This window comes from Pseudomonas sp. 18058, from assembly GCF_902706155.1.
In the GTDB taxonomy this organism is placed as follows: Bacteria; Pseudomonadota; Gammaproteobacteria; order Pseudomonadales; family Pseudomonadaceae; genus Aquipseudomonas; species Aquipseudomonas rustica.
Genome location: NZ_CACSJY010000034.1, coordinates 1 through 56,217, shown reverse-complemented (window position 1 = coordinate 56,217; position 56,217 = coordinate 1). Strand labels below are relative to the sequence as shown.

Below are 56,217 nucleotides of genomic sequence, written 5' to 3'. Positions count from 1 at the left end.
CGGCGGCGGCTGCGGCATTGTCGTTGATCCTTGTACTGCTCGGTTTGGGTTTGGGTTTCTCCGCTGTTTCACCGTGGGCCGGGGAGGGCGTGAGTGCCAAGGGCCTGGGTATTTCAACAATCGTGTGGCTGGTGGCGACGCAGATTGTCGCTTCCGGCATGGGCGGTTATGTGGCCGGGCGTCTGCGCGTCAAGTGGGCGAACATGCACGGTGACGAGGTTTACTTCCGCGACACCGCGCACGGTTTCCTCGCCTGGTGTGTGGCAACGTTGGTCACCGCAACATTGGTGGTCGGCTCGGTCAGCAGCATTGTCAGCGGCGGTGTGCAGGCCGGTGCCAGCGTGGCGGGCGGTGCAGCCAGTGCCATGACCCAGGCGGCCGGTACCGCTGCGGCGAACACCGACAGCAACCAGTACGGTTACTTCATCGACAGCCTGTTCCGTGATGATCGCCCGGCTTCGGTCAGCGATGACGCTGCCCACGGCGCCGTGGCCCGCATCTTCGCGCAAAGCCTGGCCAACGGTCAGCTGAGTGCCGAGGATCGTACCTACCTGGCGCAGTTGGTCGCTCAACGTACTAACTTGTCGCAGGCTGATGCCGAGCGCCGCGTAGATGAAGTCTATGCCCGCACTCAGAAAGCCATCGCCGACGCCAAAGTCAAAGCTCAACAAGCGGCTGACACCGCTGCGAAAGTCGCTGCCTGGACTTCGCTGTGGATGTTCATCGCGCTGCTGGCCGGTGCCTTCTTCGCCAGCCTCGCGGCCACCTTTGGCGGTCGTCGTCGCGATGCAGTCGAGTACGTTGAAGTCGATACCTACACCACGACCACTCCAGTCCGTTAAACAAGGAGCATCACCATGCGCTCACTTCTACTGTTTTTTCTCGGCGTACCGATCCCGATCATTATTCTGATCGCCCTTTTCGTACACTGATCTATTGGGGCTTATGCCTCGGCCGCTTGCATCTTCGGGTGCAAGCGGCTTTTTCGTTTCTGCCTGAATGATCGGTTACCTATCTGGATCAATATTTCCGTCTGGAATATTCACTAACGTATTTGATCCAGACCCTGGCTGGGCGTGAGCTACAGTGAATCAGGCGCAAATACTGCGCTGACGTAGTAGCCGAAACGACGCACGAATCAGATGAAGTAAACACGTCGACACGCTGTAGTGCAGCAAGGAGCTGACGCACAACTCCCCTGATATTTTCACGGATGAATTACAATGCACTGCCTAGAAAGAACCTTCGATATCCAGCCCTTGGCGCAGGCGGATATGACTGTCCATATCAACGGCCAGTCGGTCGACGCCGCCATTGGCGAAACCGTTCTCAGCGTCATTCAATCCCTCGGCTTGCGCCAGATTGCACGTAACGATCATGACCAGATCAGCGGTGCCTACTGCGGCATGGGCGTGTGCCAGTGCTGTCTGGTGAGAATCGATGGTCGGCATAAGCGCCGCGCCTGCCAGACGGTGGTGCGCGACGGCATGCAGATCGAAACCGGCGTCAACCGCATCACCGAGCAGGAGGTCGTATGAACCGGCATCCGGTGATTGTCGGCGGTGGACCGGCAGGCATGGCAGCGGCCATCGAACTGGCTCGCCACGGCGTGCGTTGCACGCTGCTGGAAGAGGCTTCGCGTCTGGGCGGTGTGGTCTATCGCGGGCCATTGCGCGACGGCGTGCAACTGGATTACCTCGGGCCGCAGTACGCGGAAGCGCTGGGCAAATTGCACGGTGAATTTCAGCAGCATGCCGGGTTGATCGACGTTCGTCTCAACCACCGCGTGGTCGGCGCTGAGGGTACACGAGCATTGGTAGTGCTTGATGGCGACGAACAGTTGCACGAAATCCAATACCCACAATTGTTGCTCGCGGCCGGTTGCCACGAACGCAGCGTGCCGTTTCCTGGCTGGACGCTACCGGGCGTGATCATGCTCGGCGGCCTGCAGTTGCAGATTAAAAATGGCGTGGTCAAACCCCAAAGCCCCGTGATCATTGCCGGCACCGGGCCCCTGCTGCCGTTGGTGGCGACGCAACTGCATGCGTCCGGCGTCAAGGTGTCTGGCGTTTATGAGGCCTGTGCATTCGGCAAGATCGCCCGGGAGAGTCTGGCGCTGCTGAACAAACCACAGCTTTTTCTCGACGGGTTGAGCATGCTGGCCTATCTCAAATTGCACGGCATTGCGATGCACTACGGCTGGGGCGTGGTCGAAGCCCACGGCGAGGGTGGGCTGAAAAGCGTCAGCGTCGCGCCGTATTCGGCCACGTGGGAACCGGACATGGCCCGCGTCGAGCGTTTTGAAGCGCAGACATTGGCCGTCGGTTACGGCTTTATCCCGCGTACGCAGCTCAGTCAGCAAATGGGCCTGGATCACGGTTTCAGTGACGACGGTTATCTGCGTGCCCATTCGAATATCTGGCAGCAAAGCAATCAGCCTCACGTGCATCTGGCCGGTGACATGGGCGGGATTCGCGGCGGTGAAGCGGCGATGCTCGCCGGCAAAATTGCCGCCACGTCGATCCTCTTGCAACGCGGCGTCTTCGAAGAGGAACTGGCGCAGATTCGCCGCGACCGCTTTCTGAGCAAACTCAAAGCCATTGTGCGGTTTCGCGCGGCGGTCGATCGCTACACCGAACGCGGGGTTGGCCAAACGGCATTGCCCGCGGCCGACACGGTGATCTGCCGCTGCGAACACGCCACCCGTGCCGACATCGATCTGGCGCTGGAGCAAGGCGTGCAAGACATCGCCAGTCTGAAAATGCGCACCCGCGTGAGCATGGGCGATTGTCAGGGGCGCATGTGCGTCGGCTATTGCAGCGACCGTTTGCGCCAGGCCACCGGACGTAAGGATGTCGGCTGGCTGCGCCCGCGTTTCCCGATTGATCCGATTCCCTTTTCCGCGTTTCAGTCCGTCGGCACGGAGGCCGTTTCCCATGAGTAAGTTCTACGACGTGATCATCGCCGGTGGTGGCGTGATCGGCGCGTCCTGCGCCTATCAATTATCAAAACGCAAAAATCTTAAAGTCGCGCTGATCGACGCCAAGCGCCCGGGCAACGCCACCCGTGCTTCCGCCGGTGGTTTGTGGGCGATCGGCGAGTCGGTCGGCCTCGGTTGCGGGGTGATCTTTTTTCGCATGATGTCGGCCAACCGCAAGCGCGAAACCCAAGGCGCCGCTGTTGCAGTCGACTCGAGCACGCCGCACATTTTGCCGCCGTCATTCTTCGACTTCGCCCTGCAATCCAACGCGCTGTACCCGGCGCTGCACCGTGAGTTGAAGGACAACCACGGAGTGGATTTCAAGTTCGAAAAAACCGGGCTGAAATTCGTTATTTATGACGATGAGGATCGGTTGTACGCCGAGCACATTGTTGGCTGCATTCCGCATCTGGCCGATCAAGTGCGCTGGCTGGATCGGGCCGAGTTGCGCGCAGCTGAACCGAGTGTCAGCCACGAAGCACGCGGAGCGCTTGAATTCCTCTGCGACCATCAGGTCAGCCCGTTCCGTCTCGCCGATGCCTACACCGAAGGCGCGCGGCAGAACGGCGTCGATATCTACGTCAACACTAACGTGACCGGTGTGTTGCATCACGGTTCGCGGGTCACCGGCGTGCAAACGGCGGAAGAAGGTGTGTTCCACTGCAAAACCCTGATCAACGCGGGCGGTGCCTGGGCGGCAGATTTGAGCGAGTGGGCGACCGGCATCCGTATTCCGGTAAAACCGGTGAAGGGCCAGATTCTGCTGACCGAACGCATGCCGAAAATCCTCAACGGCTGCCTGACCACCAGTGATTGCTACGTGGCGCAAAAGGACAACGGTGAAATCCTGATTGGCAGCACCACCGAAGACAAAGGCTTCGACGTCACCACCACCTATCCGGAAATTGCCGGGCTGGTGCAGGGCGCGGTGCGCTGTTTGCCAGAGCTCAAGGATGTGAACCTGAAACGCACGTGGGCGGGATTGCGCCCGGGTTCGCCGGATGAGTTGCCGATTCTGGGGCCGATGCGCGGCGTGGAAGGGTATTTGAATGCCTGCGGACACTTCCGCACCGGGATTCTGACCTCGGCGATTACCGGCGTGTTGCTGGACAAACTGGTCAACGATGAACCGCTGCCGTTGGACATCACGCCGTTTCTGGCTGATCGCTTTGAAGCCGTGCCGGTCAAGCAAGCCCTGGAACTCGAACTGGCCTGACACAATCCCCCTGTAGGAGCTGCCGAAGGCTGCGATCTTTTGATCCTGATCCTATAAAAAACAACATCAAAAGATCGCAGCCTTCGGCAGCTCCTACAGGATTGGGTGATCACATTAGTTGGGGCTCAGGGCTTACGCGATTCCTCTTCCAGCTGATCCGACTCAAACAGCCGCGCCAGCTCCGCTCTGGCTTCCTGGGCGGTTTGCAGGACTTTGGCCATGTCGTCATAAACCGCATGTTGCGCTTCCAGAACCTGTTCGTCGTGATGCTTGAAGCGTTTGATCCGCGCATCGGCCTGCGCTTGCGTCAACCCAAGCCCCACCAACGTGCGCCGGCTCATTTCCAGACTTGAGTAGTACGTTTCACGAATCGCCTCAGCGCCGACATCCACCAAACGGTGAACATGCTGACGGTTACGCGCGCGAGCGATGATTTTCATGTGCGGATACAGCTTGCGCACCACTTCGGCGGTCTTGATGTTGGTCTCCGGATCGTCCGTGGCAATCACGAAGTATTCCGCCTCGCCGACCTTCGCCGCGTTGAGAATTTCCGCGCGCATCGGGTCGCCGTAGAACACCGGCACACCGCCGAAGCTGCGCGACAGTTCGATGGTTTCCACCGACGTGTCGAGGGCGACAAACTTGATGTTCTGCGCACGCAAAATCCGCGCGACGATCTGACCCATCCGTCCCATGCCAGCGATCACCACGCGCGGGCTGTCGGTGTCGATCTCGCGGAATTTCTCCGGCACTTCCACCGGCTGCACTTTCGGGCTGACCATTTTTGCGCAGATCAACAACAGCAGCGGCGTCACCGCCATCGACAGTGTGATGGTCAGTACCAGCAAATCGTACAGGCGCGGATCGAACAGGTTCTGGTCGCGACCGATCTTGAACACCACAAAGGCAAACTCACCACCGGCCGCCAACACGATACCGAGACGAATTGCGCTGACCTTGTTCAGCCCGCCGGCTAAGCGTCCCACGACAAACAACAGCGGCAGTTTCAGACCAATCAACAGCAGCGTCAGCCCCAGTACAGTAATTGGCGCGCTGAGCAGCAAACTGAGGTTGGCGCCCATGCCGACGCTGATGAAAAACAGACCGAGCAGCAAACCTTTGAACGGTTCGATCTGAGCTTCCAGCTCATGGCGATATTCCGAATCCGCCAACAGCAGGCCGGCGAGAAACGCGCCCAGTGCCATCGACACGCCGACCAGATCCATCAGCCACGCCGTGCCGATCACCACCAGCAACGCGGTGGCGGTCGAGACTTCCGGCAGTCCGGTTTTCGCGACAATACGAAACACCGGGCGCAACAGATAACGGCCGCCGATCACGACCACGGCAATACTGCCCAGCACCTGTAAACCGTGGTTGAGGTCTTGAGCGGCGCTGGTGGTGTGATCGCCGCCGGCCAGCATTGGCACCAGCGCAATCAACGGGATCGCCGCAATGTCCTGAAACAGCAAAATCGCAAACGCCAGCCGACCGTGAGGGCTGGTCAGCTCTTTGCGCTCGGCCAGGCTTTGCAGGCCAAAAGCGGTGGACGACAAGGCCAGACCGAGGCCGAGCACAATCGCGCTGTTGAGCGGTTGGCCGAAGGCGAACAACGCCAACACACCGATCACCGACGCCGTCAGCAGCACCTGCGCCAGGCCAACGCCGAACACCGATTTACGCATCACCCACAACCGTCGCGGCGACAGCTCAAGGCCGATGATGAACAGCAACAACACCACGCCCAATTCGGAAATATGGCTGACGCTTTGCGGGTTACCGATCAGCCCCAGCACGGACGGGCCGATGATCACCCCGGCAAACAGATAACCGAGCACAGCGCCCAATTGCAGACGTTTGGCCAAAGGCACGATAAGCACCGCCGCCAATAGAAAGACGACGATGGCTTGTAACAAATTGCCTTCATGGGGCATGGGTTTACTCCTGACAACGGTACGGCGAATGCGGCAAGGATAAGGGCTGGCCTCGCGATGCACCACAAAACCGCGCATCGCATCCCTTGGACACACCCTGTAGGAGCTGCCGAAGGCTGCGATCTTTTGATCTTTGTTTTGCCTCCAAAAATGAAAGATCAAAAGATCGCAGCCTTCGGCAGCTCCTACAGGAATCCAGATGTGGTTTGTAATAATTTGCATCAATTGGTTACATTCATAGCCCCTGCGTATCAATCCCTGCGAGTCCGCCATGGCCATCAACTTCGACCTCAACGACCTGCAAGCCTTTCGCGCGGTGGTCGAGCAGGGCAGTTTTCGCAAGGCCGCCGACACCGTGCGGCTGTCGCAACCGGCGTTGAGCCGACGTATCGAAAAGCTCGAAGACGCGCTCGGGGTAAAGCTGTTCGAACGCACCACGCGCAAAGTCAGCCTGACTCAGGCCGGGCGCGGGTTTCTGCCCAGCGTCGAGCGTTTGCTGGATGATCTGGATGTTGCGCTGCTCGGCATCAGCGAAGTCGCCTCGACCCGATTGGGTCATGTCACCGTCGCCTGCGTGCCGTCTGCCGCGTACTTCTTCATGCCGCGCGTGGTCGCCCGCTATCACCAGCAATTTCCGCGGATCAAGGTCAAAGTCCTCGACTCCAGCGCCCACGATGTCCTTACCGCCGTGGTCAACGGCGAGGCGGATTTCGGTTTGAGTTTTATGGGCACGCAGGATGCCAAAGTTGATTTTGAACCGCTTGTGCAGGAGTGCTACGTGGTCGCTTGTCGCCGCGATCACCCGTTGGCCGGGCGCAGCAGCGTGACGTGGGACGAGTTTTATCAGCAGGATTACATCTCGCTGGACAAAACCTCGGGCAATCGCTTTTTGCTCGATCAGGCCTTGAGCCGTGTGGTGCCGCAGCGTCAAAGCATCTGCGAGACCCTGCATGTGACGACGATGATTGGTTTGGTGGAGGCCGGGTTGGGCGTGGCGGCGGTGCCGTTGATGGCGATGCCGGGGCCGGATCATCCGATTCTGACGCGAGTGCCGCTGACCGATCCGCAGGTGATGCGCAGTGTCGGCATCATCAAGCGCCGGGATCGTACGTTGACCCCGGCAGCATTGGAACTGGAGCGGCTGGTGGTGGAAATGAAAGTCTTGCCGCCAGAAGTCAGGGCTTGACCGAATCCAGTCCGGTCGCTTGCACGTCAGCCTGGGCGGCGGGCGCGGCGAGATAAGCGAGCAAGGCTTTCGCCTCGGCCGGGTGTTCTGCGTTCACCGGAATACCGGCAGCAAAACGCGTCACCGATTGCACCGATTCCGGAATCTTCGCGACAAAACTCACCCCCGGCACCGGCAGCAATTCGCTGACTTGCTGGAAGCCCAGTTGATAGTCGCCAGTGGCAACCACCGAGCCCACCGGGACTTTTGGGATCATCTTCGCTTTCGGTTTCAGTTGATCTTCGATGCCGAGTTTCTTGAACAATTGCTGCTCGATGTACACGCCGCTGGCGCTGTCGGAGTAAGCCACCGACTGTGCGTCGAGCAGGGTTTTCTTAAGAGCGTCGACGTTGCTGATGTCCGGTTTCGCCGCGCCTTCGCGTACCACCAGGCCGATCCGCGAGTCTGCCAGTTCAACGCGGGAAGCCGGGTCGACCTTGCCTTGTTTGATCAAGTCATCGAGGGCATAGCCGACCATGATCACCACGTCGGCGTGTTCACCGCGCGCGAGGCGATTGGGGATCGCTTCCGGTGCCTTGCCCATCGACGGGCCGAGTTGGGTGTCGAGGGTGTTGCCGGTGGCGGCAGCGAATTTCGGGCCGAGGATTTTGTAGGCAGCGGTGAAGCCCCCCGACGTCATCACGTTCAGTTGTTCGGCGTGTGCCAGAGCGCTGAACGCGAAGAGGGCGAGGGCGGTGAGGTTGAAGAGTTTTTTCATGGTCATTATTCCTTATGCGGCAACCGGTTGCAGACGGCCGCCCGCGCGGCGATAGAGGTACAGCGTCGCGCACAATGCGCACAGCGCGCCGATGCTCATCCAGTAACCCGGCGCAGCTTTGTCGCCGGTGTACTGAATCAGGAAGGTCGACATGGCCGGGGTGAAACCGCCGAAAATCGCGGTCGCCAGGCTATACGCCAGAGAGAAACCAGCCACACGCACTTCTACCGGCATGATCTCGGTCAGCGCCGGAATCATCGCGCCGTTGTACATGCCGTAGATAAACGACAGCCACAGCAGCGACAGCAACATGTGGCTGAAGCTTGGCGCCTGCACCAGATACGACAGCGCCGGATAAGTCGTGGCCAGTGCCAGCAGCGACATCGCGATCAGCACCGGACGACGGCCGATGCGATCCGACAACATGCCGCCGATCGGCAGCCAGAAGAAGTTCGACACGCCGACCAGCAAAGTCACCAGCAGCGCGTCCGAGGTGCTCAGGTGCAGCACGGTTTTGCCGAAGGTCGGCGCGTACACGGTGATCAGGTAAAACGCGGTGGTGGTCAGGGCGACCATCAACATCCCGCCGAGCACCACCACCCAGTTCTGGCCAAGGGTGCGGAACACTTCGCCCATTTTTGGACGGTGTTTGCGCGCGGCAAACTCTTCGGTTTCCGCCAGATTACGACGCAACAGAAAGATGAACGGCACGATCATGCAACCGACGAAAAACGGAATTCGCCAGCCCCAATCGGCAATCACGTCCGGCGCCATCCACGCGTTCAGCGCGAAGCCCAACGCGGCGGCAACGATGATCGCCACTTGCTGACTGGCCGACTGCCACGCGGTGAAAAAGCCCTTGCGGCCCGGCGTGGCGATTTCGGACAAATACACCGAAACCCCGCCCAATTCCGCACCGGCGGAGAAGCCTTGTAACAGACGCCCGATCAGCACCAGCGCCGGCGCAAACAGGCCGATGGTTTCGTATCCGGGCACCAACACAATCAATATCGTGCCGCTGGCCATGATCGACAACGTGACGATCAAACCCTTACGACGACCGACGTCATCGATGTACGCACCGAGCACGATTGCCCCCAGCGGACGCATCAAAAAGCCTGCGCCGAACACCGCGAAGGTCATCATCAGGGACGCGAATTCACTGCTCGCCGGGAAGAACACCGACGCGATTTGTGTGGCATAGAAGCCGAACAGAAAGAAGTCGAACTGTTCGAGGAAGTTGCCCGAGGTCACCCGGAAAATGGCGCCGGCCCGCGAGCCGCCGTGAGGGATTGTGGCTGTCATAGCAAAGTACTCCACCGCTTTTATGACGTGCGCCACGGAGAGTCTGCGCACGGATGTTATTGGGGCGGATGGTGGCGCAGGTGTAACAATATGTTAATTGCATTGTTGGCATGCATTGATGTGTAAAGCGGATCAATGCGCCAGCGAACGCTTTTGTGGGAGCCGAGCTTGCTCGCGAAAGCGGTAGAACAGTTGATGAAGAGGTTGGCCGTGCCTACGCCTTCGCGAGCAAGCTCGGCTCCTACAGGTTTTGTGGTGTTCACGAAATTCGTAGACACCTGAAAATCTTGTAGGAGCAGAGCTTGCTCGCGAAGGCGGCATGACCGGCGACTACAATTTCCCGGCCAGCCATAGCAAAAACACGGAATGATTCCCGCGCCCCGCAGTCGGAGTTCAGGTATCACACATCAATAGAGGTTCACCGATGAACAGCAAAACCCTAATCGCCAGCCTGGCCCTCGTCGCCGGCATTGCCGGGATCAGTCCACTTGTTCAAGCGGCGCAAACCTCAAGCGATCCCTCCGTTCAATCCCCGGTCAGCGACCGCGAATTGAAGGTCAACGACCGCGCCCCGGATATCTATCAACGCAGCGAAAAAGCCATCGACTGGAAAGCCAAAGGCCTGAAAAAACCGGTTGAGCAGGCGCAATGGGTGCAGATCAATGACCAGTACGTCATGGTGATGATTACCAACGGTACGATTGTCGAGATGAAACCGGTTCCGCGTTAAGTCCGGATTCAAAAGCCCTGCGCATGCACTCGCGCAGGGCTTTCCCCGCCCAACCGATACTGATTATTCCCACTGCGCTTAGCCTCATACATCGCCAGATCGGCAATGTGCAGCAGCCGATCCATCGCCGTCGCGTGATCCGGAAACACCGCCACCCCAAGGCTGGTGCCGATGTGGCGCTGGTCGTTGCCGATGCTGATCGGTGGCGACAGTTCGATGAAAATTTTCTGACAGATGCTGCGGGCTTCGTCCTGTAGGTTGAGGCTCGGTGACAGGCCCTGCAGGATGACCACGAATTCGTCACCGCCAATCCGCGCGACGGTGTCGGTGCTGCGCAGGATGCGTTTCAGGCGGGTGGCGGTGGTGATCAAAACGCGGTCGCCGGCGGCATGGCCGTAGAGGTCGTTGATGTTTTTGAAACCGTTGAGGTCGACGAACACCAGCGCGACGCGGGTTTCAGTTTGTCGCGCCTGATCGAGTGCTTCGGACAGCCGTTGCTCCAGCACCAGACGATTGGGCAAACCGGTCAGCGGATCGAAGTGGGCGAGGTGCTGGAGGTAACTGGCCGAGGCCTTTTCTTCAGTGATGTCGCGCACCACGCCCATCATTTTGATCACCGCATCGTGGTCGTTGCGCACTACGTTGCCGGTCTCGCGCAGCCAGCGAATCGTGCCGTCGGGCCAGACCACGCGGTATTCCTCGTCATGGTTTTCCCCGGTTTCCAGGCAACGTAACTCACCGTCGCGCACCCGCACGCGGTCATCCGGGTGTACGCAGGAGCAGAAGAGGGCGTAGGACGGGGTGATGTCACCGATCTTGAAACCGAACATGCCGTAGATGGCGTCCGACCAGTACAACCGATCGGTATCGACCTCCCAATCCCAAGTGCCAATTCGCGCGAAATATTGGCTACGTTTAAAGCGCTCGGCATCGCCGTCTTGATGAATGTTCTGGCCATCGGCTGCGCGGGTCAACAGCTCTCGGTAATCGGCGAGTTGCCGACGCAATTCACGTTCGCGCCAGAACAGCACGGCAATCACCGCCAGCAAAATCACGCCAACGGCGAGGCCGATCCAGAGCTGGGTCATTGGGGCGCTGCCGGCATGGCGAATCGGTCCGTGAAGTAGTGGCGGTTGGCTATCTTAATGCGTCATCACTCGATTCGGATACAGCGTTGATCTGCGTGTTCGGGTTGCCAACAGCCAGCAATTCTGGGAAAACGGCGGCCTGCTGAACAATAGAGCGAATGTTATGAATGATGAACTGCAGGTAATCGATCTTCAGGTAGGCGAGGGCAAAGCCGCCGTCAAAGGCGCGCTGATCACCACCCAATACACAGGCTGGCTGGAAGACGGCAGCGAGTTCGATTCTTCCTACAGCCGTGGCAAACCTTTTCAGTGCGTGATTGGCACCGGTCGTGTGATTAAGGGCTGGGATCAAGGGCTGATGGGGATGCAGGTGGGCGGCAAGCGTAAATTGCTGGTGCCGGCGCATTTGGGTTATGGCGAGCGGACGATGGGCAAGATTCCGCCGAATTCGAATCTGGTGTTTGAGATTGAGTTGCTGGAGGTTTTGACTCGGGAGGATTGAGGTGGCGGACGGCTATTGGGCTGGATGAGGGACTTGCCCTCATCCAAATGACATTCGGCGTATCAGGTGAATACGTCGATATCGTCAAGCGTATCTTCGATCGTCCCTACGAGAGAGGGAAATCTCTCCTTGGTTATTTCCAGCGCCGGCAAGACCGTTTCGGTATCCAGTTCGCCATGTCGGCGTGCGATGTGGCCGAGAGCAGTAACTGCGGACGCCACAATCGCTTCGGTTTCGCTGGAGAGGTGTTTCAGGCAGATGTCCTCTGCCCAAGCTCTGTCTTCCTCGGTTAATCCAATAGAAATCAATCCGATAATGACGCTCTTGTTAACGCCGCTAGCAAGAAGTCCTATCGCGTGTTCGCGGGATATTGATGAATCGTCATATTCAAGGTTCAGCGGGGTTAACCTCTTACGCCAATGAATACATCCAGCTCCATAGGTAGTTGCTCAGCAATTACTTCGCTGATTTGTTGAACTTGATCACTTGTCAGCAGCCACTCTCCATCAGGGCTATCATCCAAATTCTTCCAGCCCAGTACGGCGAGCACGGCGGGTTCGGATTTTTGATTCACAGTGAACTCATATTTTAATGAGTCATCGTAGTCATCATCTTTCAAAAAACCGCTAATCCATAAAAACATCAGTAACCTCCTGGTCATTTTGGGGTTGATCTTTCAGGGTCTGCTGGATCGATCTGCTCCCCTGTCTCGTGGTTAAACTCGCCAAGATGTTTGCCCTGTTTGTTATAAAGCTCAATCGCGCCAGTCTTACTGTCCCACTCGTAAATTCGACCCTTCCTGTCTTTCCATCGGCTTCGTCTGCTACCGCCGCCTTGAACGCTGCTTTTGGATTTGACAGGAAAGGTATCCGGGAATGCGGGGAGAGCTACCGGGGGCCTGTGGTACTTGATATCACCGCCGAGAGCGGGTCTTGAAAGCACAACATACAGAGGCGGCACCCCTGAGTCAGCCGGAAAAACCAGAATGAAATCCTGGTACTCCGGTGGGTAAACCGGATTGACGATGATCCTGTCTGCTTGTTCGGTCGGAGGGTACCTAGAGCAAGGGTTCCCACTGTGGTGGGCAAGTTGCTGCCGCCGATTCTTTTTAAGGGGATATTTCCAAGGGCATCTCTTTCGCGCCCGCCTAACAGGGCCAACTCTCCAAAATCGGCCAGCTTCTCGACAGGGATGAATCCGGCGTTGCTGGCATGATTGATGACACCATCCGGAAGCTTGCAGCTCTTGGCAAATACACAACCTTTTGTTTCGGGCTGAACTTGTATCGGTTGTTTGATAAGTCGATTTTCGTAAGCTTGCTGTCTGGCCAACATATCTTCGTAAGCTGTTTGCCTGGCGTCGCGTTCTGCCAGTTCGGTGGCGGTCATGTAGCGTGTGGTGATGTGGTGCCCGTCACCAGCGGGTGGGTTTTGAACCCGAGGGATGTCAGATCTAAGAGGCATGAGCGTCCTTGTTCCATCGTCAAAAAGCGATGTGGACGCTAAATCAATATGCATCAGTTAGATGTAGGACGAGTCTGAAGCTCTAGTGCTTGTTACAAGTGTAAAAATCATGGTTGGGCGACAGGTTTAACAACTTATCGAGCGAAAACTTATCGATTTTGCCCTTTAGCAAATCCTTGAGCTGAAACTCACCGATTCCAAGTCGTTTGGCTGCTTTCTTCGGTGGATCATCCGAGCTCTTAACGGTCTCGCAAAGCGTACGCATCAGTTTGGCTCGCAGACGCATATTGGCTGCGTTCTGCGGAGTGTCTTCCAGTGCATCCCAAATACTTGAAAAGCATTGATTGTGGTCTGGATGATCCTTCATGGGTTCATAGCCTGTTTCCTTGGTTTCAGACGGCCTGCTTTTTTGTGGCGAGGGAACTTGCTCCCGCTGGGTTGCGTAGCGACCCTAAAACCATTCGATCCGGGTAATTCAGATACACCGCAGATACCGGTTTTGCGACTGTTTCGCAGCCGAGCGGGACGGTGCGACGATTCGACAAGCTCCCTCGCCACAGTTTTCAGTCTCAGTTTCGGGTGGGCGGTTCGAGGTTGTCGAGGGCGCGGTTGACGGCGAGTTCGCCGAGCATGACGACTTGCTGGATGCCGAGCAGGGTGTTGCGGTAGGGCGTTTCGAGCAGGCCGGCGAAGTCGCTGAGCATGATGCTGGCGGAGGCCATGGATTCGCAGGCGTGGGCTAACAGGGATTCGGTTTCCATGTCCGGCGCGACGATGAACATGGTGCTGGGTTTTCGTTCGGACGGGAGGTGCGGTTTGAGGTAATGGTCGAGGGCGCGTTCGGCAGCTTCGTGGAGTTTTCTGGAATTGGGGGCGGAGTAGGGGGAGGTTGGATCTGATTCGGGTATGGCATCTGTTTCCGGTGGATTCGGCGTTACTTTGAACATTGCGGAGGTTTCCAAAGTGATGCTGACACCACTTCGCGACTAAACGAGAGGAGGCAGCTATACGCAGGTTAGTCGACCGGAAAACCCACCCAAACCGGCGCACCCGAAGGCGCCCTGCGCACAGCTACCATTGAGTGAGGTATCGAAATACCTACTGTCTGGAACGTTGTACAGATTGAGTGGATTACCGAGCGACTAAACCCGATCACTGAACATTCAGTGACGCGAACCAAGTTACCGGCAGCCCCCAAACCGCACAAGCCGGCGGATTCTGGCGTAGTTGTAGGCAAAGGCGCAAGGCGCTGTAGCCTTGTGGATGATGCCGAAATGATGCTGCGTTTTTCCGGGCCTCTTCGCGAGCAAGCCCGCTCCCACAGGGGATTCGAGCCCGACGCAAATCAACTGTGGGAGCGGGCTTGCTCGCGAAGGCGGCCTATCAGTCACTCAAGAAACTGAACATCGGCATCCGCCCATTCAGCGAAGGCCGGTAATGCCAGGCCAGTCGCTCCAGATTCACACCGTGATCGAGGATTTCTCTGACAGTCGCACTGGCAATTTCCATCGCCAGTATTTGCCCGGGACACTGGTGCCGTCCGCTGCCAAAACTGAAACTGCGCCGGTTCGGGCGATCCGGCAAAAACTGCTCAGGATGCTCGTTCAACGCCGGATCCCGATTGGCCGAGGCCAACAACAGCAGAATCACATCCCCAGCCTCAACGCGCACCCCATCAATCTCGCAGGACTGCGCCACAAACCGTCGCGTGTTCTGCACTGACGGATCAAAACGCTGCACTTCCGCCAACACCGCTTCCATCGACGCCTCACGCAAATTGGGCTGACGTTTTAGCGCCACCAAAGCATTACCAATCAACCCGGCAGTGGCTTCGTAAGTTTGTGAACACAGCCCGATCAAATTGGCGATCAGCGCTTCTTCATCCCCTTCAAATCGCCGCTGAATTTCCGTCAGCAAAGCGCTGTCTGCCTCAGCCAGCAACTCGATGAAATACCCGCGCAACTGCTCAGCCGCCGCATGCGCGGCAGCTAATTGCAGGTCATTGCTCAACGGTGAGAGACAGGCGATGAAATCCGCCGTCAGCTCACTGATCGCCCGGCCCTGCGACGGGGTAAAACCAAGCAGCGCCGCGACCACGCAAACAGGCCCGCGAAACATGGCTTTATATGAGCCGTCGGCGTCCACGTTTATCAACCGGGCAGCCACCAAGGCGCGAACCTCGGCTTTATTGATCAGCTCAAGCGCAGGCTCGATTGCCGAACGCGGGCAACGCTGACGCTCGCCATCATTCATCCGCATCAACTGGCCGAACACTTTGCCGGCCATGCCGCCGGCAATCGCTTTCGGCACGGGTTCCTGTGCAGGACGCACGCGGCAATCGGCATGCGCCAACACCGCGCACACCACACGGGCACTGCTGGCGACCCACAATTTCAGTTCCTGATGAAACACCAAGCCTCCTTGAGCACGCAGCGATGCGTAATAAGGATAGGGATCGGTATGAGTCGCAGCGTTGATCGGATCCATGGTTCGCAGCCTTGTCGTCAGGAAAGTGTTGCGAGTATCGTCAGTCGTCAGCGGCGACGATTCGTCCGGGAGCGAAATATGCACGCAGAACATCAAGACATCGGCGTTTCTCAAGTGGCCGCCGCCATCGCGGAATCGGCGCGTACGAAAATGCTCTGCTCGCTGATGGACGGCCACGCCCGCACCCCTACGGAGCTGGCAGCCATCGCCGAGGTCAGCGCCTCCACGGCCAGTGCGCACCTGGCCAAACTCAAGGATCTCGCGCTGGTGCGTCTGCATGTGCAGGGCCGTCATCGTTATTACAGCCTCGCCGATCAGCGCGTCGCCCAGGCGTTGGAAGCCTTGATGGTGATTGGCCAGAGCGCCGCGCCGACGTTCAAACCGCACACGCCGGATCGTCTGCAATTCGCGCGAACGTGCTATGACCATATGGCGGGGACACTGGCGGTGTGGCTGCATGACCGTTTTATCGAGGCGGGATGGCTGGTGGAGACGGACGAGCAGGCGTATCGCTTGAGTGACAGTGGCGCGGCGCTGTTTGAAGGTCTGGGTATCGAGGTTCAGGATTTGAGCACGTTGCGCCGCAAGTTTGCTTGTCCTTGTCTGGACTGGAGCATGCGTCGGCCGCATCTGGGTGGCTCGTTAGGGGCGGCGTTGTTGCAAGCGGCGTTGAGGCGTAAGTGGGTGACGCAGGATCTGGACAGTCGGGCGTTGGCGTTGACGGCCGTAGGGCGCAGGGAATTCGGGGCTCGGTTTGGTGTTGAGGTGGCGATTGATAAAGGCCAGATCAAAAGATCGCAGCCTTCGGCAGCTCCTACAGGAGGTGTGTACACCCGATGAACCCCGATCCCGAATCTACGTAGGAGCTGCCGAAGGCTGCGATCTTTTGATCTTCGCTCCAAGCCGACGAGGGGTCGTGCCCAACCTTGTGCGCAAGCTCGCGACGCTATACTGTATATCCAAACAGTAAAGAGCCCGCGCCATGCAAATCATCGACAAGCTGAGCATTCTCGCCGACGCCGCCAAGTACGACGCGTCATGTGCGAGCAGCGGTGCGCCCAAACGCAGCTCCGAGGGCAAGAGTGGCCTGGGCTCGACCGATGGCATGGGCATTTGCCACAGCTACACGCCGGACGGGCGCTGCGTGTCGTTGTTGAAGATTCTGCTGACCAATTTCTGTCTCTACGATTGCCAATACTGCGTCAATCGCCGCTCCAGCGATGTGCCCCGCGCACGTTTTACGCCGGAAGAAGTGGTGGCGCTGACCATGGATTTCTACCGGCGCAACTGTGTCAGCGGCTTGTTCCTCAGCTCCGGAATCATCCGCTCGGCGGACTACACCATGGAGCAACTGGTACGCGTCGCGAAGCTGCTGCGCGAAGAACATGAATTTCGCGGTTACATCCACCTTAAAACCATCCCTGAAGCCGATCCTGCGTTGATCGAAGAAGCGGGGCGTTATGCCGATCGTTTGAGCGTGAATATCGAACTGCCCACCGACGCCAGCCTGCAGACGTTGGCGCCGGAGAAGGATATCGGCTCGATCAAGCTGGCCATGAACACCATCTACACCGGTGTGCAAACCGTCCTTAACGAACCCCGTTCAGCGAAGTTCGCACCCGCCGGACAAAGCACGCAAATGATCGTCGGCGCCGATGACACCGACGACAGCACAATTTTGCACAGTGCGCAGTCGCTGTACGGCAACTTCCGTTTGCGCCGCGTTTACTATTCGGCATTCAGCCCGATCCCCGACAGCCCGAAAAGCGTGCCCCTCGCCGCGCCGCCATTGATGCGTGAACACCGTCTGTACCAAGCCGATTTCCTCCTGCGCAGCTACGGTTACAGCGCTGACGAACTGCTCAAGGGCCCGGGCAATCTGGCCTTGGACATCGATCCGAAACTGGCGTGGGCACTGCAGAATCGTGAAGTGTTCCCGCTGGATCTGAACCGTGCCGAAGCGTCTCTGATTTCACGCATCCCCGGCATCGGCCTGCGCACCACCGAACGCCTGGTCGAGCTGCGTCGTCAGCGCCGAATCCGCTACGAAGACGTCGCGCGCATGCGCTGCGTGCTGGCCAAGGCCAAGCCGTTCATCATCACCAGCGATTACCACCCACAGCAGGCCGAAGTCACCAGCCATTTGCTCTATCAGCAATTGCGCGACCGGCCGATGCCGCAACAGATGGGGTTATGGGGATGATCAATCTTGATTGCGACGATCTGTTCGAGACGTGGCGTCAGCAAGCGCGTTGGCTGTTGAGCCATGAAATCGATCCAAGTCTGGTGAGCTGGGCGTCGGAAGGGGTGGGAGACCTGTTCGCCAGTGATGCTCCAGTTCCAGAAGGTCAGGGGCCGTTTATGGCGAGGATCCCGCGTGTATTGCTCGATACGCTGGAACAAGCGGCGCAATACCGCGGCGATCAGCGCTGGAGCCTTTTGTATGAAGTGCTGTGGCGGGTCAGCCATGGCGATCGCACGGCCATGCTCGCCGGAGACAAGCTTGGCAGCGAGTTGCAGCGACGTATCAAACAGGTGCGCCGCGAAGCCCATCACCTGCATGCGTTTGTGCGCTTCATCGAACGCCCGTCAGCCAGCGCTGGCCCGCAATACGTGGCGTGGCACGAACCGGCGCACGACATCCTGCACAGTGCCAGCGAACATTTCATCGGGCGCATGGGCCGCCATCGCTGGCTGATCGCGACGCCGCGTGACGGGGTTTATTACGATGGCGAGCAACTGATTCACCAGCGTCAATGCCCCGTGGAATGGCAGCAACTGGCGCAGAACGTCGATGATCCGCATGGTGATCTGTGGTTGACGTATTACAGCCACATCTTCAATCCAGCGCGGTTGAATCCGAAGGTCATGCAGGGACATTTGCCGGTGCGGTTCTGGAAGAATCTGCCGGAGGGGGAGTTGATTCCTGGACTGATTACCCAGGCGCGGATGGGGAAACAGCAGAACGGGCAGGCGAGTGGGATTTCTACGCGGGCCGGTAAAAGGATTGCGCTGAAAAGCCCCTCACCCTAGCCCTCTCCCGGAGGGAGAGGGGATTGATCGAGGTGTACTCCCGAGCTACACCGACCTGAAATATCGCGTCGAACTCAGGGTTTGAGAGGCACAAAGATCGGCTCCCTCTCCCTCGGGAGAGGGCTGGGGTGAGGGGAGAAATCTCAAGCCCGACACAAAAATCCCCACAAATCGCCATAAAAAGCCCCCCACCAATCACTCGGTGGAGGGCTTTTATACATCCAGAGCCGTCAAATCAAACCTTAACGATCCAACCCGCTGGCGCTTCGATGTCGCCGGTCTGTACACCGGTCAGCTCTTTATAAAGCTTCTGGGTCACAGGGCCGACTTCTGTCTCGCTGTGGAACACATGCAGATGATCGTTGTAGCTGATGCCACCGATCGGCGTGATCACTGCCGCAGTACCGCAAGCGCCGGCTTCTTTGAAGTCCGACAGCTTGTCGATCAGCACGTCGCCTTCAACCACTTCCAGGCCCAGACGCGATTTCGCCAGTTCAATCAGCGACAGGCGGGTGATGCCTGGCAGAACCGACGGCGAGTTCGGGGTGATGAACTTGTTGTCGTGGGTGATCCCGAAGAAGTTGGCCGAACCGACTTCTTCGATCTTGGTGTGGGTCATCGGATCCAGATAGATCGCGTCAGCGAAGTTGGCTTTCTTGGCTTTCGAGCCCGGCATCAGGCTGGCGGCGTAGTTGCCGCCGACTTTGGCTGCGCCGGTGCCTTGTGGAGCGGCGCGGTCGTAGCTGGAAATCTGGAAGTTATGCGGGGTCAGGCCGCCCTTGAAGTAGGCGCCGACCGGGATGCAGAAGATCGAGAAAATGAACTCGGGGGCAGTGCGCACGCCGATGTTGTCACCCACGCCGATCACGAACGGGCGCAGGTACAGCGCGCCGCCGGTGCCATAAGGCGGAATGAAACGCTCGTTGGCACGAACCACTTCCTTACAGGCTTCGATGAACTGCTCGGTATCAACGGTCGGCATCAGCAGACGCGCGCAGCTGCGTTGCATACGCAGGGCGTTCTGATCCGGGCGGAACAGGTTGATCGAGCCGTCCTTGCAACGATAGGCCTTCATGCCTTCGAAGCACTGCTGGCCATAGTGAAGAGCAGTCGAGCCTTCGCTGATGTGCAGCACGTTATCTTCGGTCAGGGTGCCCTTGTCCCACTCGCCATCGCGAAAGTACGACAGATAGCGCTTGTCGGTCTTGATGTAGTCAAAACCCAGCTTGTCCCAATTGATGCTTTCGTTACCCATGACACCCTCTATCACTGAACAACCGTCGAAACGGTTCAAGGCTTCTGACGTTTTTTGGATGGGCACAACAATACTTCATTCTTGAGCGGTTTCGCAGCCCGGACTATCGGATGACAGACAGATAAATCGCGTTGCTCTCAAGAATTCGCGAGCAAGCCCGCTCCCACATTTGAAATGCATTCCCCCTGTGGGAGCGGGCTTGCTCGCGAAGAGGCCATCACAGCCCCCGTAAATTACAGGTGCAACGCATGCCCGAGGGCACGCAACGCCGCTTCCTGCACCGCTTCTCCCAAGGTCGGATGCGCATGGATGGTGCCGCCGATGTCCTCGAGCCGCGCGCCCATTTCCAGGCTTTGCGCAAACGCTGTCGACAACTCGGACACGCCAACGCCCACCGCCTGCCAGCCGACAATCAGATGATTGTCCCGACGAGCGACCACGCGCACGAAGCCGCTTTTCGACTCCAGCGTCATCGCTCGGCCATTCGCCGCGAACGGGAAACTCGCAACAATGCAGTCCAGCCCCGCAGCTTTAGCCTCGTCCGGCGTCTTGCCGACCACCACCAATTCCGGATCGGTAAAGCACACCGCAGCAATCGCCGTCGGGCTGAATTCGCGGGTTTTACCGCTGATCAACTCGGCAACCATTTCGCCCTGCGCCATGGCGCGGTGGGCCAGCATCGGCTCGCCACTCAAATCGCCAATCGCGTAGACGTTGCGCATGCTGGTCTGGCAGCGGCTGTCGATCTTGATCGCCGAGCCGTTCATGTCCAGATTCAGCGCTTCCAGATTCCAGCCCTGTGTATTCGGCTTGCGACCGACTGCTACCAGCACCTGATCGGTTTCCAGGTTCAGCGTCTCGCCCTCAGGATCGCGCACCTGCAACGTGCCGTCGAAACCCAGCACGCTGTGTTTCAGGAACAGCTTCACGCCCATTTGTTTCAACGCATCGTGCACCGGTTGCGTCAGTTCGGCGTCGTAGGCCGGCAGGATGCGATCCTGAGCCTCGACCACACTGACGTCAGCACCGAGCTTGCGATAAGCGATGCCCAATTCCAGACCGATGTAACCCCCACCCACCACTACCAGACGTTTCGGCACGGATGTCGGCGCCAGCGCTTCGGTGGAGGAGATGATCGGCCCGCCAATCGGCAGGATCGGCAGATTGACGCTGGTCGAACCGGTTGCCAGTACCAGATGCTCGCACTGAATGCGCGTGTCGCCGACTTCAACAGTCTTGCCGTCGATGACTTTGGCCCAGCCATTGATCACTTGAACCTTGTTTTTCTTCAGCAGGGCAGCCACGCCAGTGGTCAGGCGATCAACGATGCCGTCCTTCCACTCGACACTTTTGCTGATGTCGAGCGTCGGCGCCGAAACGCTGATGCCCAGCGCCGAATGCTGACTGTGATGCCGGGTCTGGTGAAACTGCTCAGCCACATGAATCAACGCTTTCGACGGGATGCAGCCGATGTTCAGGCAGGTGCCGCCCAGCGATTGGCCTTCGACCAGAATCGTCGGAATGCCCAGTTGCCCGGCGCGAATCGCGGTTACATAACCGCCGGGGCCACCGCCGATGATCAGCAGCGTGGTGTTCAGAGATTGCATGCGCGACTTACTCCACAAACAAAGTGGCAGGTTGTTCGATCAGGCCACGAATGGCCTGGATGAAGAGTGCCGCGTCCATGCCATCGACCACGCGGTGATCGAACGAGCTGGAGAGGTTCATCATCTTGCGGATCACCACTTGGCCTTTGACGACCATTGGCCGTTCGACGATTTTGTTGACGCCGACGATGGCCACTTCCGGCAGATTCAACACTGGCGTACTGACGATACCGCCCAGCGCACCGAGGCTGGTGAGGGTGATGGTCGAACCGGACAACTCATCGCGACTGGCCTTGCCATTGCGCGCGGCGTTGGCCAAACGCGAGATTTCCGTGGCGCTGTCCCACAGGCTGCGCGTTTCGGCGTGACGCACCACCGGCACCATCAGGCCGACATCGCTTTGCGTGGCGACGCCAACATGCACGGCGCCGAGGCGGGTGATGACCTGAGCTTCGTCGTCGTAACGGGCATTCATCTGCGGGAAGTCGCGCAGGGCGACGACCAAGGCGCGGACGAGGAACGGCAGCAAGGTCAACTTGCCACGGCTGGCACCGTGTTTTTCATTCAGGTGCGCACGCAGTTCTTCGATTGCGGTGACGTCGATTTCTTCGACATAACTGAAGTGTGCGGCACGCTGGGTAGCGTCCTGCATGCGCTGGGCGATCTTGCGGCGCATGCCGATCACTTGAATCTGTTCTTCGTCATTACGCTGGGCGTAAGCAGCGGCAACCGGCGCCGAAGCGTTCGACTGACCTTGCGCCAAGTAGGCTTCAAGGTCTTCGTGCAACACCCGACCGGCCGGGCCGGAACCGCGCACCAGACGCAATTGAATGCCCAGATCCAGCGCATGTTTGCGCACGGCCGGGGAGGCGAGAGGACGTTCGTCTGCTTCGCGAGCAACCATCGGGCCTTGGCAAACGGGAGCCGGACGCGGGGCGGCTGGAGCAGGTTTGCTCTCAACAACGGCCTCAACTTTCGGCGCAACGGGTGCTTCTTTAACAGGCGCAGGCGCGGCGGATTCTTTCAGATTGCCGGCACCCTCAACCTCGATGCTGATCAGCACACTGCCAACCGCCATCACTTCACCCGGCTGACCACCAAGCGCAATCACCTTGCCATGCACCGGCGACGGAATATCGACCATGGCCTTGTCAGTCATCACGTCCGCCAGCACCTGATCTTCAACGATCAGATCGCCCACCTTGACGTGCCACTGCGACAGTTCTACTTCTGCGATGCCTTCGCCGATGTCCGGCATCTTGATAACGTGCGTGCCCATTCAGACCTCCATAACCCGTTTCAACGCCGCGCCCACTCGGGACGGCCCTGGGAAATACGCCCACTCCTGCGCGTGCGGGTAGGGGGTGTCCCAACCGGTGACGCGTTCGATCGGCGCTTCCAGGTGATGGAAGCAATGCTCTTGCACCAACGACACCAGTTCGGCGCCGAAACCGCAGGTGCGCGTGGCTTCGTGAACCACCACGCAACGGCCGGTTTTCTTCACCGACTTGACGATGGTTTCCAGATCCAGCGGCCACAGGCTGCGCAGGTCGATGACTTCGGCATCGACGCCGCTTTCTTCGGCAGCGACTTGCGAGACATACACGGTGGTGCCGTAAGTCAGCACGGTCACGTCCTTGCCCGGACGGGTGATCGCGGCAACGTCCAGCGGCACGGTGTAGTAACCGTCCGGAACCTGCGCTTGCGGGTGTTTCGACCACGGCGTTACCGGACGGTCGTGATGGCCGTCGAACGGGCCGTTGTACAGGCGTTTTGGCTCGAGGAAGATCACCGGGTCATCGTTTTCGATGGAGGCGATCAGCAGGCCTTTGGCGTCATACGGGTTGGATGGCATCACGGTGCGCAAACCGCAGACCTGAGTGAACATCGCCTCGATGCTCTGGCTGTGCGTCTGGCCACCGTAAATGCCGCCGCCGCACGGCATGCGCAGGGTCATCGGTGCGGTGAATTCGCCGGCCGAGCGATAACGCAGGCGCGCCGCTTCAGAAATGATCTGGTCGGACGCCGGGTAGACGTAGTCAGCGAACTGAATCTCGGCAACCGGACGCAGACCGTAAGCGCCCATGCCCACGGCCACGCCGACGATGCCGCTTTCAGAAATCGGTGCGTCGAATACACGCGAGGCGCCGTACTTGGTTTGCAGGCCTTCGGTGCAACGGAACACGCCGCCGAAATAGCCGACGTCCTGACCGAACACGACGACATTGTCATCACGCTCAAGCATCACATCCATGGCCGAGCGCAGGGCCTGGATCATGGTCATGGTGGTCGTGGTCATGGCGGTTTCCAGCTGAATATTGTTGTTGTGATCGTTCATGTCAGATCCCCAACTGCTGACGCTGGCGCTTCAAGTGCTCCGGCATCTCTTTGTAGACGTCTTCGAACATGGTCGCGGCGCTTGGAATCTGGCCGCCGGCGAGGGTGCCGTACTGTTCGGCCTGTTTCTGCGCGGCAATCACTTCGGCTTCGAGCTCGGCGCTGACGGCGGCGTGCTCTTCGTCCGACCAGTGGCCAACCTTGATCAGGTGCTGTTTCAGGCGAGCGATCGGGTCGCCGAGCGGGAAGTGGCTCCAGTCATCGGCCGGGCGGTATTTCGACGGATCGTCGGAGGTCGAGTGCGGGCCGGCGCGGTAGGTGACCCATTCGATCATGGTCGGGCCGAGGTTGCGGCGGGCGCGTTCGGCAGCCCAGGCAGAAGCGGCGTAGACCGCGTAGAAGTCGTTGCCATCGACGCGCAGAGAAGCGATGCCGCAACCGACGCCGCGTCCGGCGAAAGTAGTGGCTTCACCACCGGCGATGGCCTGGAAGGTCGAGATCGCCCATTGGTTATTCACTACGTTGAGGATCACCGGCGCGCGATAAACGTGAGCGAAGGTGAGGGCGGTGTGGAAATCCGATTCGGCGGTCGCGCCGTCACCGATCCACGCCGAAGCGATTTTGGTGTCGCCCTTGATTGCGGAAGCCATGCCCCAGCCGACCGCCTGAATGAACTGGGTCGCGAGGTTGCCGGAAATGGTGAAGAAACCAGCCTCTTTAACCGAGTACATGATCGGCAACTGACGGCCCTTGAGCGGATCGCGCTCGTTGGACAGCAGTTGGCAGATCAGGTCGACCAGTGGCACTTCGCGGGCCATCAGAATGCTTTGCTGACGGTAGGTCGGAAAGCACATGTCGTCGATGTTCAGCGCCAACGCCTGAGCACTGCCAATGGCTTCTTCGCCAAGGCTTTGCATGTAGAACGACATCTTTTTCTGACGTTGGGCGACCACCATGCGGTTGTCGTAAATCCGCGTCTTGAGCATGGCGCGCATGCCTTTGCGCAGGATCTCGACCGGCACGTTTTCAGCCCAAGGGCCGAGGGCATTGCCCTGATCGTCGAGCACACGAATAAGCCCACGCGCCAGGTCGGCGGTGTCGGCAGGTTCGACGTCGATGGAAGGTTTGCGCACCGTACCGGCATCGGTCAGATGCAGGTAGGAAAAATCGGTTTTGCAGCCTGGACGGCCCGAGGGTTCAGGGACGTGCAGACGCAGCGGTTCATACGCTTGGGTCATGGCTTCTACGCTCGATCTTGTGAATTTCTTGTAGTGAGCTGGCAGTCATCCTTCGGTAGAAGAAATCTTGTCCTACAACAATCATAGGCCGGGCCAAGAAGAATATTTATCTCTGTTTCGTTGCACTGGAGACGATTTGCAGATAGAAATTCTGCATAAACATAAAAAACAGGTGGTTTTGTCTCATGCGCAAACTGGATCGTACTGACATCGGCATTCTCAACAGCCTTCAAGAGAACGCGCGCATTACCAACGCCGACCTTGCACGCTCGGTGAATCTGTCGCCGACGCCGTGCTTCAATCGGGTGAAAGCGATGGAAGAATTAGGCCTGATTCGCGAGCAGGTGACGCTGCTGGACGCCGATCTGCTGGGGCTGCACGTGAACGTGTTTATTCACGTCAGCCTGGAGAAACAGGTGGAGTTGGCGTTGCAGCATTTCGAAGAAGCGATTTCTGATCGCCCCGAAGTGATGGAGTGCTATTTGATGGCCGGCGACCCGGATTACCTGATCCGGGTGCTGGTGCCAACGATTCAGTCGCTGGAGCGCTTCATGATGGACTTTCTGACCAAAGTGCCGGGGGTGGCGAATATCCGCTCGAGTTTTGCGTTGAAGCAGGTGCGGTATAAAACCGCGCTGCCGTTGCCGGCGAATGGGTTGACGTTGGGCGCGTGATCCCCAAATCAACCCGGATCGAATAAGAGCATCAAGGGGGCGTTATGTAGAAAGTGCGCGTGACGATTGTGGGTTCGAGTGCGTTTTCCTGGAATATGGTTATGCTGTTTTTGCCATATTGAAAAGCTTTTCCAGAACGACCTTTCCAGTTGCCATTGTCGTCGACCTTGGCAATGACTATCGGAATGTCTCCTTCAAATTCATCTATATAAACCGCTCTTGCACCCGGCTGTCCTGTTCCGGCGAATTCAGGGTCAAGTTGATGAACCGTCGAGCCTTCATCCGGGTACTCAATAGTGAATGGTACTTGTGGTTCGACATTAAACACCACGGTCGCTTTGCTGGTTGTTCCGTCCTCATAAGTCTGAAGCGCGATCCATTTTTTTTCTCCAGCCGATAGGCCTTTAACGTCGATCATCCAATTGTGCGATGTATCAACAGTAGCGTTGCCTATCGGGTGCGAGTCTTCAGTCAGGAGTATGTGAGCCCCTACGGTGCCAGTGCCGTAGGTTGAAAAAATTGATCCCGTTGTTTCACCGTCATGAGGATGGAAGAAGGTCACCGGCAATTTCTCGACAACATTGACCTTAATGGTTGCGCTGGACTTCAACCCGTCATGCGTGATTTGTGTCGCGTTTATGTATTTTTCGCCTGGCGTGAGCTTCTTGTCTGGAATCACATCCCAATACGCGTCACCTACTGGATTTAAGCGGTCGACAACTCCCTCTCCGATGACCTCATTTCCATCCGAAAGCGTAATTTTTGCGCAGCCCTCACCATTTCCGGCGAATCCCACTCCTGGCGAAACACTGGAATCTGGATACGGAGCATAAATAGAAACCTTAATATGCCCTCTGATAACGCTAAAAGTTACGGACGTGGTTTGGATTGAACCCTCCAACTCCTGCATTACTTTGACCGTTTTTTCACCGAGTGAAGTTGCATCGTAGGTAAATAGCCAGTGTCCATAGATGTCGCTTTTACCTTGAGCTATGGATTCGCCATTTTCCGTGGCGATCAGTGTTGCATTGGCCAAAGCTTCAATTTTGAACTCGTGGCCAGAAAATACTTCCTCACCCTCTACAGGCTGCTTGATGTGCAACGGCCGGCCAGCATTACAGATGATGTTCACAATGGCTGATGAAACCTCGCCATTAATAGAGCGTTGCTGTACGGCTATTCGGTGGTTCCCGTCAGGCAGAGGGCCGATCGAGAGGGTGAAATAACCCCAGTCCGCCGTCGCGCTGGCAACGCTTTTACCGTTGATAAACGCTTCGATGATTGCCTCCGGATCGCCTTCGCCATTCACCAGAAAATGAGAAAGCACCGAGTCGTTTTCGAGAGGTGAACTGATTTTGACTTCCCTAGTTGTGACGTAGAGGGTAACGGCGTGGCGGGTGACATTTCCAAGCGGGTCGGTCTGGGTTGCAACAATGTTTTTTGCGCCATTGCCAAGCAATGCGAAATCAATGTGCCAGGAACTTTCTTCTGTCACGACAGTGCGACCAATCTCAACGGTGTTTGCCGTCAGGACAACAGTCGCTCCGGTTGTGCCTTTTCCCTGAAACAGGATGTCGTGGTGGACAGTTGCGTGATTTTTGGGAAAAAGGATGGTCACTTCGTCAGCTACTGCGCTCATGAGAAAACTCCTTTTCACTCAATTGGTCGGGAGTTTTGACTCTGCGCAGTGGGCGCTTTGGCGTCTACTGTCAGAAATTACAGGTTCACGGGTGAAAACCAACCGTCTGTCGGTCAGTGCTGTCGATCAGAGTTTGTTGATCGGAATCTTTAGATAAACCACACCATTGTCCTCAGCCGCCGGCAAATTCCCCGCCCGCACGTTCACCTGAATCGCCGGCAGCAACAGCGTCGGCATGCCCAGCCCGGCATCACGCTTCGTGCGCATCTCGACAAACGCCGCCTCATCCACCCCGTCATGCACATGAATGTTGCTTTTGCGCTGCTCGCCCACCGTGGTCTGGCACTGCGATTCGCGGCCTTCAGGCGGGTAGTCGTGGCAAACGTAAAGCTTCACGCTCGCCGGGAAGGCCAGCAGTGTGTGGATCGAGTTGAACAGTTGATTGGCGTTGCCGCCGGGGAAGTCACAGCGCGCCGTGCCGACGTCAGGCATGAACAAGGTGTCGCCGACCAGAATCTGCTCGCCATCAATCAGGTAAGCCATGTCCGCCGGTGTGTGGCCGGGTACATGCAGCGCCGTAGCTTTGAGATTGCCGATACTGAATGACTCGTTCGGCGCGAACAGGTGATCGAACTGAGAGCCGTCGACGCAGAATTCCGGCTCCAGATTGAACAGCGCCTTGAACACGTTCTGTACTTTGCTGATCGACTCGCCGATGGCGATCTTGCCGCCCAGTTCCCGGCGCAGGTAGGGCGCGGCGGACAGGTGATCGGCGTGGGCGTGGGTTTCCAGCAGCCACTGCACTTGCAAGTTGTGCTGGCGGACGAAGGCGATGATTTTGTCGGCTTGTGCGGTGCAGGTGCGGCCGGCGGCGCCGTCGTAGTCGAGCACCGGATCGACGATTGCGCAGTGCCCGCCGTCGGCTTCATAGACCACGTAACTGTAGGTCGAGGAGGCGGGGTCGAGGAAAGCTTCAATCAGCGCGGGCATGGACACAAACCTGTACGAGTGGGCGAAAAGTCATTCGGGGTTGCAACACTTTATGTAAAAACATAATGTTCGCAGCTTAAGTGACGTTGAAGGCATCGTGCAAATGCAATCCAGTCTGACCGAATGTGAAGTCGCCCAATTACGCGCCTCGGCCACCAAGGCCTGTGCGCTGCTCAAGGCGTTGGCCAATGAAGATCGGTTGTTGATCCTCTGTCAATTGACCCAGGGCGAACGCAACGTTGGCGAGCTGGAAACCATGACCGGCGTACGCCAGCCGACGCTGTCCCAGCAATTGGGCATTTTGCGCGACGAAGGCATGGTCGCCACTCGCCGCGAAGGCAAATACATTTTTTATGGGCTCGCCAGCCCGGAAGTGATTCAAGTGATGAAGACCCTGTCGGGGCTTTATTGCGGGGCCGTCCTAAAAAGCTGGGAACACCCATAAATGCCAGCCATCGCACCAATCCCCTGTAGGAGTGAGCCTGCTCGCGATAGCGGTGTATCAGTCGATAAACATGTTGGCTGACCCACCGCGATCGCGAGCAGGCTCACTCCTACAATGGATCTGTGTGATGGCTGACGAAATCCTTGCGTGCAGCAAAAGGAGCAAGCAATGAACGATCAACACTGGGGCCCATCCATCAGTGCAGACATCGTGGTTATCGGCGGCGGCACGGCGGGCATCGGCTTCGTCGCCAGTCTGCTCAAGCGTGATCCTGACCTGAAAATCACCGTGATCGAGCCGAGCTCGCAGCACTATTACCAACCGGCGTGGACGCTGGTCGGCGGCGGTGCTTACGACGCAAAAGACACCGCCAGACCCATGGCCAAGGTGATGCCGCGTCAGGTCAACTGGCTGCAAGCCGCCGTCACCGGCATCGATCCCGACAAGCGCCAACTCACCCTCAATGATCAACGCACGGTCAGCTATCAAAACCTGATCGTCTGCCCCGGCCTGCGTCTGGCCTGGGAGAAAATCGAAGGCTTGCAGGAAAGCCTCGGTCAGCACGGCGTCACTTCCAATTACAGCTATCAGCACGCGCAATACACCTGGGATCAGGTGCAAAAACTGCGCGGCGGCAAAGCGCTGTTCACGCAACCGGCGATGCCGATCAAATGCGCCGGCGCGCCGCAAAAGGCGCTGTATCTGTCCTGCGATCACTGGCTTAAAAGCGGCGTGCTGAACAACATCAATGTCGAATTCAATCTCGCCGGCGCCGCGTTGTTCGGGGTGGCGACGTTCGTGCCGCCACTGATGAAGTACATCGAAAAATACAACGCGCAACTGGCCTTCAACTCGAATCTGGTCAAGGTCGACGGCCCGGCGAAAACCGCATGGTTCGAGATCAAGGACGCTGACGGCAACGTCACTCGCGAGGCGAAAACCTTCGATCTGCTGCACGTCGTGCCGCCGCAGGTCTCGCCGGATTTCATCGCAAAAAGTCCGTTGGCCGACGCCGCCGGCTGGTGCGAAGTCAATCAGCACAGCCTTCAGCACCCGCGTTATCCAGAGGTGTTTGCGCTCGGCGATATCTGCGGCACCAGCAACGCGAAAACCGCTGCAGCAGTGCGCAAGCAAGTCGTGGTTGTTGCGCAAAATCTGCTGGCTCAGCGCAAGCAACAACCGCTGCCGTTGAAGTACGACGGCTACGGTTCGTGCCCGCTGACGGTGGAGAAGGGCAAGGTGATCCTCGCCGAGTTTGGCTATGCCGGTAAGTTGCTGCCGACGTTTCCGCTGGATCCGACCGTGGCGCGGCGTTCGGCGTGGTTGCTCAAGGCGACGTTGCTGCCGTGGTTCTACTGGAACGGCATGCTCAAGGGCCGCGAATGGCTGACTAGTCTGTCCAAGGTCGACTGAGATAACCCTATGTTGCTGGCAAGTCTGTTTGGCGTGGTGATGGGGTTGGTGCTCGGTTTGACCGGGGCTGGCGGCGGCATTCTGGCGGTGCCGGCGCTGGTGCTCGGGCTCGGCTGGACGATGACGCAAGCGGCGCCGGTCGCGTTGTTCGCGGTGGGCAGTGCGGCGGCGGTTGGAGCTATCGATGGATTGCGCCATGGGCTGGTGCGTTATCGCGCGGCACTGTTGATTGCGGCGCTCGGCGCGGTGTTTTCGCCGCTGGGGATCTACTTCGCGCATCAATTGCCGGAGAAGATTCTGATGATTCTGTTCAGCCTGCTGATGGTCATGGTCGCCTGGCGCATGCTGAGGCGCGAGCGTCAGGAACAAGGGCCGAGCGATCACGGGCATGGCAGTTGGGGTCAGAAGAACTGCATGCTCGATGAAGAAACCGGGCGCTTCGACTGGACCGCCAAATGCACCGCAACCCTTGCGGCGTTGGGCGCGGTTACGGGCGTGGTGTCCGGGTTGCTTGGCGTTGGCGGCGGGTTTTTGATTGTGCCGGCGTTCAAGCAACTGACCGACGTGCAAATGCGCGGGATAGTCGCGACATCGTTGATGGTGATCAGCCTGATTTCGGCGATCGGGGTGATCGGATCGTTTCACGCCGGGGTGCGGATTGACGGGCAGGGCGCGGCGTTTATCGTCGCCAGCATTGTCGGCATGATCATCGGCCGCAAGCTGTGCGCGCGAGTGCCGGCGCGGGCGTTGCAGGTGGGGTTTGCCAGTGTGTGTTTGGTGGTGGCGGGATATATGTTGTTGCGTGCTTGAGTATTTGAAGATCAAAAGATCGCAGCCTCGTTTCACTCGACAGCTCCTACATGGAATGCGATTTCTGTAGGAGCTGCCGAAGGCTGCGATCTTTCAGGTTGTTACAACACCAAGTGCGGTAGCCACAGGGAAATGGCGGGAATGTAGGTGACCAGCATCAACACCAGAAACAGCACCGCGTAGAACGGCAGCAGTGCTTTTACCGTGCTTTCAATACTGACCTTGCCCACCGCCGACCCGACAAACAGCACCGCACCTACTGGCGGTGTTATCAATCCGATCCCCAGGTTCACCAGCATGATCATGCCGAACTGCACCGGGTCTACGCCAATGCCGAGAATCACCGGCATCAGAATCGGTGTGAGGATCAGAATCAGCGGGGCCATGTCCATCACGGTGCCGAGCAACAGCAGCATGACGTTGATGCACATCAGGATCACGTAGCGGTTGTCTGACAGGGTCAGGAACATCGTGGTGATCTTCGCCGGGATCTGCATCAGGGTCATGATGTAGCCGAAGCTCGCCGCGAAACCGATCAGGATCATCACGATCGAAATCGTCCGCACTGTGCGGTGCATCAGCTTCGGCAACTCACTCCATTTGTAGTCGCGGTAGATGAACATGGTCACGAAAAATGACCAGAGCACCGCGATGGCCGCTGATTCGGTTGCGGTGAAAATCCCGGATAGAATCCCGCCGAGAATGATCACCATCGCCATCAGGCCCCACAGCGCTTCACCGCAGATTTTCAGCGCCTGGCGCAGCGGGATGACTTCGCCTTTCGGGTAGTTGCGTTTACGCGCGAAAATCAGGCACAGCACCATCAGGCACGCGCTCATCAACAGGCCCGGCACCACGCCGGCCATGAACAGCGAAGCGATGGACACCGTGCCGCCGGCCGCCAACGAATAGAGCACCGAATTGTGGCTCGGGGGTGTCAGCAAGGCTTGCACCGAACCGCTGACCGTCACCGCTGTGGAGAAATCGCGCGGATAGCCTTTGCGCTCCATTTCCGGAATCAGTACCGAGCCCACCGACGCGGTGTCCGCCACTGAGGAGCCGGAGATCGCGCCGAAGAATGTCGAGGCCATGATGTTGACCAGCGACAGACCGCCACGGACGAACCCCACCAGCACCCCGGCGAACGCCACCAGCCTGCGCGACATGCCGCCCTCGGCCATGATCGCCCCGGCGAGCACGAAGAACGGAATCGCCAGCAGGGAAAATTTGTTTACGCCGCCAGCGACCTGAATCATCAGCGCCTGAAACGGAATATCGATCCACCACGCGCCGATCAACGCCGACAGCCCGAGGGCGTAAGCGACCGGCATGCCGATCAGGATCAAGGCGATAAAACTGCCCAGCAGAATCAATGCGTCCATCAGGCAGCCCCTTCGTTTTCTTCAACCAGATCAAAGCGCACCACGCGGCGATTGCTCTGGTCGCCGAGAAAGAGTTTTTCCAGCACAAAAATCAGCGTCAACGCGCCGCCGACCGGGATCGGCATGTAGGTAATGCCCACCCGCAGAGTGGGCAGGGCGCTCATGAACTGGTTCCAGGTAGACAGGCAGAGTTTGGTGCCCCAGATGGTCATGAACAGGCAAATGGTCGCCATCAATACCTGCGAGACAATGCTCATGGTTCTGCGCATGTCGGGCGCCAGGCGATCGGTAATCATCGCGACGGCCATGTGTGCGCCGGCGCGATAACTGGCGGCGGCACCGATGAAGGTGAAGACCATCATCAGCAGAATGGCGGTGGGTTCCGGCCAGCTGGAGCCGGTGCCGAGGACGTAACGGGCGAATACGCCCCAAGGGATGATCAGGGAAATGGTCAGCACCGATAGACCGGCGACCCAGATGCAGGTCATGTAGATCCGGTCGTTGATGCGCAGCAGCAAATTCTTCATCGGGTTCCACCGTAACCGGGCAGCCGCCGACCTTCGGCGAGGTCAGCGTTGCCGGGCCTTTCGTTGAGGGCTGGGAGGGTTACTGCACGGCTTCGATGCGTTTGATCAGATCGACGTAAGGTGCGCCGTACTTCTCGCGTATTGATGCGGTGGCCTCATAGAACGGTTTCTTGTCGACGGTGATGAACTCGACGCCGGCCGCTTTGAGTTTTTCTTCGCTGCTGGCCGACTTGGCATCCCACAAAGTGCGCTCTTGCGCTTGAGCGGCTTTCGCAGCTTTTTTCACCAGGGTCTGCTGATCGGGGGTGAGTTTTTCCCAAGTGATTTTCGACATCACGATGGGCTCTGGCAGGATCAGGTGTCCGGTCAGGCTGTAGAACTTCGCGTTCTGGTAGTGATTATGTTCGAGCAGGGTTGGCGGGTTGTTTTCCGCGCCGTCGATCACTCCGGTCTGCAGGGCGCTGAAGATTTCGCCGGTGTCCATGGCGATGCCGTTGCCGCCCATTGCGTTGATGGTTTCGATGAACATCGGGTTGCCTTGCACGCGGATCTTCATGCCTTTGAGATCTTCGAGTGTGCGCACCGGTTTCTTGGTGTAGATATTCCGTGTGCCGCCGTCCATCCAGGCGAGGGCTACGAGGTTGAATTCCGACTGGGTGATCTTGTCGAGGATTTCATCGCCGATTTCGCCGTCGATGACTTTACGCATGTGCGCTTGGTCGCGAAACACGAAAGGCATGTTGAACACGTTCACGTCAGGTACCACCGGGCCGACGATGCCGAGGCTGACGCGAGCCATTTGAATCGCGCCGACTTGCGCCTGTTCGACCACTTCTTTTTCCGAGCCCAGCACGCCGCCGGCAAACATCTTGAAAGTCAGTTTGCCGTCGCTGTCGGCGACCAGTGTTTTGCCCAGTTGCTCTTCAGCCACCACCGTCGGATAGCCGGCCGGATGGATGTCGGCGAATTTGATTTCCAGTGCCTGAACGGCGCTGCTGAGGGTGAACGCGAAAGGGAGTGCAGCGACGAGCAACGTGCGTTTGAAGTCCATGAGGGGTGTCTCCAGTCTTGTTATTTTTGTGTTCAAGGCACAGCGGTGCAGCAGAGGCGGGTTACAGCAAATCGTTGAACAGTGGTTCCGGCAGGCCCTTGACGCCGGGGTTCAGGGCGAACACGCCGCCGGCCAGAGATTGCGGATCGTGGTCGTCACCGGGGCGGATCGAGGCGACGAACAAGGTGTCCATCTGGCTGCCGCCGAACGCACACATGGTCGGTTTCTTCACCGGTACAGGCAGTGAGTAATCGAGGCGCCCGTCGGGTGTGAAGCGATGCACGAGACCGGCGTCGTTGGCGCAGATCCAGTAGCAGCCATCGGCGTCCACTGCCGCGCCGTCGGGGCGCCCGCAGTGGTTGTTCATGTCGACGAAGACACGGCGATTCGATGGCGTGCCGCTGTCGTAGTCGAAAGCCCAGATCAACTGCACATTCGGGTGTGAGTCGGACAAGTACAGAGTTTTACCGTCGGGACTGAAGCCGAGGCCATTGGGGACGATGAAGCCATCAAGTTGCGCTTCGATCGTCCCGGTTGCGCCGGCACCGTAGCGATAGAGCCGTCCTTCGGGCGCATTCAGGCCCATGTTCAACACCATGCTGCCCGCCCAGAAGCGCCCCTGACGGTCGCAGCGACCATCGTTGAGGCGCATGTCCGGGCGTGCGTGTTCAACGCTGGCGAGCCGCTCGGCGTCGAGGCTGCCGTCGGTGTGCGGATGCAAATGAAAGAAGCCGCTCTCCATGCCGGCGATCCAGCCGCCACGCTGGTGCCGGGCGATGCAGGCGAGCATTTCCGGGGCTTTCCAGGCACGCACCTGGCCGGTATCGGCGCTCCAGCGTTGCAGCGCGCCGTTGGGGATATCGACCCAGTACAGCGCATTTTCCTGCGCCACCCAGACCGGGCTTTCGCCCACGGCGTTGCGGGCGTCGACGATCAATTCGGCTTGCATACTCATTCCCTTGGTTTTGATTGGGGGGGATCAAGTGAGTCGGTCAGTCGCCGAAGGGGCCCGCCGCGACGAAGGCGCCACCCTGATAAATCCGCGCCGGGTCATCGGCGGCCGGCATCGGTTGCGCCTCGACTTTCTCGCGGAATACTTCGGAGCTGTCCCGGGCTTCGAAACCGAGGTGGCTGGCGAATCGGTTGTCCCACCAGACGTCTTTGTTATCGGACATGCCGTAGACCACGGTGTGACCGACATTGGCCGTGTACAGCGAGTGCTCGAGCAGTTGCGTAAGGTCGTCGAAGCTCAGCCAGGTGTGCATCATTCGACGGTTTTGCGGCTCGGGGAACGAGGAGCCGATGCGGATGCTGACGGTCTCGATGCCATAGCGGTCGAAGTAGAAACTGGCCATGTCTTCGCCGTAGGATTTGGACAAACCGTAGTAGCCATCAGGGCGGCGCGCAGAGCTGGCATCGAGTTGCTCGTCCTGTTTATAGAAACCGATGACGTGATTGGAACTGGCGAAAATCACTCGTTTGACGCCATGCCGGCGCGCCGCTTCGTAAATGTGAAAGACCCCGCAAATGTTGGCGCCGAGGATTTCCTCAAACGGCCGCTCCACGGACACACCGCCGAAATGCAGGATCGCGTCGACGCCTTCGACCAGTTGGTGCACGGCCTGTTTGTCGGCGAGATCGCAGAGCACGATTTCTTCGCGATCATCGACAGCGGGCGTGAGCGCGGCGATGTCGGACAGTCGCAGCACGTTGGCGTAGGGGCGCAAGCGTTCGCGCAGGACTTTGCCCAGGCCACCGGCAGCACCAGTCAGCAGCAGCCGGTTGAACGGGGCGCGGGAAGGGGTGGTAGACGTCATGGCATTCCCTTACAAATTGTTATTGGTTTGTTGTAGGTTGTCGTATGACTGCGCTGGAGTATCGGTAGGGTTTCCGGAACTTGTCAACGCGACTTTTGGTGTAGATGACGGAAGGGGCTGATTCACTTTTCGATCACCACGATTCCTTGGTTGCAATGCAATCCCCTTGTGGGAGCGAGCTTGCTCGCGAAAGCGGTGCGTCATTGAAATATGAACTGACTGACCCGACGCATTCGCGAGCAAGCTCGCTCCCACAGGGAGACTCGGTGTGGCAACTGGCTTACAACAACGAAATCGGATAACTGATAAACACCCGGTTCTCATCGAACTCATTGGTGCTGAAGTCCCTGCGAATGGTCGCGTTGCGCCATCTCACGTTGAGGTTTTTCAGCGGGCCGCTCTGTACGGTGTAGGCCAGTTCCGACTCGCGGCCCCATTCCTTGCCGTCAGTGATCAAGCCGGTGTGGACGTTATCGCCGCTGATATAGCGGTTCATCATGGTCAGGCCGGGGATGCCCAGAACGACAAAGTTGTAGTCATGGCGCAACTGCCACGAGCGCTCCTTGGCATTGTCGTAACTGGCGTTGTAACTGTCGTTGGCCAGGGTGCCGCCGCTGGTGCCGTTGACCCGCATCCACGCATCGTCGCCGCCGAGTTTCTGCAGGCCGACATAAAAGGTGCTGCCGCCGTATCTGGCCGAGAGCATGGCGAACGCGGTCTTGTTGTCGAGTTCGCCCGCCTGGGCGCTGCCGTCTTCCTTGCCCGTGAAGAAGCCGAGGTTGGCGCCGAGCGTCCAGTCGCCCATGGGCTGGCTGTGGCTGAGGTTGAAGTACTGCTGCTGGTAGATGTCGCTGAGTTCGGCGTACCACACGCCGACCAGGGTTCGCTTGTCATTGAAGCTGAATTCGCCACCGCCGAAGTTGAAACGATCGGAGGTGAAAGCGCCCCGGCCGTTCATCGACATGTCTTCCATGCTTGCGTCATTGCGTGGGCTGTTGCCGCGGAACTGGCCGCCGTAGACCGTCAGGCCGTTGATCTCGGTGGACGTGATCTGCCCGCCACGAAAGGTTTGCGGCAGGGAGCGGCCATCGTCGGAGCGCAGGATCGGCAGGACCGGCATCCATTCACCGACCTTCAATTCGGTCTTCGACACCTTGGCTTTCATCGCCACGCCGAGCCGGCCAAAGTTGTCCGCCGGACGCCCGTCATCGTGGATCGGCAACAGTTGCGTGCCGCCGGTGCCTTTGCCGCCATCAAGCTTCTGAGAGTACAACCCGAGCACGTCGAGGCCGAAACCGACGGTGCCTTGGCTGAAACCGGATTTGGCGTCGAGGATGAAGCTTTGCGTCCACTCTTCAGCCTTGCCTTGTGGGTGGGCCGGGTTGACGAAATTGCGGTTGAAGTAGGCGTTACGCAGGTTCAGCGTGGCTTTGCTGTCTTCCAGAAAGCCTTCAGCGTCGGCGCTCATGGGTATGGCGAAGGCGAGGCTGCTGCAACCTATCAGGCTCAGAGTAGATCGCGGGCGAATAACGGAAAAGCGGGAAGGGCGGACGGAATTGCGGACAAGTGTGCTCACTGTGACGCTCCCTGTTTCATTGTTGTTTTTATTATTTGTCATACGTCGTCGTACAACATGGTTGCGGATATTTCCTATGTTTTGCGGGAATGTCAACAGCAAGTTATACGATGACTATCAGCAGCACTCTGATCACTTGTAGGAGCTGCGGCACGCTGCGATCTTTTGATCTGGCTTTGGAAAAAAGAATCAAAAGATCGCAGCTTCGTTTCACTCGACAGCTCCTACAAGGATTTGAATTGTCCATGGATGTGTGTTGCCGGAATTTGCGGCAAACTTCACTCATCCCTCGTACAAGGCCTTTCCATGGATCAATACGCCCCGCGCCACTGGCAGCCGCACGAGAAGCCCAGTCTGCCCGGTTCCCCTTCGACGCCGCTGCACTCCAACCCCAAGCGCCTGGCCTATGCGCTGGTCGGTTTGCTGGTGGCGCTGACCGGTGGTTTGGGCAACTCGCTGGTGGTTGCCAACCTGCCTTATCTGCAAGGCGCGCTCGGCGCCACAACGGCGGAAATGGCCTGGCTGCCGGCAGCGTATGTAATGACCAACGTGTCGATGAACCTGTTGCTGGTGAAGTTTCGCCAGCAGTTCGGTTTGCGCGCGTTCACCGAAGTATTCCTCGTGTTGTACGCGCTGGTGACCTTCGGCCACTTGTTCGTCAACGATCTCAATTCCGCAGTCGCGGTGCGGGCGGCGCACGGCATGGTCGGCGCGGCGCTGAGCTCTCTGGGCCTGTATTACATGGTGCAGGCGTTCCCGGCGAAGTGGCGAATGAAGGCGCTGGTGCTCGGCCTCGGCACGTCGCAGTTAGCCTTGCCGCTGGCGCGATTATTCTCCGAAGACTTGCTGCAAATCGCCGAATGGCGCGGCTTGTACCTGTTCGAATTGGGCATGGCGTTGCTGTCGCTGGGCTGCGTATTGATGCTCAAGTTGCCGCCCGGCGACCGCTTCAAAACTTTCGAAAAACTCGATTTCCTGACCTTCGCCATTCTCGCCAGTGGCGTGGCATTGCTGTGCGCGGTGCTGTCGTTGGGGCGGATCGACTGGTGGCTGGAGGCCGACTGGATCGGCGTCGCCCTCGCGTCGTCGATTGCGCTGATCATCACCGGTCTGGCCATCGAACATAATCGCAGCAACCCGATGCTGATGACCCGTTGGCTCGGCAGCGGGACGATGATTCGTCTGGCGTTGGCAGTGACCCTGATTCGTATGGTCACCTCCGAGCAGTCCACCGGTGCGGTGGGTTTCATGCAGAACCTGAACATGGGCTATGAGCAATTGCACAGCCTGTACGTGGTAATGCTGATTGGCAGCGTCGCGGGGTTGTTGACCAGCGCACTGACGATCGACCCCAAACACCTGCTGATGCCGTTGATCATCTCGCTGGGTCTGATGGCCACCGGGGCGGTGATGGACAGTTCTTCCAACAACCTGACCCGCCCGGAAAACCTCTATTTCAGTCAGTTCCTGTTGGCCTTCGGCAGCACGTTTTTCCTCGGGCCGACCATGGTGCTCGGCACGCGCAACGTGTTGACCAATCCGCGCAACCTGGTGAGTTTTTCCGTGCTGTTCGGGATCTGTAATAACCTCGGCGGTTTAATCGGCGCGGCGCTTCTGGGCACCTTTCAGATCGTCCGGGAAAAATTTCATTCCAGTCACATCGTTGAGCACCTGACGCTGTCTGACCCTCTGGTGGCCGCGCGCGTGCAGAGTGGCGGCTCGGCGTATGGCTCGCTATTGGCCGACCCGAGCCTGCGCAACCTTGCGGGCATTCGTAGCCTGGCCAACGCCGCGACCCGAGAGGCCAACGTGCTGGCCTACAACGACGTGTTCATGCTGATCGCCGTGATTGCGGTGCTGACCATGATCTGGCTGTCCATTCGTGCGCTGTGGCTGATGAGCACCACCAAAGCCGTCGCCCCTGCGCCATCCACACCTTCGAGCGGTGCCATTTCTTCATGACCGAACCGACCACCACAACCACTAACGCCATTGCCGCCACGCCCGAAGGCGTGGCGCCGCCGTCATCGCCAAATACTGAACCACGTTCGTTGCGGGTGCGGATCATCTCTTCAATGGGCTTTGCCGCGATCGCCATCGTCGGCGTGTTGATCGTGTTGTATGCCTGGCAATTGCCGCCGTTCAGCAGCGCGGTCGAGACCACTGAAAATGCGCTGATTCGCGGGCAAGTGACGATCATCGGCCCGCAGCTCGCCGGTTATGTCTATGAAGTGCCGGTGCAGGATTTTCAGTATGTGAAGGCCGGTGATTTGCTGGTGCGTCTGGATGATCGCATCTATCAGCAACGTCTCGATCAATCGCTGGCGCAACTGGCGGTGCAGAAAGCCGCGTTGGCCAACGTCGTGCAGCAACGCAATAGCGCCGAGGCGACGATCAAGTTGCGCCAAGCCGTGCAGGCCGACAGCGAAGCGCAGTTGCGCAAAAGCGAGGCGGATTTGCGGCGTAACAAGGAACTGGTGAGCGACGGTTCGGTGTCGAAACGTGAGATGGACGTGGCGCTCGCAGCCAATGCGCAAAGCATTGCCGCGGTGGCGCAGGCCAAGGCCAATGTCGAAATCGCTCGTCAGGATTTGCAGACGGTGATCGTCAATCGTGGTTCGTTGGAGGCGTCGGTGGCCAGCGCGGAAGCGGCGGTGCAACTGGCGCGGATCGATTTGTCGAACACGCGCATCGTCGCGCCGCGTGACGGGCAGTTGGGGCAGATTGGCGTGCGTCTCGGCGCTTACGTCAACTCCGGGGCGCAGTTGATGGCGTTGGTGCCGAACCAGAAATGGGTGATCGCCAACATGAAGGAAACCCAGATGGACAACGTGCGGGTCGGGCAGCCGGTGCGCTTCACCGTCGATGCGCTGAACCACCGTAAATTCACCGGGCATGTGCAGCATATTTCGCCGGGCACGGGGTCTGAATTCGCCTTGCTGCAAGCGGACAATGCGACGGGTAATTTTGTGAAGATTGCCCAGCGGGTGCCGGTGCGGATCACGATTGATCCGGATCAGCAGGAAGAGGAACGGCTAAGGCCGGGGATGTCGGTGGTGGTTAGTATCGATACCGCCGCCGGCAACACCCAACCCCATTAAGATCAAAAGATCGCAGCCTTCGGCAGCTCCTACATGGATAATCTGTAGGAGCTGCCGAAGGCTGCGATCTTTTTCTTTTCAAGCCGTGATCATCGGGGGCAGGGTGCCGAGCAGCGAGACGGCGGCTACGGCGCCAATGCCGAGCAGCCATTCAACCATCACACTGCGTTTGAGCGTGTCGATCCGCTGTTCGCAATCTTCCATGCGCAAGCGGTTGAACAACGCCAACCCGAGCATGCCCAGCACAATCATCGCCTTGATCAACAGAATCAGCGCAAACCCGCTGAACAACGGCGTCGGCCACCACTGACCGGTCAGCACACGGACGTTGATCAACCCGGTGATCAGCAACCCCGCCACCAGCCAATAACCAACGCCGCTGAAACGCTGCAAAACACCACGAAGCTCACTCGGCTGGCGCAGAATCATCAACAGCAGCAACAACCCACCCAGCCACGCGGCCACACAGGTCAGATGAACGATCTGATTGAGAATCAGCAGCTGCCCGCTCAAGCCATCAAGCATCGCGCCGTGCCCGACCGGTGCCAGCGTCGCCAGCAACAACCCGCTCAAACCCAAGCGCAACGGCATGCTTGAACGCCACGGAGTGAACAGCAACGCCAGCAGCACCGCGTTGATCAGCAGGTGCCAGCGCCACACCTGACCAAAAAACGTATTGCCCAGCACCAGCGCAATAGTGTCTGGATCAAACGCCGCCGCAGCAGAACCGGCCATGCTCGCGGTAATCAGCAACGCCCAGGCAATCCCGCTGACCAGCGCAACCGCGGCCAGCCAACGGGCGAGTCGCGTCAGGTGCTGATCCAGTTCCAGCGCTTCACCCTTGAGCAGCAACGGCCGGAATAGCCAGGCGCCGAACAGCATCAACACCACGGTGAAATGCAGAAAGCGGCACAGCACCAGCGCTTCGCTCATGAATTACTGGCCAACCTTGAACTGATAGGCGCCTTCGCTTTTGTGCGTGTCGACCGATACCGCGTGCCATTCGACTTTGTATTCACCGGCGGTCAGCGGCGCCGCCGGGGTGATGATCAGGGTTTTCTTGTCGCCTTCGGTGGTCAGCGGTTTGACCGCAACCGGCGCGCCGTCCTTGGTCACGGTGACTTTGGTGAACGTGGCTTCGACACCTTCGGAGAAGGTCAGGCGCAGATCGGCCGGGGCAGCGACGGTGCTGTCAGCGGCCGGGGTCTGGCTTTTCAAATGGGCGTGGGCAAACACCGAAGATGCCGCGAACAGCGAGGCGAGCAGGGCAGTGGTGGTCAGGACATTCTTGAGCAGCATCGCGGATACCTCTGAGGCAGAATCGAAGAACGGCGAGTTTACTCAACCGCGTCCGGGCGCGTCTGTACGAAGTTTCGTTTTCATCTGTCGCCCGCGTGCCTGAGCGGATGCTAGTCTTCAACAACGCTGTTGTCAGGGAGCCCACATGGGCAATCACAAGATCGAAATTCGCCGCAATAACGTCGAGAAAATCCTGCTGGCGGCGGAAAAAGTCTTCGCCGAAAAAGGTTTCGGCAGCACCGCGATGGCCGACATCGCCGCCGAAGTGCAACTGCCGCGTTCCAATCTGCATTATTACTTCAGCACCAAAAGCGAGCTGTACAGCGCGGTGCTGTTTGATCTGCTGGAAGTGTGGAAGCAGGATGCGCTGTGCTTCGAGATGTTCGACGATCCGCGCGTGGTGCTCAGCAGTTATATTCGCGCGAAGATGAACCACTCGCGCAGCCGGCCGTACGGCTCGAAGGTCTGGGCCAATGAAATCATCCACGGCGCGCCGACGCTGGGCGAGGCGCTGGATGTCAGCCTGTATGACTGGGCGAAAATGAAGGAAGCGAAGATTCGGCAGTGGGTCGAGGACAAGCGGATTTTGCCGGTGGAACCTTCGAGTTTGCTGTACATGATCTGGGCGTCGACGCAGCACTATGCCGACTTTGATCATCAGGTGAATATTTTGAATGATCACCAGCCGTTGTCGGACATGCAGTTTGAGCGGGCGGTGCAGACGGTGACGAGTGTGATCTTGCGCGGGATTGGGTTGGAACCATAAGTCAAAAGATCGCAGCCTTCGGCAGCTCCTACATGATCGTCCCCACGCTCTGCGTGGGAATGCCTCTAGGGACGCTCCGCGTTCCAATGGGACGCAGAGCGTCCCGGGCTGTGTTCCCACGCAGAGCGTGGGAACGATCAGTCAAACCGCAACATGGTAGGGATTGCGCGGATCATGATTCCAGTCCAGAAACGGCTTGCCTGAATCCATCGGCACCATCTCGATACAGTCCGCCACCGGACAAGTGATCTGGCACAAATTGCAGCCCACACACTCATCATCAATCACTTCATATTTATGCGTCCCGTCCGCCTGGCGCAAACTGCCAATCGCCTGATGTGAAGTGTCCTCGCAGGCAATGTGGCAACGCCCGCAACCAATGCACGCTTCCTGATCAATCCTGGCGATCACCTGATAGTTGATATCGAGGTATTTCCAGTCCGTGGTATTGCCCACCGCGCGCCCGGAAAACTCACTGATGCTGGCGTAACCCTGACTGTCCATCCACCGCGACAAGCCGTCCTTCATCTCCTCGACAATGCGGAAACCATGTAGCATCGCCGCGGTGCACACTTGCACCGCGCCGCTGCCCAGCGCCATGAATTCTGCGGCATCGCGCCAACTGCCAATGCCGCCAATCCCGCAGATCGGCAAGCCCTGCGTCTCAGGATCACGGGCAATTTCCGCGACCATGTTCAGCGCGATCGGCTTCACCGCCGAACCGCAATAACCGCCGTGGGTGCTTTTGCTGCCGACGGTGGGCAGGGCGACCATGTGCTCCAGATCGACGCTGGTGATCGAGTTGATGGTGTTGATCAGCGACACAGCATCGGCGCCACCGCGATGGGCGGCGCGAGCGGCGACGCGAATGTCGGTGATGTTCGGCGTCAGTTTGACGATCACCGGCAGCGAGCAATAAGTCTTGCACCAGCGCGTCACCTGCTCGACGTACTCCGGCACCTGACCGACCGCCGCGCCCATACCGCGCTCTGGCATGCCGTGCGGGCAACCAAAATTCAGTTCGATGCCGTCAGCGCCCGTGGCCTCAACCAGCGGCAGAATGTGTTTCCACGACTCTTCAACGCACGGCACCATCAGCGAAACGATGATTGCGCGATCCGGCCAGTCCTTCTTCACTTGAGTGATTTCGCGCAGGTTGATTTCCAGCGAGCGGTCGGTGATCAGCTCGATGTTATTGATGCCGAGCACTTCGCGGTTGTTGCCGTAATGCGCCGAGTAACGCGACGAAACGTTGACCGCCGCCGGATCCTCGCCAAGGGTTTTCCAGACCACGCCACCCCAGCCTGCTTCAAACGCGCGCACCACGTTGTAGGCTTTGTCGGTCGGTGGCGCGGAGGCCAGCCAGAACGGGTTCGGTGCTTTGATGCCGGCGAAGACTATCGAGAGATCGGCCATTTACGCAGCCTCCACGTTGAGCATCAGTTGAGCGTTGATCGCCTCGGCGGCGAGTTTGCCGTGCTGCACGGCTTGCACGGTGAGGTCTTGATCGAGCCTGGTGCAGTCGCCGCCGGCATACACGCCGGGAATGCTGGTACGCAGGTTTTCGTCGACCTGAATGCGTTCACCCTGGCGCTTGAGTTCACGGGCGAGCGGGTCGGTGAGGGCGCTGCCGTCGAAGGACTGGCCGATGGCTTTGAAGATTGCGTCGGCGGCCAGTTCGAAGGTTTCACCGGTGGTTTGCAGGCGTCCTTCGACCAGATCGGTGCGAGCGAAGCGCATGCCGCGCACGTTGCCTTGATCGTCGAGCAGCACTTCTTCCGGTTGTGCCCAGGTCAGCAGACGCACCTGATTGGCCTTGGCGATGTCTTGTTCGTGCCCGGTGGCGCCCATGTCTGCGGCGCCACGGCGATACACCAGGTTCACATCGCGAGCGCCGAGGCGAGCCATTTGCACGGCCATGTCGATCGCGGTATTGCCGGCGCCGAGGACGATGCAGCGTTCGGCCAGTGGCAGTTGCGTGAGGTCATCGGCCTGACGCAGTTCGCGGATGTAATCGGTGGCGGCGAGCAGGCCCGGGGCGTCTTCGTGGGCCAGGCCGAGCTGCTTGCTGGCGTTGAGACCGAGGCCGAGGAACACCGCGTCGAATTGGTGATGCAGTTCGCTGAGGGTCAGATTCTCACCGAGTTTCTGCCCGTGACGGATTTCGATGCCGCCGATTTGCAGGAGGAAATCCAGCTCCTTTTGCGCGTAATCGTCGACCAGTTTGTACTTGGCGATCCCGTACTCGTTGAGCCCGCCAGCCTTCTCCCGCGCTTCGAAAATCACCACGTCATGCCCGTGCATGGCGCTGCGATGTGCACAGGACAAACCGGCCGGCCCGGCACCCACCACGGCGATGCGTTTACCGGTGGCTGCCGCGCGCTGGAATGGATGTTCAGTAAAGTGTGCGTTGTCGACGGCGTAGCGTTGCAGCAGGCCGATCAGCACCGGCGCGCATTCGTGGGCGTTGTTGCGCACACAGGCCTGCTGGCAGAGGATTTCAGTCGGGCAAACGCGTGCACAACTGCCGCCGAGGATGTTTGCCGAGAGGATTTTCTGCGCGGCGCCGGGGACGTTGTCTTGATGGATATTGCGGATGAACGAGGGGATATCGATCTCGCTCGGGCACGCATTCACGCACGGCGCGTCGTAGCAATACAGGCAGCGCGAGGCTTCCAGATGTGCCTGCCGAGCGTTGAGCGGCGGCGCCAGATCAGTGAAATGCCCGGCGAGGGCGGCCGCGCTTTCGTGCGGGTGGGGGAGATGGTTCAGGGTCTCGATCACGGTTGTGTGCCTCACGGTTATTTGAGGTTCTCTGCCTCTGATGGGCAGATCGTTCCCACGCTCTGCGTGGGAATGCCTCTAGGGACGCTCCGCGTCCAGTGACGCGGAGCGTCACGGGCTTCATTCCCACGCAGAGCGTGGGAACGATCATCTAAGGCCGAAGGCCTCGATATCAGCGTTTCACAGCAACTGGCTTATGTTGCTCAGCCCGCTTACTCAGCAAGTCAAACACCGCCGGATACGCCGGCCGTTCGATGTACCGCCCGGCGCCGCGCTCGGCGCGCAGGTCGCCATCGGCCCAGACCAATCGGCCCTGGCTGACGGTATGGCTCGGCACGCCGCGCACGGTCTTGCCTTCGAAGATGTTGAAATCCACCTGCTGATGGTGGGTCTTGGCGGAAATGGTGCGCGTGCCTTGCGGATCCCACAGCACCAGGTCGGCATCGGCACCGACACGAATCGCACCTTTGCGCGGATAGAGATTGAAGATTTTCGCGGTGTTGGTTGAGGTGAGGGCGACGAAATCCTGCATCGATAAACGACCGGAATTAACGCCCTCATCCCAAAGCACCGCCATGCGATCTTCGATACCCGCCGTGCCGTTGGGGATCTTGCTGAAGTCGTCACGCCCGGCCGCTTTTTGCTCGGCACAGAAACAGCAATGATCCGTCGCAGTGGTGTGCAGATTGCCGTTCTGCAGCCCGTGCCACAGCGCCTCTTGATGACCGCGCGGACGGAACGGCGGGCTCATCACGTAACCCGCAGCAGTCTGCCAGTCCGGGTGTTGGTAGACGCTATCGTCGAGCAGCAAATGCCCGGCGAGCACTTCGCCGTACACGGGCTGACCCTTGCTGCGCGCATAGGTGATTTCGTCGAGGGCTTCCTTGGTCGAGACGTGCACCAGATACAACGGCGTGCCAATGGTTTCAGCGATACGAATCGCCCGGCTCGCCGCTTCCCCTTCAACCTGTGAAGGCCGCGACAGCGGATGCGCCTCCGGCCCGGTGATGCCTTGGGCCATCAACTTGCGTTGCAGGTGATAGACCAGCTCGCCGTTTTCCGCGTGCACGGTCGGTACCGCACCGAGCTCCAGACAACGCTCGAAACTCGCCACCAGCGTGTCGTCGGCGGCCATGATCGCGTTCTTGTAGGCCATGAAATGTTTGAAGCTGTTGATGCCGTGATGGCTGACCAGTTCGGCCATCTCTTCGCGCACCTGCTCGCTCCACCAAGTGATCGCGACGTGGAAGCCATAGTCGGACGCGGACTTCTCCGCCCAGCCGCGCCACTGATGAAACGCTTCCATCAATGATTGCTGCGGATTGGGAATGACGAAGTCGATGATCGACGTGGTGCCACCGGCCAGACCCGCCGCCGTGCCGCTGTAGAAATCCTCGCTGGCGACGGTGCCCATAAATGGAAGTTGCATGTGTGTGTGCGGATCGATGCCGCCGGGCATCAGGTATTGGCCGCTGCCGTCGAGCACTTCGGCGCCGGCGGGAATATCAAGGTTTTCACCGATGGCTTTGATCACGCCGTCGGCGCAATAGACGTCGGCGCGATAACTTTCATCATGGGTAACAACGGTGGCGCCACGGATCAACAGAGACATTCCGAGTTCCTCGCAGGCATGACCGACTTGTGCCGGTTCTAAATGTTTTATTGATGTACAGCAGTGCAGGGTGTATTCCTGTCAGCGCTGTCAGGAATAGAAACTAGTCGTGAATTTGCAATAGAGCAAGAATATTTTTTATAAGCTTACGTCTATTTTAACTATATGAAAAATAACGATAAAAAGTGTAAATCACCAAAATGGTGAGGCGGCTCACCATTTTGACGCACTTGACAGGATGGAAATATGAGCAAGATTTCCTATGTGAAATCAGCCGCTTGAAGTTGAGCTGCGGTTGCACGTTCTCAATGAAAATAAATGCAGTGCACCAGTTTGAGTCCTGTCTGTTCGGACAACTTGCCAAGTGTTTAGCCTGAGCACCCAGACAAGTTTCCGCGAACTCATCAGGTGAATAATTAAAACTGATAAATATCAGAAAGTTGCAATACGTTTGAAGCGCGGCCCTAGCGCCAAGCGGTTCACCCGGCACGTTTATTGATGCCGCCGCTGACACCATGGCCGGTGCACGAAAGTTGTCAGTTCCTCCGGCCATCGTCCGGCTCGCGCCTTGTGTGCAAGCCGCCTGATGAGCAAAAAAATAATCAGAAGAACAGTGGAGCGGCCATGCAACAGAACAGATCGCAAGTGACCGAGCGCGACGGCTTGTTCGAACTCGAAGCCGGCAGCGACGTCCTCGACAGTCCCCGTTACAACCACGATATGGCACCGACCAAGGTGCGCGAACGGACCTGGAATAAATGGCACATCACCGCGCTGTGGGTCGGCATGTCGATCTGCGTGCCGACCTACACCCTCGGCGGCGTGCTGACGGCGTACTTCGGCTTGAGTGTGGGCGAAGCGCTGCTGGCGATTCTGTTCGCCAATATCATCGTGTTGATTCCGCTGACGCTGAACGCCTTTCCCGGCACCAAGTACGGCATACCGTTTCCCGTGTTACTGCGCTCGTCGTTCGGCATTCTCGGCTCCAACGTGCCCTGTTTGATTCGCGCGCTGGTGGCGTGCGGCTGGTTCGGCATTCAGACGATGTTTGGCGGTTTGGCGATTCACCTGTTTCTCGGCTCGATTTTCGACGGCTGGAAATCCCTTGGCGGGACGGGGGAGGTGATCGGCTTCATGGTGTTCTGGGCGCTGAACCTGTGGGTGGTGATTCGCGGCGCCGAGTCGATCAAGTGGCTGGAAACCTTGTCCGCGCCGTTGCTGGTGGCGGTCGGCATCGGCTTGCTGGTATGGGCGATGCCCAATGTCTCGATGACCGAACTGCTGGCGATCCCGCCGAAGCGTCCGGAAGGCGCGAGCGTGGTGAGTTACTTCGCCGCCGGGCTGACGGCAATGGTGGGTTTCTGGGCGACGTTGTCGTTGAACATCCCGGACTTCAGTCGTTACGCCAAGAGCCAGAAAGATCAAATCCTCGGGCAGATTTTCGGCCTGCCACTGACCATGTTTTTGTTCGCCTCGCTGGGCGTAATCATGACCGCAGCGTCGGTGAAACTGGTCGGCGTGACGGTGTCTGATCCGGTGACTTTGATCGGCCATATCCAGAGCCCGGTGTGGGTCGCGGTGGCCATGGCATTGATCATCATCGCCACGCTGTCGACCAACACCGCCGCGAACATTGTCTCGCCGACCAACGATTTTCAGAACATCGCGCCCAAGGTGATCAACCGCACCAAAGCGGTGTTGCTGACCGGGTTGGTCGGCCTGTTGCTGATGGGACATGAGCTGCTGAAAAAGCTCGGTTTGATCGTTTCCGATGTGAGCCTGGAGACCGTGTATTCCAACTGGTTGCTGGGTTATTCGAGCCTGCTCGGGCCGATTGCCGGGATCATGGTGGTGGACTATTTCCTGATCAAGAAACAGCAACTGGACCTGGCCGGGTTGTACCGCGATGACGTGTATCCGGCGTGGAACCGGGCCGGTTTTCTCGCGTTTGGTGTGCCGGTGGTGCTGACGTTGTTGTCGCTGGGTAGCGATGCGTTCAGCTGGTTTTACAGCTATGGCTGGTTCACTGGCTCGGCGTTGGGCGGGATTATTTATTACGGGTTGTGCGTGATGCGGGCGCAGCCTTCTGCCGTGAAAACAGCGGTGTAAGTCATGATCATTCCCACGCTCTGCGTGGGAATGCAGCCCGGGACGCTCTGCGTCCCAACAGCGGACGCAGAGCGTCCATGGATGAGTTCCCACGCAGAACGTGGGAACTATCGGCATCAACACTGAGGAGATCCCCATGAACGCAGCCGTAGACGTTCTGCAATCAACCCATCAGCACATCAACCGCGATCGCCTCTGGGCCTCGCTCATGGAACTGGCCAAGCTCGGCGCCACGGTCAAGGGCGGGGTCTGTCGCCTGGCCCTGACCGACCTCGACCGCCAGGCCCGCGACCTGTTCGTGCAATGGTGCAAGGACGCAGGGTGCAGCGTCACGGTCGATGCCGTCGGCAACATCTTTGCCCGCCGGCCGGGGCGCAATCCCGACCTGCCGCCAGTGATGACCGGCAGCCACATCGACACGCAACCCACCGGTGGCAAGTTCGACGGCTGCTTCGGTGTGCTCGCTGGCGTCGAGGTTCTGCGCACACTCAACGACCTCGGCGTGGAAACCGAAGCGCCGCTGGAAGTGGTGGTCTGGACCAACGAAGAAGGCTCGCGCTTCGCGCCATGCATGATGGGCTCCGGCGTGTTCGCCGAAAAATTCACCCTCGAAGAAACGCTGGCCAAGGTCGATGCCGAGGGCATCACGGTCGGGGAAGCACTCAATGCGATCGGCTACGCCGGCCCGCGTAAAGTCAGCGGGCATAAAGTCGGCGCCTATTTCGAAGCTCACATCGAACAAGGCCCGATCCTTGAAGACGAACAGAAAACCATCGGCGTGGTACTTGGTGCGCTGGGGCAGAAGTGGTTCGATCTGAAACTGCGCGGCGTCGAGGCCCACGCCGGCCCAACCCCGATGCACCTGCGCAAAGATGCACTGGTCGGCGCCTCGGTCATCGTCGGCGCCGTCAACCGCGCCGCCCTCGGCCATCAACCGCACGCCTGCGGCACGGTCGGCTGCCTGCAAGCCTATCCCGGCTCGCGCAACGTCATTCCCGGCGAAGTGCGCATGACCCTCGATTTCCGTCATCTGGAACCGGCGCGACTGAATTCGATGATTGCTGAAGTGAAGCAGGTCATCGAAGCGACTTGTGAGGAACATGGCCTGACTTATGAACTGACCCCAACCGCCGACTTCCCGCCGCTGTACTTCGAAAAAGGCTGCGTGGAAGCGGTGCGCGGCGCGGCCAAGGGTTTGGGCCTGTCGCACATGGACATCGTCAGCGGCGCCGGCCACGACGCAATCTTCCTCGCCGAACTTGGCCCTGCCGGAATGATTTTCGTGCCGTGTGAAGGCGGGATCAGCCACAACGAAATCGAGAACGCCGCGCCGGATGATCTGGCGGCCGGGTGCGCGGTGTTGTTGCGGGCGATGCTCGCGGCTTCGGCGGCGGTGGCAGCCGGTAAAGCCGCCGCATAAACATCAACAGATCGCAGCCCTGTGTAGGAGCTGCCGCAGGCTGCGATCTTTTCCTGTCACCCGAATGTCATGAAAATGTGCGACGTTGCCGCCCATGAAAATCATCACCTCCGGCGCGTCCTATCTGGACATCGACGCCTACGCCTGCTGCATCGCCTACGCCGAATTACTCAATCTGCAAGGCATCCCCGCCCGCGTCGTCAGCAGCGCAAAACCCAACGCCAGCGTCTCGAAAACCGTGCTTGATTGGGGTCGCGCTTTTCAAACGCATGAACCGTCGCTGACTGACGAATTCATCTTGGTCGACGTATCCGACTATCACCATTTCGATCCATTGGTCGTGCTCGATCAGGTCGTGGAAGTCATCGACCATCATCCAGGTTACGAAGATTACTGGGCAAAGAAACTCGGTTCAGCCGCCGACATCCGCCCGATCGGCGCTGCGGCAACTCAGGTCTTTCAGCGTTGGCAGACCTCAGACTTGCTAGCAAAAATCAGCGAACAAAGCGCCGCACTGTTGGCCACCGCGATCCTCGACAACACCCTGAACTTCACCAGCCAGATGACCACCGCAGCGGACATCGGCGCCTACGCCGAACTCGCGTTTCGGGCGAAACTCGCGACCGACTGGCCCGAGAAATACTTCCTCGAATGCCAGGCCAGTATCGAATCTGACCTTGGCAATGCCGTGGCAGCCGACCTGAAACGGCTGAAACCCGAAAGTAATCTGCCGCAAGTCTTCGCACAAATGACCGTGTGGGATGCCGATGCGTTGCTGCAAAGGCATCGGCCAGCGATCCGCCAATGGATGGCTGAGCAGGGCGATGACTGGATGCTGAATGTCATCAGCATCCGCGACCGGAAAAGTTGTTTGCTGGTCGAATCCGTTTCGAGCCAACGCAAACTCAATCGCCTGCTGACACTGGACTGGCACGCCGGCATGGCCATCCACGCACCCTCAATCCTGCGCAAGGAACTACTCAAACTGGGCCTGCACACAAACCTGTAGGAGCCGAGCTTGCTCGCGAAGGCATTGTGTCAGGCAAATCACATCTGCCTGACATAATGCCTTCGCGAGCAAGCTCAGCTCCTACAAGGGTTACGCGATTAATCCAGGGTGAGGTTTTTTGTTCGGCGATCATTGCCCTGCGGATTGCCAACATCCAGCAACCGCCTCTCCACCAACACATTCTCCAGCGCCTGACGCTCGAACGGCGCCATTTGGTGTTCGCGCTTTTTCAGCTCCAGCAGAATGGGGCTGGACCAGGTGCGGTAGGTCTGTTCGATCGTGCGACGCGACGTCATCAGTCTCTCCTTGATCAAGAGCCCAGGGGCTCAGTCCGATGAGGGAGTAACGTTAGACGACAAACCTGGAAGGCGCGAATACGACGATCCCGTGTAGGAGCTGCCGAAGGCTGCGATCTTTTGACTTTGTTTTTTAAAGACAAGATCAAAAGATCGCAGCCTTCGGCAGCTCCTACACGGGATCGGGGGTCAGTCTTCTACGTTCATCAGTTGTTGCACGCCTTCCCACGCTTCGGCGCGCATGCGTTCGATGTCCAGGCCGGGGATTACGCCGTTGTCGACCACAATCCGGCCGCAGACCAGGCTGTATTTCACCGTGATCGGTTCACCCGCAACCACCGGGGCGACGGCGCTGTCGTGGAAGCCGTAGAACCGTGGGTGATCGAGACTGTAGACGACCAAATCCGCCGCTTGCCCGACTTCCAAAGTGCCAACCGCGCCAAGTCCCAACACCTGCGCGCCACCCGCCGTGCCCCAGTGAATGACGTCTTCTGCGGTGGTCGCCGAGGCGCCTTGTTCGGCGCGATGAATCAGCCACGCGGTGTTGGCCTCACCGACCATGCTTCCGGATTCATTCGACGCTACGCCATCCACGCCTAGAGAAATCGGCACACCTGCCTCGTACATCTGCGGCACTGGCGCGACGCCGCTGCCCAGCCGCGCATTGCTCACCGGGCAGTGCGAGATGCCGGTGCCGGTCTGCGCGAGCATGCGGATTTCACCCGGTTGCAGGTGTACGGCGTGGGCGAACCAGACGTCGGGGCCGAGCCATTCGTGTTCGGCGACGAATTCCACCGGCAGGCAGTTGTATTTTTCGCGGCAGAAATTCACGTAGTTCTGCGTTTCCGACAAATGTGTGTGCAGGCGCAAACCGAGGCCGCGTGCGGTGTGGGCGAGTTCGCGCAGCAACGTTGGCGGCAGCGAGAACGTTGGCGTGGTTGGCGCGACAACCACGCGGCGCATCGCGTCTGGAGTGTCCTGGTGATACAGCGATTTCAGCCGTTCGATATCGCCAACCATTTGCTCGAGGCTCTCCGGTTGCAGCGCGGTTTTCGAGAAGCCCGGATGTGCGCTCGCCGATTCCAGCGCGCCGCCACGGCACAGCACAAAGCGCAGGCCAAACTCATCGGCCATGTCGAACAGCAAGTCGCCGGTCTCGGTGCTGCCGTGAGCGTGGTAGAGGTAATGGTGATCGGCGCAGGTGGTGACGCCGGACAGCAGCAATTCGACCATGCCCAGTCGTGCAGCAATCCGCGCCAGTTGCGGGGTAAAGCGGTTGAGGCGCGGGTAGGGCACGCTCGCCAGCCAGCCTTGCAGATCCTGATTCAGCCCTGCGGGCACGGCTTTAAGCAGGTTCTGGAACAGGTGATGGTGGGTGTTGATCCAGCCGGGATAGACCACGCAGTTGCGCGCGTCGATCAGCCGTTCGCCGGGTTGTGGTTCAAGGTTCGCGGCCATTTCGGCGATGCGACCGTTGACCACGCGGATGTCCACGGCCCCGGCCCGCGCGCGAGGGCCGCGCAGGCCGGTCATCACCGCGACCGGGTTTTTGATCAGGATGTTCTGAAGTTGAGTCATGGGCAGCTCCAAACTAAAGGATGTGCGAGGCGGATTTGCTGGCGGTGGTTTCCGGCACGCTGACGCCATTCAGCGCGGCGTTGAGCAGCACCGACACCAGGCAAGCGATAACCACGCTGCTGTGCAGGAACGGCTGCGACCACTCGGGGAGTTGTTTGAACAAGGTGGGGGCGAGCACCGGCACCAGCGCGGCGGCGATGGTGAAACCGACGATCAGCACGTTGTAGCGATTGCGCTCGTAATCGACTTTGGCGAGAGTCTGAATGCCCGCCGCCGCAACCACGCCGAACATGGCAATGCCAGCGCCACCGAGGGCGGCGGTCGGCATCGAAGCGATGATCGCGCCGGCCTTCGGCACCAAGGCAATCGAGCACATCAGCAAGCCGCTGACCGCGACCACCCAACGGCTGCGCACGCCGGTGAGGATCACCAGGCCGACGTTTTCCATGAAGGCAATAAACGGGAACGCGGCGAACATCCCGGCGATGGTGCTGGCCAGGCCATTTGCGCGCAGACCGTTGATGACCTGTTTGTCCTCGACCGGTTTTTCGACAATGTCGCCGATGGCCACGAACAGCCCCATCGACTCGACCATCTGCACGATCATCACCACCACCATGGTCGCGATGGGGATCAGGCTGAAGGTTGGCAGGCCGAAATAGAACGGGTAGGGCACGGTCAGCCACGGCGCATCTTCGACGCTGTGAAAACTGCCCATGCCCAGACCGTAGGCAAGACCGGCGCCAACCAGCATCCCGATCAACACCGCCATGTTGCGCAGCATCGGGCTGCCATAGCGGTTGACCAGCAGAATCGTCAGCAACACCACCACCGCCACACCGAGGAACGCCGGCGCGCCGAAGTTGCTCGCGTTGCGCCCGCCGCCAACCCATTCATAGGCAATCGGGAACAGCTGCAAACCGATCACGGTGACGATGCAACCGGTGACCACGGGCGGAAAAAACCGCCGTAATCGACCGACGAAGGGCGCCATCAGCATGGTGAAAATCCCCGCGCCGATCACCGCCCCGCAGACCCCGGCGAACCCCACCTCCGGGTTGCTGCCGATGGCGATCACCGGGCCAACGCTGCTGAAAGCCACGCCTTGCAGAATTGGCAGGCGCACGCCGAATTTCCAGAAGCCGACGGTTTGCAGGAGGGTGGCAATGCCGGAACAGAACAGCGTGGTGCTGATCAACACCACCGTGTCGGCGTGAGACATTTTCAACGCACTGGCAACAATCAACGGCACGGCGATGGCGCCGATGTACGAGACGGCCATGTGTTGCAGGCCGAGGGTGAGCATCTGTCGCACCGGCAAAACGCGGTCGACGGGGTGCACGGTGGATGCGGTTTTTGATGGGGATGTGGCTGACGACATGGGGAAACACCTCTGGCTGTTTTTATGCGGTAGAGAGGGGTATTCGTCTGATGCCGATCAGCTCAAGAACACAGTGGAACCCTGTGGGAGCTGGCTTGCCAGCGATGGCGATTTAGCAGTCACCATTTTTATAAACTGACAGTCCGCTATCGCTGGCAAGCCAGCTCCCACAAGTTTTGTGTTGTGCAAAAAACTGGCATCAGTCATTCGTACACATGTGCCCGAAGCCGCCATCCACCGGCTCCGATGCCTTGTTTCAGCCTGCCAGGCAGGCGGCGAAGCCCTGGTTCAGGGCCGCGCGATCCAGGTCGCGGCCGATGAACACGATCTTGCTCGAGCGGGGCTCCGTGCCCCACGCGGTCGAGGCGCGGAATTCCACCAGGCTGTGCACGCCTTGCAGCACGTAGCGCTGGTCTTCATTGGCCACGGCGAGCACGCCTTTCATGCGGTACAGGTTGTCGGCCTGGGAGGAGCGCAGTTCGCTGATCCAGCGGTGGAACGCCACCAGGTTGACCGCGCCGTCCACAGCGATGCCCACCGATGACACGCTTGGGTCGTGTTGGTGATCCTGCTCTTCAGTAGACTGCTCAGCGTGATGCTCATGGTCGTGGTGATCGTGATCGTGCTGATCCGCGCCGATTTCCATGAGCTTCTGCGTGCATTCAAACGCGCCGATGCCGAGGATCTTCGTCAGATCGATTTGCGCGTGGGTCGAGGTCACCAGATCTGCCGTGGCATTCAAGCCACGGATCTTGCCGCGCAGGGTTTCCACTTCTTCAGTGCTGACCAGATCGACCTTGTTGATGACGATCCGATCGGCGCAGACAATCTGATCCACTGCCTGATTGTCGACGCCGTCGAGTTGCAGATCCTCCAGGTGCTGGGCGATGTGCTTGGCGTCGACCATGGTCACGATGGCGTCGAGTTCGACTTCATCGGCGATCGGGTCATTGATGAAAAAGCTCTGCGCCACCGGGTACGGATCGGCCAGGCCGCTGGTCTCGATAAGTATGTGGTCAAGCCGCACCGGCCGCGCGACCAGCTCTCTGACGATGCGCACCAAGTCCTCGCGAACCTCGGCGGTGCAGCACACGCAGCCGTTGACCATCTCGTAGATTTCTTCGGTCTCGGAACTGAGGACGAGGTCGCCGTCGATGCCGACTTCACCGAATTCGTTTTCGATCACGGCGATTTTGCGGCCGTGGTTTTCCTTGAGGATGTAATTGAGCAGAGTGGTTTTACCGGCACCGAGGAAACCGGTGAGGATGGTCACGGGGATTTTGGTGTTGCGGGTTGGGGCGTTGAATGGGGTGTTCATCTGAAGCTCCTTAGGTACTTTGTGTCGGAGTGAGATCAAATGTGGGAGCGGGCTTGCTCGCGAATGCGGTGGGTCAGCCACCTTCATTGTTGAATGACACAC

Annotated in this window: 51 protein-coding genes and 1 pseudogene (1 of these 52 only partly in view); 21 read left to right on the top strand and 31 right to left on the bottom strand. The window is 58.9% G+C overall.

Features of this window, described 5'->3' with window-relative positions; all coding sequences use genetic code 11:
• From GVL50_RS18740 to hcnC, 4 genes are all read left to right on the top strand, one after another.
• On the top strand, positions 1–842 hold the 3' portion of the coding sequence (locus GVL50_RS18740) for a hypothetical protein (RefSeq protein ID WP_159814702.1). Its footprint begins 91 nt before the window's first position; the window shows 842 of its 933 coding nt (coding positions 92–933); its start codon lies off the left edge, out of view; its stop codon occupies positions 840–842.
• A 381-nt stretch (positions 843–1,223) separates the two neighbouring features.
• Positions 1,224–1,538, top strand: a complete 315-nt coding sequence (gene hcnA / locus GVL50_RS18735; RefSeq protein ID WP_159814701.1) for a cyanide-forming glycine dehydrogenase subunit HcnA — start codon at positions 1,224–1,226, stop codon at positions 1,536–1,538.
• Positions 1,535–2,944 (top strand): cyanide-forming glycine dehydrogenase subunit HcnB, encoded by a 1,410-nt coding sequence (gene hcnB, locus GVL50_RS18730; RefSeq protein WP_159814700.1) that lies wholly within the window; start codon positions 1,535–1,537, stop codon positions 2,942–2,944. The genes hcnA and hcnB overlap by 4 nt, the downstream gene beginning before the upstream one ends.
• Complete coding sequence (gene hcnC / locus GVL50_RS18725; RefSeq protein ID WP_159814699.1) at positions 2,937–4,196, top strand: cyanide-forming glycine dehydrogenase subunit HcnC; 1,260 nt, start codon at positions 2,937–2,939, stop codon at positions 4,194–4,196. Before hcnB ends, hcnC begins: the two co-directional genes overlap by 8 nt.
• Positions 4,197–4,321: 125 nt before the next feature.
• Here hcnC and GVL50_RS18720 read toward each other — a convergent pair whose 3' ends face one another.
• A complete protein-coding gene (locus tag GVL50_RS18720) occupies positions 4,322–6,130 on the bottom strand; it encodes a monovalent cation:proton antiporter-2 (CPA2) family protein (protein ID WP_159814698.1) in 1,809 nt (602 codons plus the stop codon).
• 271 nt (positions 6,131–6,401) lie between these two features.
• On the opposite strand from GVL50_RS18720, the gene GVL50_RS18715 reads away from it, so the two are divergent.
• Entirely contained in the window at positions 6,402–7,316 is a 915-nt protein-coding gene (locus GVL50_RS18715; RefSeq protein ID WP_159814697.1) for a LysR family transcriptional regulator, read from the top strand.
• Here GVL50_RS18715 and GVL50_RS18710 read toward each other — a convergent pair.
• Together GVL50_RS18710 and GVL50_RS18705 are read right to left on the bottom strand one after the other, a co-directional pair.
• Positions 7,306–8,073, bottom strand: a complete 768-nt coding sequence (locus GVL50_RS18710) for a substrate-binding domain-containing protein (protein ID WP_159814696.1) — start codon at positions 8,071–8,073, stop codon at positions 7,306–7,308. The genes GVL50_RS18715 and GVL50_RS18710 overlap by 11 nt on opposite strands.
• Positions 8,074–8,085: 12 nt before the next feature.
• Entirely contained in the window at positions 8,086–9,378 is a 1,293-nt protein-coding gene (locus GVL50_RS18705) for an MFS transporter (RefSeq protein WP_053121470.1), read from the bottom strand.
• Positions 9,379–9,802: 424 nt separating this feature from the next.
• On the opposite strand from GVL50_RS18705, the gene GVL50_RS18700 reads away from it, so the two are divergent.
• Positions 9,803–10,108 (top strand): RcnB family protein, encoded by a 306-nt coding sequence (locus GVL50_RS18700; protein ID WP_053121466.1) that lies wholly within the window; start codon positions 9,803–9,805, stop codon positions 10,106–10,108.
• 8 nt (positions 10,109–10,116) lie between these two features.
• Here the strand turns inward: GVL50_RS18700 and GVL50_RS18695 are convergent, their stop codons facing one another.
• Positions 10,117–11,196 (bottom strand): sensor domain-containing diguanylate cyclase, encoded by a 1,080-nt coding sequence (locus GVL50_RS18695; RefSeq protein ID WP_159814695.1) that lies wholly within the window; start codon positions 11,194–11,196, stop codon positions 10,117–10,119.
• A 163-nt stretch (positions 11,197–11,359) separates the two neighbouring features.
• On the opposite strand from GVL50_RS18695, the gene GVL50_RS18690 reads away from it, so the two are divergent.
• Together GVL50_RS18690 and GVL50_RS28830 are read left to right on the top strand one after the other, a co-directional pair.
• Positions 11,360–11,698: an FKBP-type peptidyl-prolyl cis-trans isomerase gene (locus GVL50_RS18690; protein ID WP_053121462.1), complete on the top strand. Its 339-nt coding sequence runs from the start codon at positions 11,360–11,362 to the stop codon at positions 11,696–11,698.
• A gap of 47 nt (positions 11,699–11,745) precedes the next feature.
• Positions 11,746–11,991 (top strand): hypothetical protein, encoded by a 246-nt coding sequence (locus GVL50_RS28830; RefSeq protein ID WP_218586044.1) that lies wholly within the window; start codon positions 11,746–11,748, stop codon positions 11,989–11,991.
• Between the two features lie 110 nt (positions 11,992–12,101).
• Here GVL50_RS28830 and GVL50_RS18680 read toward each other — a convergent pair whose 3' ends face one another.
• The 5 genes and pseudogenes from GVL50_RS18680 to GVL50_RS18660 form a co-directional block, all read right to left on the bottom strand.
• Complete coding sequence (locus GVL50_RS18680) at positions 12,102–12,341, bottom strand: pyocin S6 family toxin immunity protein (protein WP_053121458.1); 240 nt, start codon at positions 12,339–12,341, stop codon at positions 12,102–12,104.
• A 14-nt stretch (positions 12,342–12,355) separates the two neighbouring features.
• A pseudogene (locus tag GVL50_RS18675) lies at positions 12,356–13,161 on the bottom strand (colicin E3/pyocin S6 family cytotoxin).
• 82 nt (positions 13,162–13,243) lie between these two features.
• Positions 13,244–13,528 (bottom strand): helix-turn-helix domain-containing protein, encoded by a 285-nt coding sequence (locus GVL50_RS18670; RefSeq protein WP_159814694.1) that lies wholly within the window; start codon positions 13,526–13,528, stop codon positions 13,244–13,246.
• 202 nt (positions 13,529–13,730) lie between these two features.
• The gene (locus GVL50_RS18665) at positions 13,731–14,108 is read right to left on the bottom strand and encodes a DUF6124 family protein (protein ID WP_159814693.1); all 378 of its coding nucleotides are present in this window, start codon (positions 14,106–14,108) and stop codon (positions 13,731–13,733) included.
• 436 nt (positions 14,109–14,544) lie between these two features.
• A complete protein-coding gene (locus GVL50_RS18660; RefSeq protein ID WP_159814692.1) occupies positions 14,545–15,648 on the bottom strand; it encodes a cytochrome P450 in 1,104 nt (367 codons plus the stop codon).
• A gap of 78 nt (positions 15,649–15,726) precedes the next feature.
• On the opposite strand from GVL50_RS18660, the gene GVL50_RS18655 reads away from it, so the two are divergent.
• The 3 genes from GVL50_RS18655 (at position 15,727) to GVL50_RS18645 (ending at position 18,681) form a co-directional block, all read left to right on the top strand.
• Positions 15,727–16,488 (top strand): helix-turn-helix transcriptional regulator, encoded by a 762-nt coding sequence (locus tag GVL50_RS18655; RefSeq protein WP_159814691.1) that lies wholly within the window; start codon positions 15,727–15,729, stop codon positions 16,486–16,488.
• Positions 16,489–16,630: 142 nt separating this feature from the next.
• Positions 16,631–17,851, top strand: coding sequence for a putative DNA modification/repair radical SAM protein (locus GVL50_RS18650; protein WP_053121446.1), 1,221 nt, complete (start codon positions 16,631–16,633; stop codon positions 17,849–17,851).
• Entirely contained in the window at positions 17,848–18,681 is an 834-nt protein-coding gene (locus GVL50_RS18645) for a TIGR03915 family putative DNA repair protein (RefSeq protein WP_159814690.1), read from the top strand. Before GVL50_RS18650 ends, GVL50_RS18645 begins: the two co-directional genes overlap by 4 nt.
• Before the next feature lie 235 nt (positions 18,682–18,916).
• On the opposite strand, the gene GVL50_RS18640 is transcribed toward GVL50_RS18645, so the two are convergent.
• The 5 genes from GVL50_RS18640 to GVL50_RS18620 form a co-directional block, all read right to left on the bottom strand.
• Positions 18,917–19,936, bottom strand: coding sequence for a branched-chain amino acid aminotransferase (locus GVL50_RS18640; protein WP_053121443.1), 1,020 nt, complete (start codon positions 19,934–19,936; stop codon positions 18,917–18,919).
• 233 nt (positions 19,937–20,169) lie between these two features.
• The gene (gene lpdA, locus GVL50_RS18635) at positions 20,170–21,543 is read right to left on the bottom strand and encodes a dihydrolipoyl dehydrogenase (protein WP_159814689.1); all 1,374 of its coding nucleotides are present in this window, start codon (positions 21,541–21,543) and stop codon (positions 20,170–20,172) included.
• A gap of 7 nt (positions 21,544–21,550) precedes the next feature.
• Complete coding sequence (locus GVL50_RS18630; RefSeq protein WP_159814688.1) at positions 21,551–22,822, bottom strand: dihydrolipoamide acetyltransferase family protein; 1,272 nt, start codon at positions 22,820–22,822, stop codon at positions 21,551–21,553.
• Complete coding sequence (locus GVL50_RS18625) at positions 22,823–23,881, bottom strand: alpha-ketoacid dehydrogenase subunit beta (RefSeq protein ID WP_008086973.1); 1,059 nt, start codon at positions 23,879–23,881, stop codon at positions 22,823–22,825.
• A 1-nt stretch (position 23,882) separates the two neighbouring features.
• The gene (locus GVL50_RS18620; protein ID WP_007915086.1) at positions 23,883–25,118 is read right to left on the bottom strand and encodes a 3-methyl-2-oxobutanoate dehydrogenase (2-methylpropanoyl-transferring) subunit alpha; all 1,236 of its coding nucleotides are present in this window, start codon (positions 25,116–25,118) and stop codon (positions 23,883–23,885) included.
• A gap of 185 nt (positions 25,119–25,303) precedes the next feature.
• On the opposite strand from GVL50_RS18620, the gene bkdR reads away from it, so the two are divergent.
• Complete coding sequence (gene bkdR / locus GVL50_RS18615) at positions 25,304–25,792, top strand: Bkd operon transcriptional regulator BkdR (RefSeq protein ID WP_008086971.1); 489 nt, start codon at positions 25,304–25,306, stop codon at positions 25,790–25,792.
• A gap of 31 nt (positions 25,793–25,823) precedes the next feature.
• On the opposite strand, the gene GVL50_RS18610 is transcribed toward bkdR, so the two are convergent.
• Positions 25,824–27,431, bottom strand: coding sequence for a hypothetical protein (locus GVL50_RS18610; RefSeq protein ID WP_159814687.1), 1,608 nt, complete (start codon positions 27,429–27,431; stop codon positions 25,824–25,826).
• Between the two features lie 126 nt (positions 27,432–27,557).
• On the bottom strand, positions 27,558–28,421 hold the full coding sequence (locus GVL50_RS18605; RefSeq protein WP_159814686.1) for an MBL fold metallo-hydrolase: 864 nt from the start codon (positions 28,419–28,421) through the stop codon (positions 27,558–27,560).
• A gap of 103 nt (positions 28,422–28,524) precedes the next feature.
• On the opposite strand from GVL50_RS18605, the gene GVL50_RS18600 reads away from it, so the two are divergent.
• The 3 genes from GVL50_RS18600 (at position 28,525) to GVL50_RS18590 (ending at position 31,089) form a co-directional block, all read left to right on the top strand.
• Complete coding sequence (locus GVL50_RS18600) at positions 28,525–28,866, top strand: helix-turn-helix transcriptional regulator (RefSeq protein WP_053121433.1); 342 nt, start codon at positions 28,525–28,527, stop codon at positions 28,864–28,866.
• A gap of 168 nt (positions 28,867–29,034) precedes the next feature.
• Positions 29,035–30,279: an FAD/NAD(P)-binding oxidoreductase gene (locus GVL50_RS18595; protein WP_159814685.1), complete on the top strand. Its 1,245-nt coding sequence runs from the start codon at positions 29,035–29,037 to the stop codon at positions 30,277–30,279.
• A 9-nt stretch (positions 30,280–30,288) separates the two neighbouring features.
• Positions 30,289–31,089, top strand: coding sequence for a sulfite exporter TauE/SafE family protein (locus tag GVL50_RS18590; RefSeq protein WP_159814684.1), 801 nt, complete (start codon positions 30,289–30,291; stop codon positions 31,087–31,089).
• Between the two features lie 101 nt (positions 31,090–31,190).
• On the opposite strand, the gene GVL50_RS18585 is transcribed toward GVL50_RS18590, so the two are convergent.
• The 6 genes from GVL50_RS18585 to GVL50_RS18560 all read right to left on the bottom strand — a co-directional run bounded on the left by GVL50_RS18585 (position 31,191) and on the right by GVL50_RS18560 (position 37,442).
• Positions 31,191–32,471, bottom strand: coding sequence for a TRAP transporter large permease (locus GVL50_RS18585; RefSeq protein ID WP_053121428.1), 1,281 nt, complete (start codon positions 32,469–32,471; stop codon positions 31,191–31,193).
• Positions 32,471–32,998, bottom strand: a complete 528-nt coding sequence (locus GVL50_RS18580; RefSeq protein ID WP_159814683.1) for a TRAP transporter small permease — start codon at positions 32,996–32,998, stop codon at positions 32,471–32,473. The genes GVL50_RS18585 and GVL50_RS18580 overlap by 1 nt, the downstream gene beginning before the upstream one ends.
• A gap of 79 nt (positions 32,999–33,077) precedes the next feature.
• Positions 33,078–34,049 carry a TRAP transporter substrate-binding protein gene (locus GVL50_RS18575; RefSeq protein ID WP_053121423.1) on the bottom strand — a complete coding sequence of 324 codons (972 nt, stop codon included), beginning with the start codon at positions 34,047–34,049 and terminating at the stop codon, positions 33,078–33,080.
• 61 nt (positions 34,050–34,110) lie between these two features.
• Positions 34,111–34,998 (bottom strand): SMP-30/gluconolactonase/LRE family protein, encoded by an 888-nt coding sequence (locus tag GVL50_RS18570; protein ID WP_159814682.1) that lies wholly within the window; start codon positions 34,996–34,998, stop codon positions 34,111–34,113.
• Positions 34,999–35,041: 43 nt separating this feature from the next.
• The gene (locus tag GVL50_RS18565; RefSeq protein ID WP_053121420.1) at positions 35,042–35,866 is read right to left on the bottom strand and encodes an NAD(P)-dependent oxidoreductase; all 825 of its coding nucleotides are present in this window, start codon (positions 35,864–35,866) and stop codon (positions 35,042–35,044) included.
• A gap of 280 nt (positions 35,867–36,146) precedes the next feature.
• Positions 36,147–37,442 (bottom strand): OprD family porin, encoded by a 1,296-nt coding sequence (locus GVL50_RS18560; protein ID WP_159814681.1) that lies wholly within the window; start codon positions 37,440–37,442, stop codon positions 36,147–36,149.
• Positions 37,443–37,748: 306 nt separating this feature from the next.
• Between GVL50_RS18560 and GVL50_RS18555 the strand changes: the two genes are divergently transcribed.
• The gene (locus GVL50_RS18555) at positions 37,749–39,404 is read left to right on the top strand and encodes an MFS transporter (RefSeq protein ID WP_159814680.1); all 1,656 of its coding nucleotides are present in this window, start codon (positions 37,749–37,751) and stop codon (positions 39,402–39,404) included.
• Complete coding sequence (locus GVL50_RS18550; protein WP_159814679.1) at positions 39,401–40,543, top strand: HlyD family secretion protein; 1,143 nt, start codon at positions 39,401–39,403, stop codon at positions 40,541–40,543. The genes GVL50_RS18555 and GVL50_RS18550 overlap by 4 nt, the downstream gene beginning before the upstream one ends.
• Positions 40,544–40,621: 78 nt before the next feature.
• Here GVL50_RS18550 and copD read toward each other — a convergent pair whose 3' ends face one another.
• Both copD and copC read right to left on the bottom strand, forming a co-directional pair.
• A complete protein-coding gene (gene copD, locus GVL50_RS18545) occupies positions 40,622–41,476 on the bottom strand; it encodes a copper homeostasis membrane protein CopD (protein ID WP_159814678.1) in 855 nt (284 codons plus the stop codon).
• 3 nt (positions 41,477–41,479) lie between these two features.
• Positions 41,480–41,842 (bottom strand): copper homeostasis periplasmic binding protein CopC, encoded by a 363-nt coding sequence (gene copC / locus GVL50_RS18540; protein WP_159814677.1) that lies wholly within the window; start codon positions 41,840–41,842, stop codon positions 41,480–41,482.
• 145 nt (positions 41,843–41,987) lie between these two features.
• On the opposite strand from copC, the gene GVL50_RS18535 reads away from it, so the two are divergent.
• Positions 41,988–42,608 (top strand): TetR/AcrR family transcriptional regulator, encoded by a 621-nt coding sequence (locus GVL50_RS18535; protein ID WP_053121406.1) that lies wholly within the window; start codon positions 41,988–41,990, stop codon positions 42,606–42,608.
• A 141-nt stretch (positions 42,609–42,749) separates the two neighbouring features.
• On the opposite strand, the gene preA is transcribed toward GVL50_RS18535, so the two are convergent.
• From preA to hydA, 3 genes are all read right to left on the bottom strand, one after another.
• Entirely contained in the window at positions 42,750–44,024 is a 1,275-nt protein-coding gene (preA, locus tag GVL50_RS18530) for an NAD-dependent dihydropyrimidine dehydrogenase subunit PreA (protein ID WP_053121404.1), read from the bottom strand.
• Positions 44,025–45,392 carry an NAD(P)-dependent oxidoreductase gene (locus GVL50_RS18525; RefSeq protein WP_159814676.1) on the bottom strand — a complete coding sequence of 456 codons (1,368 nt, stop codon included), beginning with the start codon at positions 45,390–45,392 and terminating at the stop codon, positions 44,025–44,027.
• Between the two features lie 172 nt (positions 45,393–45,564).
• Positions 45,565–47,004: a dihydropyrimidinase gene (gene hydA, locus GVL50_RS18520; protein WP_102899263.1), complete on the bottom strand. Its 1,440-nt coding sequence runs from the start codon at positions 47,002–47,004 to the stop codon at positions 45,565–45,567.
• A 624-nt stretch (positions 47,005–47,628) separates the two neighbouring features.
• Here hydA and GVL50_RS18515 point away from each other — a divergent pair.
• The 3 genes from GVL50_RS18515 (at position 47,629) to GVL50_RS18505 (ending at position 51,542) form a co-directional block, all read left to right on the top strand.
• Positions 47,629–49,113, top strand: a complete 1,485-nt coding sequence (locus GVL50_RS18515; RefSeq protein WP_159814675.1) for an NCS1 family nucleobase:cation symporter-1 — start codon at positions 47,629–47,631, stop codon at positions 49,111–49,113.
• Positions 49,114–49,249: 136 nt separating this feature from the next.
• Positions 49,250–50,533, top strand: a complete 1,284-nt coding sequence (locus GVL50_RS18510) for a Zn-dependent hydrolase (protein ID WP_159814674.1) — start codon at positions 49,250–49,252, stop codon at positions 50,531–50,533.
• 94 nt (positions 50,534–50,627) lie between these two features.
• A complete protein-coding gene (locus GVL50_RS18505) occupies positions 50,628–51,542 on the top strand; it encodes a DHH family phosphoesterase (protein WP_159814673.1) in 915 nt (304 codons plus the stop codon).
• 98 nt (positions 51,543–51,640) lie between these two features.
• On the opposite strand, the gene GVL50_RS18500 is transcribed toward GVL50_RS18505, so the two are convergent.
• The 4 genes from GVL50_RS18500 to GVL50_RS18485 all read right to left on the bottom strand — a co-directional run bounded on the left by GVL50_RS18500 (position 51,641) and on the right by GVL50_RS18485 (position 56,115).
• Entirely contained in the window at positions 51,641–51,838 is a 198-nt protein-coding gene (locus GVL50_RS18500; protein ID WP_159814672.1) for a hypothetical protein, read from the bottom strand.
• Between the two features lie 189 nt (positions 51,839–52,027).
• Entirely contained in the window at positions 52,028–53,416 is a 1,389-nt protein-coding gene (locus GVL50_RS18495; RefSeq protein WP_159814671.1) for an amidohydrolase family protein, read from the bottom strand.
• Between the two features lie 13 nt (positions 53,417–53,429).
• Positions 53,430–54,797, bottom strand: a complete 1,368-nt coding sequence (locus tag GVL50_RS18490; RefSeq protein WP_159814670.1) for a nucleobase:cation symporter-2 family protein — start codon at positions 54,795–54,797, stop codon at positions 53,430–53,432.
• 256 nt (positions 54,798–55,053) lie between these two features.
• Positions 55,054–56,115: a GTP-binding protein gene (locus tag GVL50_RS18485; protein ID WP_159814669.1), complete on the bottom strand. Its 1,062-nt coding sequence runs from the start codon at positions 56,113–56,115 to the stop codon at positions 55,054–55,056.
• Positions 56,116–56,217: the final 102 nt, after the last annotated feature.

What these genes read in the sequence shown, in the direction of transcription:
- hcnA (WP_159814701.1), top strand. Translation starts at nt 1,224, where the DNA reads ATGCACTGCCTAGAAAGAACCTTCGATATCCAGCCCTTGGCGCAGGCG.
- hcnB (WP_159814700.1), top strand. Translation starts at nt 1,535, where the DNA reads ATGAACCGGCATCCGGTGATTGTCGGCGGTGGACCGGCAGGCATGGCA.
- hcnC (WP_159814699.1), top strand. Translation starts at nt 2,937, where the DNA reads ATGAGTAAGTTCTACGACGTGATCATCGCCGGTGGTGGCGTGATCGGC.
- GVL50_RS18720 (WP_159814698.1), bottom strand. Translation starts at nt 6,130, where the DNA reads ATGCCCCATGAAGGCAATTTGTTACAAGCCATCGTCGTCTTTCTATTG.
- GVL50_RS18715 (WP_159814697.1), top strand. Translation starts at nt 6,402, where the DNA reads ATGGCCATCAACTTCGACCTCAACGACCTGCAAGCCTTTCGCGCGGTG.
- GVL50_RS18710 (WP_159814696.1), bottom strand. Translation starts at nt 8,073, where the DNA reads ATGAAAAAACTCTTCAACCTCACCGCCCTCGCCCTCTTCGCGTTCAGC.
- GVL50_RS18705 (WP_053121470.1), bottom strand. Translation starts at nt 9,378, where the DNA reads ATGACAGCCACAATCCCTCACGGCGGCTCGCGGGCCGGCGCCATTTTC.
- GVL50_RS18700 (WP_053121466.1), top strand. Translation starts at nt 9,803, where the DNA reads ATGAACAGCAAAACCCTAATCGCCAGCCTGGCCCTCGTCGCCGGCATT.
- GVL50_RS18695 (WP_159814695.1), bottom strand. Translation starts at nt 11,196, where the DNA reads ATGACCCAGCTCTGGATCGGCCTCGCCGTTGGCGTGATTTTGCTGGCG.
- GVL50_RS18690 (WP_053121462.1), top strand. Translation starts at nt 11,360, where the DNA reads ATGAATGATGAACTGCAGGTAATCGATCTTCAGGTAGGCGAGGGCAAA.
- GVL50_RS28830 (WP_218586044.1), top strand. Translation starts at nt 11,746, where the DNA reads ATGACATTCGGCGTATCAGGTGAATACGTCGATATCGTCAAGCGTATC.
- GVL50_RS18680 (WP_053121458.1), bottom strand. Translation starts at nt 12,341, where the DNA reads ATGTTTTTATGGATTAGCGGTTTTTTGAAAGATGATGACTACGATGAC.
- GVL50_RS18670 (WP_159814694.1), bottom strand. Translation starts at nt 13,528, where the DNA reads ATGAAGGATCATCCAGACCACAATCAATGCTTTTCAAGTATTTGGGAT.
- GVL50_RS18665 (WP_159814693.1), bottom strand. Translation starts at nt 14,108, where the DNA reads ATGTTCAAAGTAACGCCGAATCCACCGGAAACAGATGCCATACCCGAA.
- GVL50_RS18660 (WP_159814692.1), bottom strand. Translation starts at nt 15,648, where the DNA reads ATGGATCCGATCAACGCTGCGACTCATACCGATCCCTATCCTTATTAC.
- GVL50_RS18655 (WP_159814691.1), top strand. Translation starts at nt 15,727, where the DNA reads ATGCACGCAGAACATCAAGACATCGGCGTTTCTCAAGTGGCCGCCGCC.
- GVL50_RS18650 (WP_053121446.1), top strand. Translation starts at nt 16,631, where the DNA reads ATGCAAATCATCGACAAGCTGAGCATTCTCGCCGACGCCGCCAAGTAC.
- GVL50_RS18645 (WP_159814690.1), top strand. Translation starts at nt 17,848, where the DNA reads ATGATCAATCTTGATTGCGACGATCTGTTCGAGACGTGGCGTCAGCAA.
- GVL50_RS18640 (WP_053121443.1), bottom strand. Translation starts at nt 19,936, where the DNA reads ATGGGTAACGAAAGCATCAATTGGGACAAGCTGGGTTTTGACTACATC.
- lpdA (WP_159814689.1), bottom strand. Translation starts at nt 21,543, where the DNA reads ATGCAATCTCTGAACACCACGCTGCTGATCATCGGCGGTGGCCCCGGC.
- GVL50_RS18630 (WP_159814688.1), bottom strand. Translation starts at nt 22,822, where the DNA reads ATGGGCACGCACGTTATCAAGATGCCGGACATCGGCGAAGGCATCGCA.
- GVL50_RS18625 (WP_008086973.1), bottom strand. Translation starts at nt 23,881, where the DNA reads ATGAACGATCACAACAACAATATTCAGCTGGAAACCGCCATGACCACG.
- GVL50_RS18620 (WP_007915086.1), bottom strand. Translation starts at nt 25,118, where the DNA reads ATGACCCAAGCGTATGAACCGCTGCGTCTGCACGTCCCTGAACCCTCG.
- bkdR (WP_008086971.1), top strand. Translation starts at nt 25,304, where the DNA reads ATGCGCAAACTGGATCGTACTGACATCGGCATTCTCAACAGCCTTCAA.
- GVL50_RS18610 (WP_159814687.1), bottom strand. Translation starts at nt 27,431, where the DNA reads ATGAGCGCAGTAGCTGACGAAGTGACCATCCTTTTTCCCAAAAATCAC.
- GVL50_RS18605 (WP_159814686.1), bottom strand. Translation starts at nt 28,421, where the DNA reads ATGCCCGCGCTGATTGAAGCTTTCCTCGACCCCGCCTCCTCGACCTAC.
- GVL50_RS18600 (WP_053121433.1), top strand. Translation starts at nt 28,525, where the DNA reads ATGCAATCCAGTCTGACCGAATGTGAAGTCGCCCAATTACGCGCCTCG.
- GVL50_RS18595 (WP_159814685.1), top strand. Translation starts at nt 29,035, where the DNA reads ATGAACGATCAACACTGGGGCCCATCCATCAGTGCAGACATCGTGGTT.
- GVL50_RS18590 (WP_159814684.1), top strand. Translation starts at nt 30,289, where the DNA reads ATGTTGCTGGCAAGTCTGTTTGGCGTGGTGATGGGGTTGGTGCTCGGT.
- GVL50_RS18585 (WP_053121428.1), bottom strand. Translation starts at nt 32,471, where the DNA reads ATGGACGCATTGATTCTGCTGGGCAGTTTTATCGCCTTGATCCTGATC.
- GVL50_RS18580 (WP_159814683.1), bottom strand. Translation starts at nt 32,998, where the DNA reads ATGAAGAATTTGCTGCTGCGCATCAACGACCGGATCTACATGACCTGC.
- GVL50_RS18575 (WP_053121423.1), bottom strand. Translation starts at nt 34,049, where the DNA reads ATGGACTTCAAACGCACGTTGCTCGTCGCTGCACTCCCTTTCGCGTTC.
- GVL50_RS18570 (WP_159814682.1), bottom strand. Translation starts at nt 34,998, where the DNA reads ATGCAAGCCGAATTGATCGTCGACGCCCGCAACGCCGTGGGCGAAAGC.
- GVL50_RS18565 (WP_053121420.1), bottom strand. Translation starts at nt 35,866, where the DNA reads ATGACGTCTACCACCCCTTCCCGCGCCCCGTTCAACCGGCTGCTGCTG.
- GVL50_RS18555 (WP_159814680.1), top strand. Translation starts at nt 37,749, where the DNA reads ATGGATCAATACGCCCCGCGCCACTGGCAGCCGCACGAGAAGCCCAGT.
- GVL50_RS18550 (WP_159814679.1), top strand. Translation starts at nt 39,401, where the DNA reads ATGACCGAACCGACCACCACAACCACTAACGCCATTGCCGCCACGCCC.
- copD (WP_159814678.1), bottom strand. Translation starts at nt 41,476, where the DNA reads ATGAGCGAAGCGCTGGTGCTGTGCCGCTTTCTGCATTTCACCGTGGTG.
- copC (WP_159814677.1), bottom strand. Translation starts at nt 41,842, where the DNA reads ATGCTGCTCAAGAATGTCCTGACCACCACTGCCCTGCTCGCCTCGCTG.
- GVL50_RS18535 (WP_053121406.1), top strand. Translation starts at nt 41,988, where the DNA reads ATGGGCAATCACAAGATCGAAATTCGCCGCAATAACGTCGAGAAAATC.
- preA (WP_053121404.1), bottom strand. Translation starts at nt 44,024, where the DNA reads ATGGCCGATCTCTCGATAGTCTTCGCCGGCATCAAAGCACCGAACCCG.
- hydA (WP_102899263.1), bottom strand. Translation starts at nt 47,004, where the DNA reads ATGTCTCTGTTGATCCGTGGCGCCACCGTTGTTACCCATGATGAAAGT.
- GVL50_RS18515 (WP_159814675.1), top strand. Translation starts at nt 47,629, where the DNA reads ATGCAACAGAACAGATCGCAAGTGACCGAGCGCGACGGCTTGTTCGAA.
- GVL50_RS18510 (WP_159814674.1), top strand. Translation starts at nt 49,250, where the DNA reads ATGAACGCAGCCGTAGACGTTCTGCAATCAACCCATCAGCACATCAAC.
- GVL50_RS18505 (WP_159814673.1), top strand. Translation starts at nt 50,628, where the DNA reads ATGAAAATCATCACCTCCGGCGCGTCCTATCTGGACATCGACGCCTAC.
- GVL50_RS18500 (WP_159814672.1), bottom strand. Translation starts at nt 51,838, where the DNA reads ATGACGTCGCGTCGCACGATCGAACAGACCTACCGCACCTGGTCCAGC.
- GVL50_RS18495 (WP_159814671.1), bottom strand. Translation starts at nt 53,416, where the DNA reads ATGACTCAACTTCAGAACATCCTGATCAAAAACCCGGTCGCGGTGATG.
- GVL50_RS18490 (WP_159814670.1), bottom strand. Translation starts at nt 54,797, where the DNA reads ATGTCGTCAGCCACATCCCCATCAAAAACCGCATCCACCGTGCACCCC.
- GVL50_RS18485 (WP_159814669.1), bottom strand. Translation starts at nt 56,115, where the DNA reads ATGAACACCCCATTCAACGCCCCAACCCGCAACACCAAAATCCCCGTG.